The sequence below is a fragment of the Pseudomonas sp. 15C genome (assembly GCF_055484735.1).
The window spans coordinates 1-56,769 of record NZ_JBUDGD010000037.1 but is presented as its reverse complement, the minus strand read 5'-3'; the positions used below and the strand labels follow the sequence as shown (position 1 = coordinate 56,769).

The window sequence follows — 56,769 nt, the reverse complement described above, 5'->3', positions numbered from 1 at the left end:
GTGACGCAGCACGTGAAGGTGGGGACTGGGCAGTTTGTTGAGGCTGGCAACGAAATCCATTACTACGCAGGCCAGCGAGTGGTGGTCGAAGGCGCGATGGAACTGACCGCCAAGGCCGGCGGCAGCTTCGTAAAAGTCGACGCCGGTGGCGTGACCATCAGCGGCGCTGAGGTGAAGGTCAATACCGGCGGCTCGCCTGGGGTGGGCACGCCGGCGGTGCCGTTGTTGCCGGGGCCGATGAAGGTGGCTGACGCAGATAAGGCTGGTACCGTCCCTATTCCGCTACCCAAGCGCCTGAGCGAGTCCGGCATCACGCCGTTGTGCGGAAAACAAAGTAACGGCGCTTGCAGCCGTAAGGATTGCACATGCATGTAAAAGCGCTGAGCACCCTCCTCGAAGCTCCACGTTACTCATTCGAGGAACTGCCGAGAGAAAGCTCTGATGTGAGGTTATGTTTCATCATTGACCGCGTCCGCCAGCCAGAGGCCATGAGCCGTCTTTACCGCGTCGGTGAACCTGTGGAGGCACAAGCTCTTTTTCTCAATACCGATTTTGCTGAAATCGCCGCCGACGGGCCTCTCTGGCTGGTCGCACCTTGGGGCAGTCGTCTGGCCGCCGAGGCGGCAAAACTGTGCGAAGAGAACTACTCTGGCATCGCCCTTACCACTGCGGATCCGATCAAGTCATTGGCGCACGCACGTTGGCTCCTGCGGGCCAATGATGGTTCTGGCGGCCAGAGTTTGTTGAGCTATCACAAACCTAGTCTGTGGGCTGCGCTGGCCTATACCACCGGTGAAAGTTTGCACCAACTCTTCGGGCCCTGGCAGCGTATATACAGCCCGGCGCCGGCCCACTTCGGGCGTAATCGCGGTCGATGGCTGAGTTGGCGCGCCGTTTCGGAACTTGAATGGCTGGGCGACGTTTCAGCTTTCAATCTGCCGCCTGAAGCACCGAGCGTTCAAGCGCATCTTGGATGGGTTTATTGGGCAGACGAGCAATACGCTGCTTACGGTGATCCTACCGATGAACAACTACCCCACCTCGTGGCGAACCTCCAGACGCTGGTTGACCACAACATTTATGAAGGTCGCCATCTGCTTAAGCTGGGCGCAATCACCAACGGCCCTCTGCTCGAAACGCAGCCAGAAGTGATGGCCATCCTGCAATCCAGGGAAGAGTCGTTCATCAAAGTCCAGCAGCTGCAGCAACTCGCTGTCAGCGCTGCTTGATGACCCGTCAGTACAGAATGAATGGAAGCGAAATGGAACAAAATACCAGCGCAGCACCTAACACCGAGTCGGCACCTGCAACACCGGTAGTGGCCGATGAAACTTGTGCAAAACCGCCTCGGGATATAGGTGAACAACCCGAAGCGCCAGAAGACACACCAAGCGATCACGACAAAGTGAAAACGCCCTGCTCCACCATTTATGGCAGTGCAATTTACGATACGGAAAATGAGTCCTTCTGGTTACTGCCAGAGCGGACAAACTCCGCCTTGAAAGAAGCTTCCAGTGACTTGGAGCAGAAGGTCAGCTCAAGCAAATCTCCCGAAGAACGGAAAAAAGGTCTATACGAGTCGGGGCTCCTTGAGTATTTCCTTGAGCCTAAACTGGCAAACTTTCTTGAGGGTGAAGAGAAGGCACGGATGCTTGAAATCGAAGCTCAACATCCGAACATCAGCAATCTGGATGCAGCGCTCTTGGAGGCTCAGCAGAACTTAACAACCACAGCGCCAGCAGCAGAATCTACCGCCCCGCTTACCGCCCTTGAACAAGACCAACTCAAAAGAAACCAATTCATGGCCGCCCGGGATGCAGCAACCCGCGTACGCGGCATGCATAGCGAATGGCAAAAGCTCAAGCGCATGGCCATTGCCGCCGCCAAGGAAAAAGGCTACGCGTACGAAAGCGGCAACCTTTATGCGCCCAAAGCCATTGCGGCTCGTGAAGCTGTTCAAAAGTACCTGAAAGCGCGAGAAGCGCTGTTAGAGGACAAGGATCTCACCACGTTAACCTCGGCAGAGCTCGCGCCGATGCTCGTTCAAGACAAAAAGCGAATCGACGACATCGCGATGTGCGGCACTAACAATCAGTTGATGCTCTGCACCTATGTGCGCGACCAGGAAATCAAACGCAAGGAAAGGAAAGCTACCTACAACGCTTATCTGGACGCCATCATCGACGTTGCGCAATACGGAATTGCCCTGCCGGAGTTCGCATTGATTCCTGAGGGCGGAGCAGTCGAAGGTGGTGTCGACCTGTTCAAGCAGTATATGGCGCTCGAGAAAAAGCAAAAGGACGTCAATGAACGCCTCAGTGCCAAGTACAAAGGCTGGATCGAGGCAAGTGGTCGACAAGCAAAAGCGCCCACCAACCTGGTCACTAATGAACGTGCCGACTGGGACAGTTTGCAGGCGTCGAAAGAAGAACTACGTCTTCGGGCTGAGAGCAATGTGGCAACGGCGACTGTTCGCCGTCATCTGTTGTGGGAGCCAGAGCAATTTCAGGCAAGACCTGAAGAGCGCTTGATCAAAAACGGCTTTCCGTTGGCCGAGATGAGCATGGCGGACAGCCTGAAAAAACCGCTGACTTACCTCAGCATGTATTCGCTACCACGACTCAAACAGACCGTTAAGGATGACTGGAAGAAAGTTGGCGCCAAAGTCAAAGATCTGGCGAAGCGTCCGGGCAACAGCGATGGAAAAGCAGCGACGGACAGCGAACTGAGCTTGTTCGGACAGTGGCTGAAAGGCGAAGGCGCGCTAAGAATCAAGGACCAGGAAAGCGATTGGTTCTCCGCCGAAGGGTGGTTCGAAATCGAAAAATTCAAAGCTTACCTTGAAAACAAAAAGTACAAGGTCACTGCGCTGGAGAACGCTGGTACCCGTAAAGAATGGGGGGATCGATTGCAGCAAGTGTTGTTCAAGGACAACGTACGCAAGACCTTCCGGATTTTCGACATCACACCGCAAGCCCAACTGGTTCGTTGCCTGATGCCCTCCACCACGGAGACCATCCACTCGTCGACAAAAGTAGAAGGGCCGGGCTGGACTCTGGCAGAAGGGTTCCAAGCCTCGGCCAAGGCCACCTTTGCCGTTGATCTTGCCAGAGGTGAGGTCGAACTTTTTAAAGTCGACTTGCCAGACCGTGCTAGCGCGAAGGATATCGTCATCACCTACCGAAATGCCGAAGATATACAGCAAAAGATGAACCTCGGACGGTTTTCGCTCTATCTAGGCGCGAAGGCTTGGGGCTACGCCGGCGCATCGTTGCTGCTTTCTTCGGAAATTGCATTGGATGTCGGTAACGCTGGCTTCCATTTGGCGCCTCCGGAACCGGTGGTGCGCAACCCCGACAAGCGCAGCTATGCGAGAACTGAAAAAAGCGACCAAATTAAAAAAGTTCCTGAAACGCTACAGATACAGGACGGCGCAAAAGCCGCATTCAATCTGTTCGCTGGCCTTCAAACCGGGATCATGGTCACCGGAGCACTAAACTGGGCTCCACCCTCCGAAGTAGCCTTGCTAACCAAAGCGCCCGTTTCTGGAAAAGCCGCCGGAATGAAAGCCAACGAATGGTTCAGCCTTGCGCGTTTGACCGTGGAACTCAACGCCGCTGCTGGTCTCGGAGCGAGGGCCGAAGCAAGTATTTCCCTGCACGAGGGCCGCTTGATTCTGGTGCTCAAAGCAGCGTTGATTGCCGGCCCAGGCGTCGGTGGCTCCTTCAAGTTCGAAGTCGGCTACGATGCCGTCACAGAGTTGCTTAACATGTTTCGTAGAGAACTCTATAAAAACAACCAGAACCCATACTTTGTCATTGAAGACGAAACCTATGCGTACCTTTCAAAGTTAAATACGTTGGGCATTGGCGGTTTTGATATTCGCATGATTTATCTTATGGGCGCTGATGCGGTAATGACGCTTTATGAGACCTTAACTGCAACAGGCAAAGGCAGTGCGATAGCGCAAACCATTATGTCTTACGAGAACCAACATGAACTCGAGGAGTGGTGCATAAACGCTATACCCGGAGCTTTAGGTCCTCTACTTCTGACCCTGATCAGTCCTCCAAGTGATTTTTCTGTGACCATTACCAGCCCCACAGGGAAAACAGCAGAAAAAGACGATACGATTAAATATAGTGAGGAAGAGTCACATTTACTGCAACAGCAAGCCATTGAGAAAATTTTGTTTTGGCTCCTGAAACGCGCGCAGAAAGACAATACCGTTGACAAAGCGCAAACTCAGTTTGAAGACATATGCATGTCTATGAATAAGTTCGGAATAAAGCCAGCAAACGCAGAACAGTTTTATTGCGAGAACAGGCTTTTACTTGACAATTTCATGGCGGACCCGGTTCTCCGCCTAACGAACCGTGCCGGTGATGACATGCGCGCCGATTATTTGTCCCACGTAAAAGTGCTAGGCGCGAAAAAGGATGGACAATGTCAGAGATCCCAGTTCTTCGGCCGAACTTACATACCGTCTGGCACAGCCAAATATATAGCCCCAACCGGTAACATTTGAGAAAAGAACATGCGCCTTATAGAACTACTTTTAGCCGCATCAATACTTGTCATTGCCAACCAGGCAAATGCCGACTTGGACACCAACCAGTCGCAAGCAAAACATCAAGGAGTAATCCTTTACAATCAACTTAAAGCTGTCTCAGCGGCCCCTCTACTAAGAATAGCGGCAGAGGCTGGTGACCATGAAGCGCAGTATTATCTAGCTGAGTCGTTGCGGCAAAAAAATAGCTATATGAATCCTGAAGCTAAAAAGTGGTATGAAATGGCAGCTGCTCAAGGGGATCTTTACGCAATGATCCAGCTTGGACGAGTACAAAAGGATCTATGTAAATTATCAGAAGACTGTCCACCTACAGAAAAAAAACCATCAGACTGGCTGAATCAAGCATCTAGCATCGCTCAGCCTGAGGCTGAGGATGGAAACCCAGAAGCCATGTACATCATGTATGAGCTAACACTCGATACAACTTGGTTAGAAAAAGCGGCTGCAAAACATCACCGATTCTCACAGTACTTGTTAGCTAAAAGCTACCATCAAGGAGATGGCGTATTCCTACCGTGGAAACGCTCTGAAGCTGTTGAACAATTATTCAAAGCCTCTGCTGAGGGCGGCTACCCGCCTGCAATGATGGAATACGGAGCACTTCTTTATGAAAAAGGTGATATTGAGGGATTCCGTCATTGGAATGAGCAAGCAGCTTTAGCAAGCTATGCCACCACGGTTTATGGTTACGGCTCTGATCTTGCTCATGAGCCAGACACCTATGGATTCCCGCTCGATGTCGTAAAAGGTTATGCCCTGGTTTACACCTTGAAGGAGCTAGATGGGGGTGGAGGTTTACAAGCAAGAGTGGAGAGCAAACTACCTAAAATTGAAGCGAAGATGACAACTGAGCAAATTACCAAAGGTAAAAGATTTGCAGAAGAATGGAAGGCGACTCACCCCCCCCTTTCATTTTACCCGGACAAACTAAGCCGCTGAAGACTAATTAGCATGATCTTTTTTTGACGAGTCAGACTGATAAACCCAATGAAGTATTTCGCCGTTCTCCTGTTATTCATGACTCTGCTTCCCTCATACGTGGAAGCCCAACTGGATATCGAGCAGAAATCTGCCAGAGATAACGGCATTACCCTCTACAACCAATACAAGACAGCCTCAGCCATTTCCTTTTTGACCATCGCAGCAGAGGCAGGCGACCCTGAAGCACAGTATTATTTAGGCGAAGCAATTCGAAAGAAAAATCATTACATGAACAAAGAGGCCAGAAAATGGTATGAAGCCTCAGCAAGTCAGAACAATCTGTATGCCATGATTCAATTGGGCCGCATTGAGCATGATATGTGTGAAATATCCAACGACTGCGCTCCTTCTCAGAAGCCACCTGTAGAATGGTTGAATCGGGCAAAACAAATTGCTCAAGAAAAAGCCGAGGCTGGAGACGCGGAGGCGATGTGCTTAATGTACGAAATAACGCTAGATGATACCTGGTTGGAAAAGGCCGCCTCTGCGGGAAATGCATTTGCGCAATATTGGATGGCGGTCTCCCTCAGGCAAGGTGATGGTTTTTTCCTGCCTTGGAAACGAAGCGAAGCAGTTGAAAGGTGGTTTAAGCTTTCGGCTGAAGGCGGTTACCCTAAGTCGATGATGGAATATGGTGAAATATTGCATAAACGTGGCGATATTGAGGGATTTCGCCACTGGAATGAACAGGCGGCGTTAGCAGGGTATGCACCTACTGTTTTCGGATACGGCGCTGACCTAGCTCATGAGCCCGATACATTCGGATATCCCCTCGACCTTATAAAAGGCTATGCGCTTATATCCTGGTTGTCCGAGCTAGACGGAGGGGGTGGCATGAAGGAAAACGTTGAATACACGTTACCTAGAATCGCGGCTAAAATGTCTGTTAAACAGATTGAAGCAGCTAAAAAGCTTTCCAAAGAATGGGCTTCTTCGCACTCGCCCCTGTCTTTCTTCCCTGACAAACTAAGCCGATAAATTACTTTATTCAAAAACAATAATGACGCGAATAATACAAGCGGAAGGAATAGTTAGCGTCGAGCCCGTCCCAAGGCCTTCCCGCTCCGCTCTCATTCAAATATTAAACCGACGCGCAGTAACTCAACATTCGTTGCTGCGCCCCTGCTATGGTCATTGCCCTGCGTCAGCGGGTTAAGCGCACAATTGATGTGGGCGCGTCCTGCACGCCCGCTTGCTTGAAGCACAAAGAACGCAATGCACCTGCCTGCGTCTGAGTTCGCGAGATCTTGGGAAGAAAGCCATCCCACACCTCCGACAGCCACCATTCAGCCCGGTTAACCCTGCCTTAACGCCGTAGTCAAAAACTCCACTGAACCGCACGCCCTCAACCATTCTGGCTGTTGTCCAGTGCGGCAGATTCGGGTGAATCACGCCGAACTCCAGAACCGTCGCACCGGAGTCCTCTCATGAACATTCGTCTTTCACTGCTCGCAGCCGCCCTCGCCTGCGCCGCATTCACCGGACTGGCCCAAGCCAATGACACAACCCCCTCAAACGCCGTGCCCTACAAGTACGGCATGCCGCTGCAAGTAGCGAAGGTAATTGCACTGACCGAGCCACCTACTCTGGAATGCAAGGTCATCACCGCTGACATGAAATACATCGACAACAACGGCAGACCTGAAGAAATCAGCTACCGGAAATTATCCGACGCGTGCCAGCTACAGAACTGACAGAAACGTCTGATTCGCGGCTTTGCGGTAGGCGGGAGGGGTTTCGGCGGTTATGCTCGAAGCCTTCCTCACTGCCGCAAGGATTCGCCATGCAGTTGTCGTTTCGCACGTTGTCCAGTCTCACGTGTTCGTTGTGTTTTCTGTTGGCGCTGGCCTGGGGCATCTTCCCCGAACGGCTGTTGGCGATCTGGAGCATCGAGTATTCCGAGGGGGCCGGTTTTGTCGCGCGGCGCAGTGCAGTGCTGTTTGCGGCATTGGGGGTGATGTTTTATCTGGTGCGCAATGCACCGCCGTCGCTGGGGCGCAATGCGCTGAGCAACGGTTTTATCGTCGGTTGTCTTGGGTTAGCGGTGCTGGGTTTTGCGGAATGGCTCAACGGTCATGCCGGCCCCGGGATTTTGCTCGCGGTGCTGGTCGAGTTCGCGCTGGGCCTTGGTTTTGTGCAGGCCCGGCGCGTGACGGTCGAGCTGGGTGAAACGGTGCGTTAAACCGCTCGCGAGCGGACGGTGCTCTGATGCGGCGCAGTTTGTTGGGCCAGATCGGAGCGAAGCCCCGCGACCAGATTGTTGATTTCGCGACAGCTGTTGAGCCGGCTCGCATCAATGCCGTTGACCTGCAGGTCTACCTGATCGGTCCGATGATCGCCGAAGACCTTGATGGTCATCGACAGATCCGGCGACAGCGTGCATTGGCAGCGTTTCGGCAGAAAACTGCTTTCGATGATGTTGCGTAGTTCCAAGGCAGACAGAAACATGGCGAACCCTCTCCTTACTGTGAGATGCCAATCAAGTATTCACGCTGACCGTTGCGCCCCTGCGCGGGTGTGTCCCCGCTGTTTCCCTGGGTGCGTCAAGCGGCGGTACTGCGAAATGCCCATTGGAGTGTAGGCGCCCAAATCCGGTGCGCCGCACTAATAGAACGCATAAAGCGTGCCTTTTATCGGCTGCTTGTCACGCCCTACAAATCAGTCACTTGGCGCACTGGCCAGCATTGTGCTATTTGCAAAATGCAAGAAAGGCCTGCCCAAGCACTGCATTTTGCAAGTACGCCCTGATTTGCATTAAGCATCCGTGGCGGCAAGAATGCCCTCACTACCCCGACACCCGCACGGAGGCTTCCATGGGTTCTTTACGCGCATACGCGATTACCGGGCTGCTTGTTGCCAGCCTTTCCACCCTCGCCCACGCGGCCAAGCTCGAAGATGTCGCGCCTTATCCAAAGGCTGAGGCTGGCTTCACCCGCCAGGTCATTCATCTGCCCAAGCAAGAGCAGGAAGAGAACTTTCAGGTCGAAATCCTTGCTGGCAAAACCCTTGAGGTCGATTGCAATCGCCAGCGGCTCGGCGGCGCGCTGGTCGAAAAGAACCTCGAAGGCTGGGGTTATCCGTTCTACCGCCTGGAACAGGTAACCGGCCCGGTGAGCACGATGATGGCTTGCCCGCCCGGTTCGCAAAAGAAACGCGTGTTCGTGCCGGTTATCGGTGACGGTTTCAAACTGCGCTACAACAGCAAATTACCCGTTGTGGTCTACGCACCATCGGACGTAGAAGTGCGTTATCGGATCTGGTCGGCATCTGAAAAAGTCGGCACGGCGCTGCCGGAATAACCACAACAAGGAGTGTACGGCTTGATTACCTGCCACGTCAGATACGTCATCGATCCCTATCAGTTGACCGAGTTCGAAGATTACGCCAAAGCCTGGCTCGGTATCGTCGAGCGTTTGGGCGGCACCCATCATGGTTACTTTCTTCCGTCCGAAGGCGAGCAATATCGCTTATTGTCTGTTCAGCTTTCCTTCGCTGGCAGACTACGAAAGCTATCGTCACGTTGCGATGACCGATGCGGAAAGCACCGCACTGGTTGCCAATCTTGTAGAGAAGAAATTCATCGTCAGTTACGAGCGCAGCTTCCTGCGCCCAATGCTGCCGTAACGTTCATCAAGCAGGGACGCCGCACACCGCGGCGCGCTCGGCGACATGACGCAGACTGTCGAAGTTGATATTGGCGCCCGAATCAATCGCCACGAAAGTGTGCCCCTGCGCACCCGTTCGGCCCACGTATTGCTTGATGCCCGCCACTGCCAGTGCGCCCGAAGGCTCGGTGATCGAGCGCGTGTCGTCGTAGATGTTCTTGATCGCCGCACAGAGGTCGTCGTTGCTGACCGTGATGACTTCGTCCACGCAAAATCGGCAGACTTCGAAGCCAAACGCGCCGATTTGTGCGACCGCGACACCATCGGCGAAAGTGCCAACACTGGGCAAAACCACACGTTGATCCGCTTCCAGCGCAGCTTTCAGGCACGCCGAGTGTTCGGATTCAACGCCGATGATGCGCACTTCCGGGCGCAGGTATTTGACGTAAGCGGCGATTCCGGCAATCAGCCCGCCACCGCCCACAGGAACAAAGATTGCGTCGAGCGCGCCCTGATGCTGCCGAAGAATTTCCATCGCCACGGTGCCCTGCCCGGCAATCACCTCTGGGTCATCGAATGGCGAGACGAAGGTGCGTCCGCTGAGTTCGGCCAGTTGCAGCGCATGGGCCAGTGCAAACGGAAAACTCTCGCCATGCAGCAGCGCTTCCGCTCCCCGACTGCGCACGCCTTGGACCTTGAGTTCCGGCGTGGTGGACGGCATGACGATCGTCGCCGTGATGCCCAGTTCGCGTGCCGCCAGCGCCACCCCCTGGGCATGGTTGCCGGCCGAGGCTGTGATGACCCCGCGCGCTTTCTGCTCTTCGCTCAGTTGCACCAGTTTGTTGTAGGCGCCACGGATCTTGAAGGAGAACGTCGGCTGTAAGTCCTCACGCTTGAGCAGAACCCGATTGCCCAGCGCATCCGACAGCGCCGGCGCCGCTTGCAATGGCGTGCGCACGGCAATGTCATACACCGACGCAGCAAGGATCTTTTTTACGTATTGCTCAAGCAGGGCTTGCTGGTCGGGGCTGTGCGGCATGGTCGTCTCCTGACGTTTTTCAAAACCCCGGAGACAGAAAGTGAAAACCCGCCTCTAGGGCGGGTTGGGTGCTGCAGTCGTGAGCTAGCCCGCCAAATGAGGAATGGCGGTAATAATGCTTGGCTGGCAGCGCAATACGGTGGAAGTCATGGAACGGAAAGTAGCCTGCGCGCTGCGGGCGAGTCAATGGCCAAATTCAGCCGGAAGCGTTAGTGTGGCGACTCTCTCATCGCACCAAGGAAGGCACGCATGATCTCCATCGCCCTGCCCCTCACGGCTTTGCTCGCTTTTGGTAGTTACACCGTTTCAGTGATGCTCCAGGCCGAACAGTCGTTAATCGATTATGGCATCAGCCTGATGTCGCGTCCGGACACTGCGCAGGTTGTTATCGATCTGTACTTGCTGGCCACACTGGCGGGCGTCTGGATGGTCAAGGACGCCAGGTCGCGCGGGCAGTCGGTTTGGTCGGTGGCCCCTTATCTTTTGCTGACGGCGGCTTTTGTTTCGATTGGGCCGTTGTTGTATCTGGTGATACGTGGGGTTCGCGAGCGCAACCGGAAGGCTGCGAATCTGGCTCGCGTGGGCTGATCGGTTGTCGCGCAAATTGCAATTGCGAGCAGGTTCGTTTTCTTGTGTAACGATGCGAAGCAGGGAGTCACAGCTTCGATTAAAAATTCCCGAATAGTTCGCCTGTCAACTGTCAACTCTGACAGTTATGCCGCAGATCCTGATGCAGTAGCTTGAGCCTTGACCGGGAGTTCGCTCCCACTTTAGTTCGTGCATAAGGAGCATTAGCGATGACAGCTTCCAAGAACCAAACTACTGGAGAGTTCTCTGCTGATACGATCGATGGCGAAAGCCCGACGTTCTATACGACGGATGTGAAACTGGCCATCAGTTCCAATCCGGTGCCTGATCCTTATTGGCAAGCTATAGGCATTCAGACTTTTCCCGAACCGCTGCCTCAACGACAAGCCGCTTTGAGTGTTTACTTTCCTGAAGGAACAACTCCAGACACCTATACGCTGACCGAAAATGGTAAATATCGAGCAAGCTATGCTTTTGGCACTTTGAACGATCCAAAAATCTATTGGGCAACGAGTGGCACCTTGATCCTGAAAGTTGCACCGACAGAGGAAGATCCGCGACTGGAGGGCAGCGTCGAGTTCAGCGCTAAACTCCAAAAAAGTGTGGAAACCGTCGTGATCAAGAATGGCCGGTTCGTCATGAAAGGCCTGACACCTTAAGAGCCTGACCCCTTTGACAAACCCCGACGCGCGACTCTGCTTTCAGGGTGCCTGCCCGCCTCAGCCCCGTTTGACTGCCACAAGCGCAGCCGTTTCATAGGGTACCCTGACCACGTCCCTGCTGCGCAATTGCGGCTCTGCTACAACCAGCGCCTTTGACATAGGTGTCAGCGGCGCTCTTGTACCCGCTCGCCGCTGAATGATGGGCCTGATCGTTCATGGCAATGCTCCCTACAGCAAAACATCGGATCGACGGCAGACCCACCCGAGCATAGCGCTTGAATTTATCCGCTCCCTGAACAGTCACTGGCTATGTATGAACAGAATTTCACCCGGTTTTGTTCCCGCGCGGACTCAACCTTCTGTGGAGCCTTGCCCATGACTATCCGTTCCGTTATGTTCGCCGCCCCGTGGCTGTTGGTCGCGGTGATCTCCAGCCCGTTGGCGCTGGCTACCGAAGAAAAAGGCCAGCCGGTGCAAAAACCCGAATGCCCGAAAGGTCAGGTCTGGGACAGCAAATCGCAGAAATGCGCGTTGCAAACCAGTGCCGTCCACGACTCATCACAACCTGAACATTGATAAGGGAAGTCGCCATCAGCGAGCAGGCGTTCAGAGCAGAACTCGGACAGCATCTGGCGCGACTGTGGCGCTACGGTTTGCTGTTGTCGCGCAATCGGCATGTGGCTGAGGATCTGGTGCACGGGACCTGCGTGCGCGCACTCGAACACGCGGGGCAGTATGTGGCGGGCACGCGTATGGAGCGATGGTTGTTGGGCCTGCTGCATTCAATCTGGATCAGCGAAGTGCGCACGCGCCGGGTGCGTCAGGAACCGGCCCGGTATGGCACAGAGGCTGACAACGCATTTGCTGCGAAACCCCACTTAATGGCTGCACAGGTCATTCGCCGTGTGAACGCCTTACCGGAAACCCAGCGCGAGACGGTTTATCTGGCTTACGTCGAAGGTTTTTCCTACAGCGAAGTCGCCGAAATTCTGCAAATTCCAGTTGCGACAGTCGTGACGCGGTTGGCCACCGCCCGGTTGAAACTGGCTGAATACCCACCGCTGTACACGGTTTCGACCTCTACCGGGGCCAACCACTCATGAAGACACCTTCGGATGAGCAACTGGTCGCCTGGCTGGACAATGAACTCGGCGCCGAGCAACGCAGCCCGCTGGAACAGGCCATCGCGGACGACGCGCTGCTCAACCTGCGCGTGCAGTGGCTCAGTCGGGCTAACCTGCCCTACCAAAAAGCCTACGACGAGCTGGCACAACAGGCACCGCTCGAACGTTTGCAGGCGCGGCTGGACGCGATTCCTTCGCCTGAACAGCCAGAGCTGAGCCGGCGCTGGTTTATTGCTGCCGCCGCAGCAGCTTTGTTTGCCGGCGGTGTTCTGGCCGATCGCGCGTTCCTTGGCTGGCAGGCAACACGGTCAAACCACGGTTCGCTACCCGCTCGGGACGCGGGATCCAAGCGCCGGCCCACGAGCGGGCACGACGCTGCGCCAGAACTTGAAAGCAAGGCGAAATTGTTGAAAAGCCGTCTCGGCGCATGAACTACCCTGGTCTATGCTGAGCGACTGTTTTCAAGGAGGACAAGCGATGCCTGATTCAACCCGTACCGCGTTGTTGGTGATCGACGTGCAAAACGATTTCGTCCCCGGCGGGCAATTGCCAGTGCCGGAAGGTGATCTTATTGTGCCGTTGATCAACCGGCTCGCCCGGCAGTTCAGCCAGGTCATCATCGCCCAGGACTGGCACCCGTCGGGCCACGCTTCGTTTGCCTGCAGGCATCCTGGCAAGCAACCCTTCGATAGCGTTCAACTGCCCTATGGCGAACAAACGTTGTGGCCCGAGCACTGTGTGCAAGGCACAGCCGGCGCCGAGTTTCACCCTCAACTCGACTTGCCGCACGCCCAGTTGATCATCCGCAAGGGCTGCAATCCTGATATCGACAGCTATTCGGCATTCCTGGAAGCCGATCGCTATACCACTACCGGACTTTCGGGCTATCTCAAAGAACGCGGCATCGACACCGTTTACATGGTCGGACTGGCGCTGGATTTCTGTGTGATGTTTTCCGCGCTGGATGCCCGAGCGGCGGGTTTCAATGCTTATGTGGTGCTGGATGCGTGTCGGGCAATCGATTTGAATGGATCACTGCAGTCGGCGCTGGAGAGAATGCAGAGCGCCGGCGTTGAGTTGATTCAATCGACAGAACTCGCCTGAACAACGCAAGCTCCCTGTGGGAGCGAGCCAGCTCGCGATGGCGGTCTATGAGCGAAGCATAAGTCGACTGATCCGACGCCTTCGCGAGCAGGCTCGCTCACACGAGACACACTGATATCTGAGGCGTTGGAACCTCAGGCTTTCGTCGGCAGCCACAACCTGAACCGCGCCCCACCCAGCGGTGAAGGTTCGACGGTCAGTGTGCCACCCTGCGCTTCCAGTGCCCGACGGCTGATCGCCAGGCCAAGACCAAACCCGCCCGTAGCCCGATCCCGACTGCGATCAAGTCGATAAAACGGCTCGAATATCCGCTCGCGCTCATCGTCGGGAATACCGATGCCGTCGTCGTCGACCCAGATCTCACAGCCCTCGGCATTGACCTGCACACCAATCTGAATACGGCTTTCGCAATAGCGCATGGCGTTGCGCAACAGGTTCTGAATGGCACGCGCGGTCAGGCGCGGATCGAGTGAAAAGCGTTCGAGCTGACCGTGCAGCAACACATCAATGACGATCTCAGGAGATTCCAGCTCTTCGTCGACACTGCCCAGAATGCTGTCGATAAATTCGTCCAGCGCCACCTCGACCTGTTCGGGTAGCTGCGCCGGATTCTGCAAACGGCTGTAGGACAGCAACTCCAGCACCAGCTCATCCAGCTCGCGAATGTGCGCGACCAGCCCTTGCAAGCGCTCGCGGCTGGCGGCCGGCAGGTCGTCGGACAGCGCCAGCGCCAGGCCGAAATCCAGACGCGTCAATGGCGTGCGCAGTTCATGGGACACGGCGTTAAGCAGATCACGCTGCTGATTGAGCAGTTTTTCGATGTCGCCGGCCATGGTGTCGAAGACATGCGCGAGGCTGCCGATGTTCGAGCTTGGCGCGATATGCGTGCGCTCGCTCAAATGGCCTTTGCCGAAACGTTCGGCGGTGCCTTTGAGGCGTTCCAGATCGCGCCAGTGCGGACGCAACCACATCAGCAGACAGGCGAGCAATGTCGCGCCAATCAGCACATTGATGCTCCAGTACAAAAGATCGACATCAACCGGATCGGGCGGTACGACCATCTTCACCGCGGTGGTGTCGTCCAGCGCCGCGACCGCCAGCGTGCGCCAGCCCCAATCGCCGATGCGCACGACGTTTTCCTTACGGCGCAGGCGCTCCCGCTCGATGTGAGTGAACTGTGCGTCATCAATTCGAGCGAGGACGATGTGCAGCGGCTGAAAATCCTTGTCCAACGACGCCGCCAGGGCTGGCCACTGATCCTGCGGCACCGCATGAAACTGGCGGGTGATCAACGATTGCAGACCGCGCGAATAGTCGAGGTTGTACGTGACGAAGCGTTCTCTGAACGCCATCACCACCAGATCCGGCACCAGATAGATCGCCGCACTGTAGGAGACGATCGTCACCAAATACAGGCGAAACAGGATGCGAAACATCAGCTCAGCATTCCCATTCGGAGCGGCTGAACAGATAGCCCTTGCCCCACACGGTCTTGATTTTGCGCGCCTCGCCGGCATGGTCGTCGAATTTGCGCCGCAGCTTGGAAATCGCCACGTCCACCGAACGGTCGGTGCCGTTGAATTCGATACCGCGCAGGCGTTGCAGGATCTGGTCGCGGCTGAGCACTTCGCCGGCATGCCGGGCCAGCACCACCAACAGATTGTATTCGCCACTGGACAGCTCCACCGGTTGTTCGCGCCAGGTCACGGTGCGCTCGGACAGGTCGATGCACAGATTGCCCATGACGATACGGTCATTGACCGTTTGCGGCTCGCCCAGACTGCTGCGGCGCAACAGCGTGCGCACGCGTGCCAGCAGTACGCGCGGCTCGCACGGTTTGGTGACGTAATCGTCGGCGCCCATCTCCAGGCCCAGCACCTGATCATGACTGTCATCGCGGGCGGTGAGCATCAGGATCGGCAGCGTCGCCGAATCGGCGCGCAGCAAGCGGCACACCTGCAAGCCGTCGAGGCCCGGCAGCATCAGGTCGAGGATCACCAGATCCGGCGGATTGGCCCGCGCCCGCTCGCGCACGTGGTCGCCACGGCCGATGACGCTGACGGAATAACCGTTGCGCTCCAGGTAGCTGGAAATCAGTTCGGCGAGGGCGGTGTCGTCTTCGACGAGGAGGATGTTGGGCATGGGTGATCCAGAAAATGCTGTGGCGACGGTTCGACCGCTATCGCCAGCAGGCTGCCTCCCACAGGTCTGGCTGTGAACACAGATCTTGTGAACACCCGGTAACACTGTGGGAGCCAGCCTGCTGGCGATGCTTTATCTGTCGCAATAAATTTCAAGGCTTGCAGGATATACGCCCTCACCCCTCCCCGAGCAAAACCCTTACACAATTTCACACAGCGCCTACAAAGCTTCACCGCTAATCTCGGCGTCTGCCCGTAGGATGCGGACTTCAATATTGGGGGTTGTACATGTCGAACAAACTGCTGGCCGGGCTCGGCCTGATCGCGCTGGCGCTGACGTTGAGCGCCTGTGATTCGTCGTCGGACGCCGAGGTGCAGGCGCCACCGGCTACGGTGCGTATCGAGACGGTCGAGGCGCATCCCCTGACGCTCAGCAGCGAACTCAGCGGGCGCATTGCCGCGCCACGGATTGCCGAAGTCCGCGCTCGGGTTGCCGGCGTGGTCCTGCAACGGACCTTTCGCGAAGGCAGCGACGTGAAAAAGGGCGACGTGTTGTTCCGCATCGACCCGGCCCCCTTCAAAGCCGACCTCGACAGCGCCGAAGCCGCGCTACGCAAGGCTGAAGCCAATGCCTTTCAGGCGAAACTGCAAGAGCAGCGCTATGCGCAGCTGATCGACGATAAGGCCATCAGCGCTCAGGACTACGACAACGCCCGCGCCAATGCCCGGCAGACCGCAGCCGACGTCGCGGCAAATAAAGCAGCGGTGGAACGGGCGAAACTGAATCTCGGCTACGCCACCGTCACGGCACCGATTTCCGGTCGCGTCGGCCGCGCGCTGGTGACCGAAGGGGCCTTGGTCGGGCAGAACGAAACCACCCCGCTGGCGCTGATTCAGCAACTCAATCCGATCCACGCCGACCTCACCCAGTCCACCCGCGAACTCAACGAATTGCGCCGTGCGTTCCGCTCCGGGCAATTGCAGGAAGTCGGTCAGGATCAAGTCAAAGCCACCCTGATCCAGGACGACGGCAGCCTGTATCCGCTGCCGGGCAAGTTGCTGTTCAGCGACATCACCGTCGATCCGGGCACCGGGCAGATCATCTTGCGCAGCGAATTCCCCAACCCCGATCTCGACTTGCTGCCTGGCAGTTTCATCCGCGTACGTCTGGAACAGGCAACGATCGCCAATGGCATTACCGTGCCGCAACGCGCCGTGCAGCGTGACAGCGCCGGCATCGCCCAGGTGCTGATTGTCGATGAACAGATGCGCGTCGCCCAGCAACCCGTGCAACTGGGCGCCGTGCAGAACAACCGCTGGATCGTCACCAGTGGTCTCAAGCCCGGCGACCGCATCGTCGTCGAAGGCCTGCAACACGCGCGCCCCGGCGAAACTGTGCAGATCGACGACAGCCCTCTTCCCATTGCCCAGACCTCGGGTCAGTAAGCAGGACGCTTTTTCATGCCGCAGTTCTTCATCGATCGCCCGGTATTCGCCTGGGTCGTCGCGCTGTTCATCCTGTTGGCCGGTGCGTTGGCCATCCCGCAATTACCGGTGGCGCAGTACCCTGATGTCGCGCCGCCGCAGATCGAGATCTATGCCGTTTACCCCGGCGCCTCGGCGCAGACTGTCGACGAAAGCGTGGTCAGCCTGATCGAAGAAGAGCTCAACGGCGCCGATCATCTGCTGTACTTCGAATCGCAAAGCAGCCTCGGCAGCGCGACGATCAAAGCCACGTTCCAGCCCGGCACCAACCCGGAACTGGCGCAGGTCGATGTGCAAAACCGTCTCAAAGTGGTCGAGTCGCGCCTGCCGCAAGCGGTCAACCAGCAAGGCCTGCAGGTGGAGAAAGTCTCCTCGGGCTTCCTGTTGCTGATCACCCTGACGTCCAGTGACGGCAAGCTCGATGACGTCGCGCTCAGCGATTATCTGGCGCGCAACGTGATGAACGAGATCAAGCGTCTGGAGGGCGTCGGCAAGGCTCAACTGTATGGCGCCGAACGGGCCATGCGCATCTGGATCGATCCGCAGAAGCTGATCGCTTTCGACCTGACGCCCGCCGATGTCAACGCCGCCATCGTCGCGCAGAACGCGCAAGTCTCTGCCGGCAGTATCGGTGACTTGCCGTCACCGGCGTCGCAGGAAATCACCGCAACCATTCTGGTGAAAGGTCAGTTATCGACGCCGCAAGAGTTCGCCGACATCGTGCTCAAGGCCAATCGCGACGGCTCCACCGTGCGCGTCGGCGACGTGGCGCGAGTCGAGATCGGCAGCCAGGAATACCAGTTCGGTACGCGCTTGAACGGCAAGCCTTCGACAGCGGTTGGCGTACAACTGTCGCCGGGCGCCAACGCGCTGAACACCGCAACACTGGTGCGGGCGAAGATGGATGAACTGTCGCGCTACTTCCCGGCAGGCGTTGAATACAAGATCCCGTACGACACCTCGCCCTTCGTCAAAGTCTCGATTACCAAGGTGGTTTACACCCTTGGCGAAGCGATGCTGCTGGTGTTTGCGGTGATGTTCCTGTTCCTGCAGAACGTGCGCTACACGCTGATCCCGACGCTGGTCGTGCCGGTGGCACTGATGGGCACTTTTGCGACCATGCTTGCGCTGGGCTTCTCGATCAACGTGCTGACCATGTTCGGTATGGTGCTGGCGATCGGCATTCTGGTCGACGACGCCATTGTCGTGGTGGAAAACGTCGAGCGGATCATGGCCAGTGAAGGCTTGTCACCCAAGGAGGCCACGCGCAAAGCCATGACGCAGATTACCGGAGCGATCATCGGTATCACGCTGGTGCTGGTCGCAGTGTTTATTCCGATGGCATTCATGCAGGGCTCGGTCGGGGTGATTTACCAGCAGTTCTCACTGTCGATGGCGACGTCGATCCTGTTCTCGGCATTCCTCGCCCTGACGCTGACCCCGGCGCTGTGCGCCACATTGCTCAAGCCGATTGCCAAAGGCGAGCATCATGAAAAGTCCGGATTTTTCGGCTGGTTCAACCGGCGCTTCGAGCGACTGACTGACCGCTATCAGGGCTGGGTCGGCCTTGCGCTGAAACGCAGCGGTCGCTACCTGCTGATTTACGTCGTGCTGCTGGTCGGACTGGGCTTTTGCTTCGCGCGCCTGCCCTCTTCGTTCCTGCCGGTGGAAGATCAGGGCTACACCATTACCGACATTCAACTGCCGCCCGGTGCGACCAAGAATCGTACGGTGGCCGTGGCCGAGCAGCTTGAAGCACATAACGCCGGCGAACCGGGTATCAGTGACAGTGTGGTGATTCTCGGTTTCAGTTTCTCCGGTAGCGGCCAGAACGCAGCCTTGGCGTTTTCGACGTTGAAGGATTGGTCGCAGCGCGGCAGTGAAGATTCCGCCAGTTCGATTGCCGATCGCGCCAACGTCGCCTTGAGCGAAGTCAAGGACGCCATGGCGTTTTCGGTCCTGCCACCGCCCGTGGATGGTCTCGGTACATCGAGCGGTTTCGAGTTCCGTTTGCAGGATCGTGGCGGGCTCGGCCATGCGACGTTGATGCAGGCGCGCAGTGAATTGCTTGCCGCCGCGGAAAAAAGCCCGGTGCTGATGAATGTGCGTGAAAGCGCGTTGGCCGAAGCACCACAGGTTCAGCTAGTCGTTGATCGCAAACAGGCGAACGCGTTGGGCGTTTCCTTCGCGGACATAGGTAACGCCCTGTCGACAGCGGTGGGGTCGAGTTACATCAACGACTTCCCCAATCAAGGTCGGATGCAGCGCGTTGTCGTGCAAGCAGAAGGCGACCAACGCAGTCAGGTCGACGATCTGCTGAAAATGCATGTGCGCAACAACACCGGTCACATGGTGCCGCTGTCGGCGTTCGTGCAGGCCAACTGGATTCAGGGCCCGGCGCAGTTGACTCGCTACAACGGTTATCCGGCGATTGCGATTTCCGGTGAACCGTCAGCGGGGCACAGTACCGGTGAGGCCATGGCGGAAATCGAGCGTCTGGTTGCGCAAGGGCCGAAAGGCCTGGGCCAGGAATGGACCGGTCTGTCGCTGCAGGAACGCTTGTCCGGCAACCAGGCGCCGATCCTGCTCGGTTTGTCGCTGCTGGTGGTGTTTCTGTGTCTGGCGGCGCTGTATGAGAGCTGGTCGATTCCGACTTCGGTGTTGCTGGTCGTGCCGCTGGGCGTGCTCGGCGCGGTGTTGGCCGTGACGTTGCGCGGCATGCCCAACGATGTGTTCTTCAAGGTCGGGCTGATAACCATCATTGGCCTGTCGGCGAAGAATGCAATCCTGATCATCGAGTTCGCCAAGAGCTTGTATGACGACGGTCATGATCTCATCGATGCGACGTTGCAGGCAGCACGCTTGCGGTTGCGGCCAATCGTGATGACGTCGCTGGCGTTCATTCTCGGCGTGGTGCCGCTGGCGATCGCTACTGGCGCCAGCTCGGCCAGCCAGCAGGCGATCGGCACCGGGGTAATTGGCGGAATGATCACCGCGACACTTGCGGTCATCTTCGTGCCGGTGTTCTTTGTTGTTGTGATGAAGCTCGTACAACGATTCACCAAGCCCCACTGATCCCAATTGCGGGAGCGAGCCTGCTCGCGAATGCGATCGGTCAACATCAATTTTGAATGTACCGACGCTTTCGCGAGCAGGCTCGCTTCCACAGGGATTTTGCAAACATTCAACGATGTGGTCATGTCCGTCATCGCTGGGCTAATGTGTCCAGACCATCACGGCCCATCGAGCTCTCATGCGCTTTCTCGCCCGCACCCACCCGCGTCTCTCTGCCGCCGCGCTGTTCGGCCTCGCCACCGGCCTGCTGGCCCCCGCCGACTCCGTCGTCAGCAAAACTCTCATCGGCTGGAACGTCGGCGTCTGGAGTTACCTGATCCTGATGCTGTGGCTCACCATGCGCGCCAAGGCACCGGATGTTAAACGCATCGCTGAGATCGAAGACGAGAATGCCGGACTGGTTTTATTCATGGTTTGCATCGCTGCGTTGGCAAGCCTGGCGACCATCACCCTCGAACTGGCCGGCAACAAGGACCTGGAAACGAGGCTCAAACTCCTGCACTACGGCTTCACCGCCCTCACGGTGGTCGGTTCATGGCTGCTCATCGGCGTGATTTTCTGCGTGCATTACGCGAGGTTGTATTACACCTGGTGCGGCACGGAACCGGCTTTGCGTTTTGCCGAAGGGCTGACAACGCCCAATTACTGGGACTTTTTGTACTTTTCGTTCACGATCGGCGTGGCCGTGCAAACGTCGGATGTGGGAGTTGCGACAAGGGATATTCGCAAGATCGTGCTGGCACAGTCATTGATCGGGTTTGTCTTCAATACGGCTATTCTGGGATTCTCGATCAACATTGCCGCCGGATTGTTCGGCTGAGTCTTTTGAAGTCGCTTTCCAATAAAAAGCCCCGGCATTGCCAGGGCTTTTCCATCTCGTTCAATTTAGAAAAAATGACTCAATCTCAGGCTCGCACTCCAGTCCTGGGAGACAGTATTGCCCGTACCACCGCCGATTTCGCCCGCCACCTGCCAATTTCGCTGTGCAGGTGTCCATTTCAGCCCGGCACGGTATTCCAGCGTGCTACTGGCGCGGTCATCGTTGAAACTGTCTTCGTTGATTTTAACCTCATTGGTTTTGACGAACTCATGGTTTGCCCCCAGCGAAACACTGGGCTCCAGCAAGGCGCCACCTTCCAGTGCCAACAAACGTCCGCCCCGGACCCCAATGTTTCCTTGTACGGATCGCATGGTGTCCGCTTTGACTTTCAGGCCGTTGTCTAACTTATAGCTGTCACTCTGAGTGACACCGGTAGATACGCCGACCTGCGGTTCGAGAAACCAGTTGTCGGCAAAGCGGATGTGCTTGCCAACGGTAACGGCAGCACTCGCGCCTAGCGACTTGTAATCGCCTTTGGCCCGTGTGCCGTCGCTCATGGTGACTTTTGCCTTGTTGTCGAACTGGTTGAGCTTGAGCATACCGTTGACGAACACACCGCTCTCGGTATCGAATGTGCTGCCGTAAACACCGACATTCAAGCTATCGACCGTTGCCTTGGAACCGTACTTGAGGTCCATCTCGGTGCGGCTGGAACCGACGAAACCGCCCAGCAGAACATCGCGTCCGCCGACGACTACCGTGGTATCGGCACCACCGGTAATTCCTGTCTGATTTTGTGTGTAGCCATCACCATAGGCATTCTTGACGTTGTATTGGTTGCCATAAGTGCGTACCCAGACACTGTTACTCAACTTGGTCGTGTCGCTGTCACTGGCTGCCCGCATTGCAGCATCAGGCCGGATACTGAGCCCACGATCACCGATTTGCGTATTGAGCATGTTCATCTCCGCGTTCGATACGCTGCGCGCGCTCCCTGCCAGCGCGAGCGCGGTGTTGCTCGACGTACTGACGGTTTCCTTGTCCGGGTTGAGGAAAAGGCCCTGGCCGTCCTGTTTCAACCGATAGACAAAAGCACCAGCGTCCACCGTTTCGCGACCACCCAGCGAGAAACTGGCGTCGCCGGCGGCAATATTGCCGATCTTCACCGCTTCGGCAGTAACGGGCGTAGTGCCGGTGGCAGCAATTTGCAGTTGGTGTTGACCGCTGGCATTACCGGTGACATTCAGAAAATCGGTGGACCCGTTGCCCAGATCCGTGCCCATCACAAAGGTGCCGCGACCAGACAGGTCGCCGATATTCAATTGCTGAAACTGCTCGTTCGTGCCCATGCGAACAACGCCGTTGTCCAGCGCAAGACGTTGCACGGTGCTGTCGCCAGTCGTTACCCACTGGGCAGCATTATTGACAGTCAGGCTGCCTGAATTGTTGACCTGACCGGTCAGCACAGAAGCATTGTCCAGCAGCACGCCACCGTTGGCAGCTGTGCTGACATCGCCGGTGAGACTGCTGCCGTGGTTCAGCACCAGGCTTGAGACGTTCTGGACATTACCGTTGAGCGCCGAACCGTTGTCCAGGTCAACAAGGCCATTGGCGTCAGCCAGTACATTGCCGGTCATCTGGCTGCCATTGTTCAGCGATAACCCGACAACGTTTTCCACGTTGCCAGTAAGACGGGCGTTATTGTTCAGGCTGACATTTGACGCCGTTCCTGCAACGGACAGAACATTGCCATTAAGCGTGCTGCCTGAGTCCAGGCCGACTTGCGTCACATTCTGCAGATCCCCCTCCAGCGCGGCGCCGTTCTGCATCCGCCAGGAGATCGAACTGCCCGTCTCGGCCACGACATTGCCTTTCAGCTGGCTTGCATCAACGGTGAGGTTGGCCGTTGAACGGTTGGCTGCTCGCAAAAGATTGCCATCGCCACCGATCAGTACGGAATTGCCGCTGATATTGATGCTGGCGACAGTCCCGGCGCTGCCGGAGGAGCCCAATACAATGGCCGACCCGGTGCCACCGGTCACGCGGGTATCATTGAGTGTCACGGTGCTGGCATTGACGCCGACCGTGTCGGTTACGATTTGCAGGCCATCCTGTGCGCCGGTAATCGTGCTGCCCGTCGCTGAAAGTTTCGCGCCACCCAACTGCACACCATAACTGCTTGCGCCGGTACCGACGACAGTAGAGTCGGTAAGGTTCAGCACGGCGAAACCTACCGCTTGTACCCCGCCGATCGCCCCGGTGATGACACTGTTGCCGGTAATGGTGGCAGTGGAGGATGCAGGGGTGCTGAGGTTACGTCCCAGCAAAAGCCCAAAACTGTTGGTGCTGGTGATAATCGATTTGTCGATCGTCGCGTTGCTGTCGAGTAGCTGGATAGCTCCCCGTCCCGTCGCGCTATTGACCGTAGCGCCGGACATTTTCAACGAAGAGGCGTTTGCATTGATACGCTGGCTCTGGCCACCGTTGAAGACGACATTGGCACTTTGTGAACCGATGGTCAGCGCCGTCGCGTTGTCGATGGTCAGCGTTCCACCTTGGGACACGCTCCATGCTTCTGGCGCCGGTGGATTGGTAACTACTTCACTCTCGCCTGGCAGCAAAGTGCGACTGTGAGCCTGGGGCGCAGCGATCAATGCCGCAGCCATCATCAGTCTAAGAGTGTTCGGGTGCCTGAAGCCTAAATATATGGACATATGGATACTTCCTCATTCTGCGATCACGACGTCTGTTTTTTCGGTAGTGTCGCGAGCGCCAACTAAAAAACGTCCGACAGGCTAATGACTACGAAAAATAATTAATGTAGGAATAATCCTTAAATGCACCGCGATTTATCCTTACAGAGTGCAGGCATGTTCAACCTCCCGTTGACTTTCACTGAAAAAGCCGCGCGCGCGGGAGAGAGACGCAAAGACCTCTCTCCCGCTGAACTACTTTACTTATCGCAGCCCTACGCTGGCGCTCCTGTCAGATCGCAATATTGGAAGCTGTTATTGATAGTATCCAGAGGCTTGATGACTGGAATTGAGGCTTGCAGGCCACCCTGGGCTTCATACCAGTACTTGCCCCATGCAAGCGCACCTCGCTTGGGCTGTGCTGCCTTGAAGTGTGCAGCCGTGCCCACTCTGGCGACATCAGGCACGGTCGGCCCCTGAATGGTATAAGGCGCCGAGGCCTTCGTATTGGGAATCAGCGCAGTAGCCGTGGCATTCGAGTGCGCTTCAAAGTGTGCGGTGATAACAGTGCCTACCGGCAGCAGCGGATCTTTTCTGATGTTCAGTCCCAGGATATAACCACTCGTAGGACTGACCATCGCGTAGCACTCGATATAGTCGCGATTTGCAGGATTACGGATTCTGATCGTAGGTACCGGCAGGAGCACCGGAATCTGCTTGACTTCGACTGTTTGCGGCAATGATTTGTTAACGTTTTTGTCGACTCCGGTCTTTTGAATAGTGTAACGAGCTGTATCGCTTGGCGGTGTCAACTTGGCCATTTCAGTTGCCGGGATGGGAATCTCAAATTGTGATACAGCGGCAAGCGGACTAAATTCCGCAAAAGGTAAGGTAGAGCTTCCCAGAAAACACTTGACGGTATGCACCGGCTCTATATCCGGATCCGTAAGAGCGTTCACTACCTTGAATGTACCCGGCTTGTCGCGATCATCAGATTCCACTACGTTATCAATTTTGGAAACCCCCTGTACGATCGGAAGTTGGAGATCCGGATTCTCCAGATCAGGAGGATTTGGTGGTACTACACCCGCAATGTCGAACTCCAGAATAATGGTCGCGGGAGGTGAAACAGCGTTTTGGGTGAGGCCGGCGCGCTCTATTTCATAGTGGATTGTGACATCCTTCGGCTTATCGTCACCGTTAAATATCTGATCAAGCGCTGCAAAGGTAAGATCGAAACTCAAGTTAGCGTTAGCCCATGGCTGTTTTGGCGTTTCGAAAAAATTGGTGACATCAGCGGGGTCCGTAATAACCACATAGATTTGATCGCCAGGTTCTGCGTGTTCAATAAACAGGTTTTCTACAATGGCCGTAACGTTAACACCGCCTTCAAAGTTTTCCCACGAGAGCGATTCCATATAGTTCGGGTCGGTTGCCGGCACCAGCGGTGCTTTATTGGCCAATGGCGCCTGCGGCAATACCAACGTCAGAACGGGGGTAGGAGTAGACTCCTCGCCCAGATTACCAAGCCAGTCATCCCAGCGATATTTTATGTTGACGCGACCATTCGGGAATACAAGTAACTCGTTGCTGGGAATATCAAAAGTACCGGCCGCAGGGATCGCATTGCTGAAGACTTCTACTACTTGCGTACCTGAGGTTAACCAGACGGTTAAATTGTCGTCGATACGACGTCCGAAATAACCTACATTCACCGTGAAATTCATATTCGGATTAGCAGTAATCCAGGCCGTGTCGATATTGCGAAACGGAAGCGGGGTGCCATTGACAAAGACCGGAACTGGCGTCGGCTTTATTCTTCTGGGAGGGTTTTTTGTATTAACCGGTGCGAGCTGATCCACCGTGAATTCCAGCGTATTGGAGTCTTCCGAGTTACCGCCTCCACCTTTGTAAAGCTTGATCATGAGTTCCCAGACAGTCGGACCGGAAGAGGTAGCTTTTTCAGCGAACAGCCCGGCATTCAACGGCAGTGGGATGGTGCCATTCGGCCGGCCGGCAACCGGGCCAAGCTCAATTGTGTTTGGGTAATCAGTCCAGTCCGGTTCCCCTTTTTCACGGTATTGGACATCAAGATTGTCACCATTCAATTCATCGGGCGTACGAGTGAAATTGATGGTCAAGACCTGACTATCCAGTACAGCTTTGGCGATAAAACCATCCGCCAGTGTATCAATGGCGATATCCGCTAAAATCCCTACGCCTGATGAAACACCGATAGAAAGCGGTCGCTGTATTTTATCTACAAATTGAATTCCCATTATCGTCTCTCCTTGCGAGTTCAGGCCGAAAGGGCCAGGTGTACCAGGCGTAACTTGATCAATTTTCACTAACCCTTTTTCAGACTCGGCAATGATTTTGCCGCCTCTGAACAATTGGCAGACGAAGACACCGGAATCAGAGTCAAATAGTGGACTGATGTGTTTTTGAAATGGCACAACATGGTTGAAACCATTTGTTATGTCTATCACGGAAAGCGTTTTTTCCCACCGACCATATACTTCTGCCACTTCCGGACCAGCGCCATTGAGCGTCCGATATCCCCTCCATGTCATCCATGCGACATCCCCGGGCAACGCAATATTATTCAAAGAGCGAATTCGAAATGTGCCACCAGTTGTCAATGCAGGCTTCGTATTATTATTCCAATACCCCCACAGTGTTGCATGTATGGCCACGGGTTCCGGAAAAGTTGTAATAGGTGTGTGATCAATGGTTAGCGTGCGCGGTGGCGACTCATCAGAATTGCCACCGCCTCTTTTCCATAACTTGTAATAAACCTGCGCAACACCATCAATCGACATTTGTTGTGGCGTCAAGGCTACATAAACAAAAGGATCAACAATGCCCGAGGGATAGGTCTGGTCAAAAATGGTTGTCTCTATCAAGTTTTGAACCCAGAACGCCATCAATTGGTCGTTGGGCCCCGTGTCGTCCGGGCGAGGGATGACGATACGGGTTCCATTCAACAAGATATCTTTGGGAACGTATCCATCCGGGTCATTACCATCGACACCCTCGACTGATAGTGGTGCGGCCAATACACCGATCGAGGGGCTAGTTGTGGAAATACCGACTGGACTCATGATTTCTTTCCATCACGTCTATGTAAGTTCAGCCTGTGAGACTGATTGCTGATCCGTTGAGCAAATTAGGCACCTGTCCGAATCATTCGCCTACTGTCAGATCTGACAGGTTTAGCTGCCGTCTGTCGGAAACGACGATGTACTTTTCAAGCCCTAACGGGTCTTCACTTGACGCAAGTTAAGAAATTGGTGTCTCCTGAAACCGGTTTCATACATAAGAAGACTTAGCCGTGAACGATTTCTTCACTGCGCAGCGCAGCCGCATAACCATGCTCGACGTCGCCGAACGCGCAGGTGTATCCAAAGCCAGCGTGTCACGCTTTATCGGCGATGATCGTGCCCTGCTCTCCGAGGCCATCGCCCTGCGCATTGAGCGTGCCATCGCCGAACTCGGCTACCGCCCCAACCAAATGGCCCGTGGTCTCAAGCGCGGGCGCACTCGCCTGATCGGCATGTTGGTCGCCGACATCCGCAACCCCTATTCAATTGCCGTGATGCACGGGGTGGAAACCGCCTGTCGTGCGCATGGCTACAGCCTGGTGGTGTGCAACACCGATCGCGATGACGAGCAGGAACGCCAGCATCTGGCGCTGCTGCGCTCGTACAACATCGAGGGGCTGATCGTGAACACCCTCGGCCACCACCGTGACGAATTGCATGAATTGCGCCGCGAGATGCCGTTGGTGCTGGTGGATCGCAAGGTGGACGGGCTCGACAGCGATATGGTCGGGTTGAACAATCCACAGGCAGTAGAAATGGCGTTGGCACATCTTGAACAACGCGGTTATCGCGATCTGGTGTTGGTCACCGAACCGTATGACGGCACTAGCTCGCGGATCGAGCGGGTCAGCAGTTTTCATGCACAGATTGCCCAGCGTCCGGACCTGTCCGGGGCGGTGCTGGAAACCGGTGATGATCTGCAAGCGCAACTTCAAACTTTTTTAAACACTCCTGGGGATGGGCCGAAAGCGTTGTTCTGCGCCAACGGTGTGGCCGCGCTGTCAACTGCGACTGCATTGCGGGCGATCGGCTCGCGGCTGTTCGAGGATATCGGGCTGATCGCTCTGGATGATCTGGATTGGTATCCGCTGGTGGGTAGCGGGATTACTGCGCTGGCGCAGCCGACGCAGGAGATTGGCGCGCGGGCGTTCGAATGTTTGCTTACGCGTTTGCGTGGGGAAGATGAATTGGCGCGGGTGGTGGATTTTGCGCCGGTGCTGGTTGAGCGTGGATCTACTCGCGGGGTTGGCGGTGTTTGACCTGACGCCTTCGCGAGCAGGCTCATTCCTACATTTGGAATGCGGTCACCTGTAGGAGTGAGCCTGCTCGCGAAGGCATCCGCAAGAACAACACAGAATTCACTGATATTTTTTTGAACAAAAATGAAACCGGTTTCAGAGGTCAATAACAATGAACAAACCTGCCGTTTCCATCAGTCTGTCCAGCTACGGCGCCGAGCTTGTGCGCCAGCGCGGTCAGGACTCTTTCATCGACGTTCTGGCTGCGGCCGGCGCCAATCGCATCGAGTGGCGTGAAGAATTGCTGACCCGCGAAGACCCGCAGCGATTGGCTGCGGCCACCCAGGCGCAGGGCCTGCAAAGCATTTACTCCTCACCGACCGAGCTGTGGCTTGCTGGGCAGGCACAGCCAAATCCCGAGTTGATCACTGCACTGCAACAGGCTGAAGCGTTCGGTTCGAAGTGGCTGAAAGTCTCCCTCGGCTACTTCACCGACACCAACGACCTGCAAGCCCTGACCGAACGTCTCCGACAAACCTCGGTGCAGCTATTGGTCGAGAACGATCAGACCTTGTACGGCGGGCGCATCGAACCGTTTCAGCGCTTTTTCGCTGCGGTTGAACAGCACGACTTGCCAATCAAAATGACCTTCGATATCGGCAACTGGCAGTGGCAGGACCAGTCCGCCACCAGCGCCGCGCGCCTGCTCGGCCGGCATGTCGGCTATGTGCACTGCAAAGCCGTAGCGCGTCGCGCCGACGGCAAACTCGTCGCGGTGCCGCCCGCCGTCAGTGATCTGCATCTGTGGGAACAACTGTTGCGGCACATGGCCCAAGGCGTTATGCGCGCGGCCGAATACCCTTTGCAGGGCGATGATCTGCTGCAACTGACCACCGAGCACGTCGCCGCCCTCGCCCGCCTCGGCCAATCGCGTCTGGAGCCTGCCCATGTCTGAGATCGATATTCTTTCGTTCGGCGAAACCATGGCGATGCTGGTCGCCGAGCAGACCGGTGATCTGGCAGCGGTCGAGCATTTTCACAAACGCATCGCCGGTGCCGACAGCAATGTGGCCATCGGGCTTTCGCGGTTGGGTTTCAATGTCGCCTGGCTGAGCCGGGTGGGTGATGATTCGCTCGGACGCTTCGTGGTCCAAACCCTGATCAAGGAAGGTCTTGATTGCAGCCACGTCGATGTTGACCCAAAGCACCCGACCGGCTTCCAGTTCAAATCGCGCAACGACGATGGCAGCGACCCGCAGGTCGAGTATTTCCGCCGCGGTTCGGCGGCCAGTCATTTGTCGCCGCAGTCGATCACCGCGGACTTGCTCAGCGCCCGCCATTTGCACGCCACCGGCATTCCGCCGGCCCTTTCGGCCACCGCGCGCGAATTGTCCTTTGAATTGATGAGTCGTATGCGCCACACCGGGCGCAGCGTTTCGTTCGACCCCAATCTGCGCCCGAGCCTGTGGGCCAGCGAGCGCGAGATGATCAGCGAGATCAACCGCCTCGCCGCCCTCGCCCATTGGGTTTTGCCGGGTTTGAGCGAAGGCCGCTTGCTGACCGGTTTTGAAACCCCGGCGGATATTGCTGCGTTCTATCTCGATCAGGGTGCCGAAGCGGTGGCGATCAAGCTCGGCCCGCAAGGCGCTTACTACCGCACACAGCTGGACCAGGGTTTTGTCGCTGGCGTGCCTGTGGCTCAGGTGGTCGATACCGTGGGTGCTGGTGACGGCTTTGCGGTGGGGCTGATCAGCGCCCTGCTCGAACATCAGAGTGTGCCCGAGGCGGTGCAACGCGCGAACTGGATTGGCAGTCGGGCGGTGCAGAGTCGTGGGGATATGGAGGGGTTACCGACCCGCCTGGAATTATCGGTTGAATTTGAGGCCGCCAATCGCCAGCAGGCTGGCTCCCACATGGGGATTGTGTCGACCAATAACCCTGTGGGAGCCAGTCTGCTGGCGATGAGGCCCTGACAGGCTGCCCATTGTTTGAACCTGCTGCGACAAAAACAACAAGCTCAGGAGCAAGACCATGAAAAACGCTACCCTCGCCACCCGCCGCTGGTGGTACATCATGCCGATCGTGTTCATCACCTACAGCCTGGCGTATCTCGATCGCGCCAATTATGGCTTCGCCGCTGCCTCCGGCATGGCCGAAGACCTGATGATTACGCCGGGCCTGTCCTCCTTGCTCGGTGCTTTGTTTTTCCTCGGGTACTTCTTCTTCCAGGTGCCCGGTGCGGTCTATGCGCAAAAGCACAGTGTGAAGAAGCTGATTTTCGTCAGCCTGATCCTTTGGGGCGGCCTCGCGACGCTGACCGGCGTGGTCTCCAACGCGTATTGGCTGATCGTCATCCGCTTCATGCTCGGCGTGGTCGAAGCGGCCGTGATGCCGGCGATGCTGGTCTACCTGTGTCATTGGTTCACCCGTGCCGAACGATCTCGGGCCAACACCTTTCTGATCCTCGGCAACCCGGTGACGATGCTCTGGATGTCCGTGGTTTCGGGTTATCTGGTGCAGCACTTCAGCTGGCGCTGGATGTTCATCATTGAAGGCTTGCCGGCGGTGTTGTGGGCATTCATCTGGTGGCGTCTGGCCGATGATCGTCCGGCCCAGGCCAAGTGGCTCAGCGATCAGGAAAAGCACGATCTGGAAAGCGCACTGGCGGCAGAACAGGTCGGCATCAAAGCCGTGAAGAACTACGCCGAAGCGTTTCGTTCGCCGAAGGTGATCATTCTCGCGTTGCAGTTTTTCTGCTGGAGCATCGGGGTTTACGGCTTCGTGTTGTGGCTGCCGTCGATCCTCAAGGCAGGGGCTCAGATGGACATGATCGAGGCTGGCTGGCTGTCGGCGCTACCGTATCTGGCGGCGGTGATCGGCATGCTCGCGGTGTCGTGGGGTTCGGACAAATTGCAGAAGCGCAAACGCTTCGTCTGGCCGCCACTGCTGATCGCCTCCATCGCGTTCTACGGTTCCTACGCGCTCGGCGCGGAACATTTCTGGTGGTCGTACACATTGCTGGTGATCGCCGGCGCCTGCATGTACGCGCCCTACGGGCCATTCTTCGCGATCGTCCCGGAGATACTCCCGGCCAACGTCGCTGGTGGCGCCATGGCGCTGATCAACAGCATGGGCGCGCTCGGTTCGTTCGGCGGCTCGTATCTGGTCGGTTACCTGAACAGCTCCACCGGCTCGCCGGGCGCGTCCTATCTGTTGATGAGCGGTGCGTTGCTGCTGTCGGTGGTGCTGACGATTTTTCTCAAGCCCGGCGCCAGTGACCGCGTCGTCGCCAAAGCCGTTGCCACGCCACGCGTGCCGGCGCATTCCTGAAAGGACTTTGTCATGAAAAAACACGTCGTGCTGTACAAGAAGCTGTCGCCCGCGCTCATGGCGCGTCTGCAAGAGCAGTTCGAAGTCACGCTGATCGAAAGCCTCGACGCCGACGGCCTGATGCAACTACGTGACGCCCTGCCCCGCGCCCACGGCTTGCTCGGCGCGAGTCTGAAACTCGACGCCGCGTTGCTTGATCTGGCGCCGCAACTGCAAGCCATTGCCAGTGTTTCGGTGGGTGTCGACAACTACGACATCGATTACCTCAGTCGTCGCCGGATCCTGCTGACCAACACCCCGGACGTGCTCACCGAAACCACCGCCGACACCGGTTTCGCCTTGATTCTGGCGGCGGCCCGGCGTGTGGTCGAACTCGCCAACATGGTGCGCAGCGGCCAGTGGAGCCGCAACATCGGCCCGGCACATTTCGGCACTGACGTGCATGGCAAGACACTCGGCATCATCGGCATGGGCCGCATCGGCGAGGCACTGGCCCAGCGTGGCCATTTTGGCTTCGGCATGCCGGTGATCTATCACAGCCAGTCGCGCAAACCGGCGGTAGAGGAGCGCTTCGATGCGCAATATTGCAGCCTCGAGGACTTGCTCACACAGGCCGATTTCATTTGCCTGACCTTGCCGCTGACGGCGCAGACTGAGAAGTTGATCGGCGCCGAGCAGTTTGCCTTGATGCGTCCGGAGAGCATTTTCATCAACATTTCGCGCGGCAAGGTGGTCGACGAGGCGGCAATGATCGACGCGCTGCGTCATCAGCGCATTCGTGCGGCGGGGCTGGACGTGTTCGAGCGTGAACCGCTCGATCATGACTCGCCGTTGTTGCAGCTCAACAATGTGGTGGCGACGCCGCACATGGGTTCGGCGACGCATGAAACGCGCGAGGCGATGGCGCGGTGTGCGGTGGAGAATCTGCTGGCTGCGTTGGCTGGCAAGAAACCGGCGAATCTGGTGAACCCATCGGCGTGGCAGGGCTGAGATCGACATTGCCCGCCCTGGCCTCATCGCTAGCAGGCTAGCTCCCACAGGGTTTTGGGGCGAACACAAAGCTGATGTCCGCCTCGAATCACTGTGGGAGCTAGCCTGCTAGCGATTGGGCCGGGGCAGGCAATGCAGAAACATCAGGCACTGCGCGCCTGTAAAAGCTGCGCCGCACACAAGGCAATCCGCGCGCAGGCGTCGGCCAGTTTCACCCGGTCTACCACCAGGCCAATGCGGATATGCCCCGCCGCACTCGGGCCGAACGCTTCACCGGCCAGTACCGAGACGCCATAACCGTTCAGCAATCGCTCGGCAAACGCCTGGGCACCGAGACCGGTCTGGCGCACATCGACCATCACGAACATGCCGCCATCCGGCCTGATCGGATGCAGGCCCGGGCAGCCGCGCAAACGCTCGCAAACCAGATCGCGGCGCAGGCGATATTCCTCGCGCATCTGCGTCACCTCCGGGAGATCGCTTTGCAGCGCAACCTGCGCGGCTTTCTGCACGAAATCCGGCAGACCGAAGAGCATGCTCAGCGACAGGTTGACCAGATGCTCGGCCAGCGGTGTCGGCCCGATCATCCAGCCAATGCGCCATCCGGTCATGGCATGGGATTTCGACAGGCTGTTGATCGTTGCCGTGCGCTCGGCCATGCCCGGCAGGCTCGCCGGGCTGATGTGCCGGCCTTCGTAAAGCAGTTCGCTGTAGACCTCGTCGCTGATCAGCCACAGGTCATGGCGCAGGCACAGCGCCGCCAGTTCCTGCCAGATCAACAGCGGCAAGCTTGCACCGCTGGGGTTGTTCGGGCTGTTGAGCAACATGGCGCGAGTCTTTGAAGTAATACGCGCCGCGATATCGGCCGAGTCGACGCGGAAGCCGTTTTCCGGGCGCACCGGCACTGGAATGACCGTCGCGCCGCACGCGCCGAACACGCCTTCATAAGTCACATACATCGGTTCGGCGACGATCACTTCATCGCCGGGATCAAGCAGACATTGCGCCACCGAATACACCGCGCATTGCGCGCCGGGCAAGACAATCACCTGGTCAGGATCAACGCGCTGACCACTGCGCTGGCAATGGCGCTCGGCAATCAGCCTGCGCAGCTCGAGCCGGCCACGAATATCTGCATAATGCGTATCGCCAGCCAGCAGACTGTCGATCGCGCCATGGACAATCGGCAGCGGCGTATCGAAATCCGGATCGCCGACGCTCAACAGCAGAATATCAACGCCCTCGGCGCGCAATGCCAACGCTCGGTCGTGGATCTGCCAGGCGGCGGCGCCCTCTCCGGCAATGCGTTGGGTCAAGGCTGAATAGCGCATGTACGTCTCCTGATTGCGCGGTTTCCAGCCTTCACCGTATCTCAAATCACGAAACGCGCCACCATGGCGTTCAAATCCACTGCCAGACGCGACAATTCATGAGTCGCGGCGCTGGTCTGGTTGGCGCCGGCCGCCGACTGCGTGGCCAGATCGCGGATGTTGACCAGATTGCGGTCGACTTCGCGGGAGACTTGCGCCTGCTCTTCCGAGGCGCTGGCGATCACCAGGTTGCGCTCGTTGATCTGGTGGATCGACTGGGTGATCTGCTCCAGCGCGACGCCGGCGGCACGGGCCATTTCCAGGGTGATCTGGGTGCGCTGGTTGCTTTGCTGCATCGACGAAACCGCCTCGCCGGTGCCGTTCTGAATGCCGGCGACCATTTTTTCGATTTCCTGGGTCGATTGCGCGGTGCGATGGGCCAGCGCTCGGACTTCGTCCGCGACGACGGCAAAGCCTCGTCCGGCTTCACCGGCACGTGCGGCTTCGATCGCGGCGTTGAGCGCCAGCAGGTTGGTCTGTTCGGCGATGGCGCGAATCACATCGAGCACTTTGCCGATATCGCGACCCTGGGTGGCGAGGCCTTCGATCATCTGCGCGGTGTTCTGCACATCGTGGGTCATGGTCTGGATCGCGTCGACGGTTTTCACCACCTGATCGCGACCTTCACGGGCGGCGTGGGTCGACTGGTTCGACGCTTCAGAGGTCGACACGGCGTTGCGCGCGACTTCTTCGACAGCGGCGGTCATCTCGTTGACTGCGGTAGCGGCTTGTTCAATCTCGTTGTTCTGCTGCTGCAAACCGCGCGAGGCTTCTTCGGTCACGGCACTGAGTTCTTCGGCGGCCGCGCCCAGTTGCGTGGCGGAACCGGCGATCTGTTCGATGGTTTGACGCAGATTGACCTGCATCGCCGCGAGCGCTTCGAGCAGGCGCGCCGGCTCGTCCTTGCCGTCGACTTCGATGGCTTTGCTCAGGTTGCCGCTGGCGATGGTCTGCGCCGCCAGTACTGCTCGGTTCAACGGCGTGACAATGCTGCGGGTCAGCAACCAGGCGAGCAAAACTGTGGCCAGCGCAGCAATCACCGCGACAATGATGATCCCGGTGATGGCGCTGTCGTAATAGTCGCCGGCACGAGTCGATGCGGTCTTGGCATCGGCGGCATTGATTGCGATCAGTTTGTTCAATTGCTCGCCCATCTGGTCGGTGCCTTCCTTGATTCGTGTGTTGATCAGCGCTCGCAACTCCTCCATTTTGTCCTGGCGCGACAACTCGAGCATCTGGTTCTGCGCCTGCACGTAGTTGTCCAGCGTGGTCGAAAACGTCTGGTACAGCGCACGTTCTTCCGGGCCTGCATGCAGTTCGGCATAAGCGGCTTGTGCCTTGCGCGCCTTTTCAACCAGCACGGCGATACGCGTCTGGGCTTCCTGCAACGCGGCAGGCTCGCGATTGACCAACACGCGAAACGAGAGGATGCGCATCCGCAGGACGTTCTCGGTTATCACGCTGAGATGGGTCACGCTAGGCAGTTGCGTCGAATTCATATCGATCGACGCCTGGCGAATGACCGACATGCGATTGACGGCAAACACGCCAAGCACGACGACCAATAAAGCAATGAAGGCAAAACCGAGGAAGGCACGGGGCGCGATATTCAGGTTACGCAAGGACATGGCTGCACTCTCAAGATAGAAGCTACGAGCGTCCATGCCATATCACTGAGCCGTGGGGGTGGGCTGCAGTCTGGCGCCACTGTTTTGGAAGTTTTGTGTGCGCCTGACCTTTGTATCGGCCAGGCTTTAGGAAGATTGCGGGTGCGTTGCAATTATTTTTATCGGTGTTTCAAGGATGAAACATCGGTCGAGCATTTCACAAGCTGCGCCGGGCCATCTGCCACACGCGAGCAATGTCCGTGGCGCGTTCACGCAACAACCGTGGCGCTTCGGCGCAGGCCTGTTCCAGGCTCATCGGTCCGCTGGTCACGGTGAATGCCGCGTCGATGCCATGGTCATACAGTTCCTGATAACCCTCACCCAAGGTGCCGGCAATCACCACCACCGGCACACCGTGTTGTTTGGCGATCCGTGCAACGCCGAACGGCGTCTTGCCACGCAAGGTCTGCGCGTCGAAGCGCCCTTCGCCGGTGATCACCAGGTCGGCGCCTTTGACCGCATCGGCAAGACCCACCAGCTCGGCCACCACCTCAACGCCGGCATGGAACTGCGCACCGAGAAAGGCCTTGGCGGCGAAGCCCAGACCGCCCGCCGCACCGCTGCCGGGTTCATCGCTAACGTCTTTGCCCAGCGCCTGCGCGCACAGTTCGGCAAAGTGCCCCAAGGCGTGATCAAGTTGCTGCACCTGCGCCGGCGAGGCGCCTTTCTGTGGGCCGAAAATTGCGGACGCGCCATGCGGGCCGCACAGCGGGTTGTTCACATCCGCAGCAATATCGAAACGCACCTGCGCCAGACGCGGGTCGAGTGCGCTCAGGTCCAGCCGCGCCAGTTGCGCCAGTGCCAGTCCGCCGGGGACCAGCGGCTGATCCTGCGCGTCAAGCAGTTTCAGCCCCAACGCCTGCATCGCACCGGCGCCGCCATCGTTGGTAGCGCTGCCGCCAATCGCCAGAATCACCCGTTGTGCGCCGGCATCCAGCGCCGCGCGAATCAGTTCGCCGGTGCCGAAGGTACTGCTGATGCACGCATCGCGCTGCCCTGGCGGCACCAATTGCAAACCGCTGGCCTCGGCCATTTCGATGATTGCAGTCTGGGTGTGAGGCAACCAGCCCCACGCGGCTTCGACCGGCGCACCGAGCGGGCCACGCACGCGACTGCGGCGCAACTCGCCTGCACAGGCAGCGAGAATCGATTCCACCGTGCCTTCGCCACCATCGGCCATCGGGCATTTGACCAGCGTCGCTTGTGGCCACACCTGCGCCAGGCCAAGGGCGATGGCTTCGGCGACGCCCTGAGCACTGAGGCTGTCCTTGAATGAATCGGGGGCGATGACGACTTTCATGAGAATTCTCCGGTGGCAATGTCCGTCATGCTGCCAGTGGCCGCGAAGGTTGACGCCGGTCGGTTGCACAAGTGGCGTCGGCGTTTATTGTTCATTTTCACAAAGATAGGTGTTGGTTGTACCGGCCTCATCGCTGGCAAGCCAGCTCCCACAGGGTGCTGTGGTGGATGTGGAAGTCATGAACGCCTTATAACCTGTGGGAGCTGGCTTGCCAGCGATGGCGGCCTCAAGAACGACTCATGCCGATGGATCCGTCTGCGGCAATAACTGCACCCCCAGATACAACGCCAGCATCCCGTCCAGCCTGAGCGGATCGACCCCGCTCAACTCGGCAATCCGCTCCATCCGGTAACGCAGGCTGTTGCGATGAATGCCCAAGGCCTCGGCACAGGCCTGACTCTGGCCGTCGTGTTCGCACCAGCTGCGCAGCGTCGCCAGCAATTGACCGTTGCTGTCCTTGGCGATCACCTTGCGCAGCGGTTTGAGCAGTTCGTCCAGCGCATCATCGTTGCGATGGCGCCAGAGCATCACCGGCAAGCGATAGCGGTTGAGGGTCAGCACCCGCGAATGCGGCAAGACTTCGCGCCCGTAGGCGAGCAGATCGCCGACCCGCCGATAGCAGCGGCGCAGCCCGGCCAGCCCGTCGGCCTGCCCGCCCACGGCAAGGCGCAGGATCTGCCAGCCGAGGCCATCGAGTTTTTCCAGCAAGCGCTCGTGCTCGATGTGCTGACTCGCCGGGCGACACCACAGCAGCGATGACTGCGCCGAACTCACGCACCAGCTGTCCGGGTAACGCGACATCAGCCAGGCACTCAGCGCCTCGACCGTTTGCCCCGGACCGTGCTCAGCACCCAGTTCGAACAGATGAGGCACCCGCGTCAGTTGCGGCTTGAGCCCCAGTTGCTGCGCCTCGTCGACCAGCCGCGGCGAATCACCCGCTTCGCTCAGCAACAGCGCCAGCAGGTCATCACAGCGCTGGCGCCGCCATTGCTGCTCAGCCTGCTGGTTGCGCTGGCCAACCAGCATTTCTGCGGTCATGCGCACCAGTTCGGCATAGGTGCGCAGTTGTTCGGGGTCGCCGGTGATGCCCAGTACGCCGATCAAACGCTGATCAAGCAGCAGCGGCAGGTTGATGCCCGGTTGCACGCCTTTGAGATGCACCGCTGTCTGCGTATCGATTTCCACCACGCGACCATTGGCCAGCACCAGTTGCGCGCCTTCGTGGCGGGTGTTGATGCGCTCCGGTTCGCCGCTGCCGAGGATCAGCCCCTGGCTGTCCATGACATTGACGTTGTAAGGCAAAATGGCCATCGCCCGGTCGACGATGTCCTGGGCGAGGTCGTGGTCAAGTTCGAACATGACAGCGGCAATCCTTGATTTTCGGCGCGTGCAATTGTTCACCCGCACAGGGTCTGCCGGCAAACCCTGTGCTCAGGCACAAAGACAATCCGGCCAGAGGTGGCCGAGACTCTCGGGGCGATCAACGTTACCCTTTGCATCGCAAAAAATCATAATAAAGAGAGAGCCGCTATGTCGCAGAGCGCCGCAGCTACCCAGACCATCGACACCGACGGTAAAAACGCCGTCTACAAACGCATCACCCTGCGTTTGATCCCCTTCATTTTCATCTGCTACCTGTTCAACTACCTCGACCGGGTCAACGTTGGCTTCGCCAAACTGCAGATGCTCGACGCGCTGAAGTTCAGCGAAACCGTATACGGCCTCGGTGCCGGAATCTTCTTCATCGGCTACGTGCTGTGCGGCGTGCCGAGCAACCTCGCACTGACGAAGTTCGGACCACGGCGCTGGATTGCGCTGATGATGATCACCTGGGGCACGCTGTCGACCTGCCTGCTGTTCGTCACCACCCCGACCGAGTTCTACACGCTGCGACTGTTCACCGGCGCGGCCGAAGCCGGGTTCTTTCCCGGTGTGGTGCTGTACCTCTCGCAATGGTTCCCGACGTTCCGCCGCGGCCGGATCATGGCGCTGTTCATGTCGGCGATTCCGGTGTCGGGTCTGCTCGGCAGCCCATTCTCCGGCTGGATCCTCAATCACTTCGCCGCCGGCCAGGGCGGTCTCGCCGGCTGGCAGTGGATGTTCCTGCTGCAAGGCATTCCGACGGTCATCCTCGGCGCCCTCGCCTGGTTCCTGCTCAGCGACAGCTTCGCCAACGCCAAATGGCTGACCCCGCACGAGCGCGCGGTGCTTGAGGCAGATCAGGCCGAAGACCTGGCGAACAAACCGAAATCCACCTCCGACTCGCTGCTGGCCGTGTTCAAGAACCCGGCGATCTGGGCGTTCGGCCTGATCTACTTCTGCATCCAGAGCGGGGTTTACGCGATCAACTTCTGGCTGCCGTCGATCATCAAGAACCTCGGTTTCAGCGATAACCTGGTGATTGGTTGGCTGAGCGCGATTCCCTATCTGCTGGCGGCGGTGTTCATGCTGCTCGTCGGTCGCTCGGCCGACCTGCGCAAGGAACGCCGCTGGCATCTGGTGGTGCCGATGCTGATGGGCGCGATTGGTTTGCTGATCGCAGTGAACTTCGCGGCGAATCCGGCGATTGCGATTCTCGGTTTGACCATCGCCACCATGGGTGCGCTGACCGGGTTGCCGATGTTCTGGCCGGTACCGACCGCGATGTTGAGCGCCGGCGCCGCGGCAGGTGGCCTGGCGCTGATCAACTCGATGGGGCAGATGGCGGGGTTTTTGAGCCCGTATCTGGTGGGTTGGGTCAAGGACAGCACAGGCTCGACGGATGCGGCGTTGTATCTGCTCGCGGCGGTGATTGTCGGCGGGAGTTTGCTGGCGTTGCGGATGACGCGGACGTTGCGGGCTTAGGCTTTCAACGGCTTTCATGGACGGCCCTGTTTTGGGCCGTTTTTATATTTCGGTTCGACTCGAGAGTTGGTTGAAATTTGAGATCGGCGGCCCCTCACCCCAGCCCTCTCCCGAGGGAGAGGGAGCCGATCTCTGTGCTTTTCAAAATGTGCGTTCGACTCAGTATTGCGCGTTGGCGTATTTCTCCAAGTCACCTCGGTCAGTCCCCTCTCCCTCTGGGAGAGGGCTAGGCGGGCGGCGTTCCGATGAGGGGCTCTTGATCTTATAAATTCACTTTGCGACGACTTGCGCATCTGGTATTTGATTGAACCCCTCCCCACCGCCAAAAAGGATTTCGCCATGAGCTACCGCACACTCGGCCACTCCGGGCTGCAGGTCTCCACCTTGACGCTCGGCACAATGATGTTCGGCGAACAGACCAGCGCCGAAGATTCGCTGCGCATCATCGACAAGGCCTGGGATCAGGGGATCAACTTCATCGATACCGCCGACGTCTACACCAACGGCCGTTCCGAAGAGATCGTCGGTGAGGCGATCGCCCGGCATCGGCACGAATGGGTGCTGGCCACCAAGGTCGGCTTCGGCCCGGTGGACGGCGTGCCGAACCGCAGCGGTTTGAGCCGCAAACACATCTTCAACGGTCTCGAAGCCAGCCTCACTCGGCTCGGCACTGACTACGTCGACATCTATTACCTGCACCGCGAAGACCACAACACGCCGCTTGAAGTGAGCGTTTCGGCGATTGGCGATCTGATTCGCCAAGGCAAGATCCGCTATTGGGGGCTGTCGAACTATCGCGGTTGGCGGATCGCCGAGGTGATTCGTGTTGCAGACAAGCTCGGCGTTGACCGCCCGGTGATCAGCCAGCCGCTGTACAACATCGTCAACCGTCAGGCCGAGACCGAGCAGATCACCGCTGCGCAAACCTATGGCCTCGGCGTGGTGCCTTACAGTCCGCTGGCTCGTGGCGTGCTCAGCGGCAAGTACGCGCCGGATGTGCAACCGGACGCCAACAGCCGCGCCGGGCGCCAGGACAAGCGCATTCTGGAAACCGAGTGGCGCGTCGAGTCGTTGCGCATTGCCCAGCAGATTCAGCAGTACACCGAGCAGCGCGGCGTCGGTATGGTCGAGTTTGCGATTGCCTGGGTGCTGAACAACAGCGCCGTGACCTCGGCCATTGTCGGGCCGCGGACCGAGGCGCAGTGGGATGCCTATACCCAGGCGCAGGCGGTGAAAATCAGCGCCGAGGATGAGGCGTTCATCGATTCACTGGTCACACCGGGGCATGCTTCGACACCGGGTTTCAACGATGTCAGCCATTTCGTCTCTGGGCGCAAACCACATCAGGCATAACAGGTCTTCCCTAATGTAGAACAGCCGATACAATCGGCTGTTTTTCATTGAATTCAGCGCGATCAAACGGAAACTGGATTGATCGGCGCAAAATTGCCAGGGATAACTGCATGTTCGATCGCTCCGTCGAGGCCCCCGCGAAGCCTGCTCTGCTGAAAAACCCCGGCGACCAACACCATCCGCATTCACAGCTTCACGCCGAAGAGACGGCAACGGCCATCGGGCGCAACCCCTCGATTGAGTACCGCGCCGATATCGACGGCCTGCGCGCCATCGCCGTGCTGCTGGTGTTGATCTTCCACGGCGGCCTGGCGTTGTTTCCGTCGGGATACATCGGCGTCGACATTTTCTTCGTGATCTCCGGGTACCTGACCACCTCGATCATCATGACCTCGCTGGCCAAGGGTACGTTCAGCTTCACGGGCTTTTACACGCGACGCATCTGGCGCCTGCAACCGGCAATCATCGCCCTGCTGATCGCAACATTGCTGATCACCACGCTGCTGTATCTGCCCAGCGACTACGTCGACTTTCTCAAAAGCGAAAAATACACATCGCTGCTGATTTCGAATCAGTACTTTTCCAAAGTGACCAGCGGCTACGCGACGCCGGATGCTGCAAGTCTGCCGCTGCTGCACACCTGGTCTTTGGCCATCGAATGGCAATGGTATCTGGCCTTGCCACTGGGCCTCTGGCTGCTCAACCGTTACGTAGCGAAAAGAGTTTTCAAAGCCACGGTGCTGGGTCTGACCCTCGCGGCAATGGCACTGGCGTTGTACCTGTCGTACGCCTATCCCGACCGCAACTATTACTTCTTCACCGCACGTATCTTTGAATTGATGATCGGTTCCTGCGCAGTCATTTTCAGCAGCGAGACGTTCCGGCTCAAGCGCCTGAACGCTTCGCTGATCTGTGCGCTGGCGTTGGCGACGCTGTTCTACTGCGCGACGCGCGAAGATATCTTGTCGGGTTTTCCCGGCTACCACGCCATCGCCGTGTGCCTGGCCACGGCCGTGCTGCTGTTTCGCGGCATCGGAGATGCCAGCGTGACCTCGAAGTTACTGGCGTTCCGGCCGCTGGTGTTTATCGGCACGCTCTCCTATTCACTGTACGTGTGGCACTGGCCGATTCTCGCCGTGACGAGCTACCTGGGCATCGCCCTCACCCCGCTGGTGCAGCTGGTGTACTTCGGCGCGACCTTCGTCATCGGCTATCTGTCATTCGTGCTGATCGAAAACCGTTTCCGCAAGGCGCGCGCTGGCTTCGGAAAAACCCTGATCGGGCTGATGATCGTGCCGGCGATTGCCTTGTCGCTGTTGCATTCGGCGGGTGACCGGAGCGAGGGCTGGCCGAACCGCTTCAATCAGGGCTCGAACAATTTGTTCAACGGTTTGAAAGCGTCGGTGCCGGCCAACCGGGAAGCGTGTCTGGGCGTGAGCGACGGCACCGATCCTGGCTGCATCATGGGCGCCGCACAGGCCAGGCCTCAGGTTCTGTTGATGGGGGATTCCTACTCGAATCATTATTGGGGTTTCGTTGAAACGCTGGCCAAGGACGCGAACCTCGCCGTCCTCGCGCAGGGATATCCGGCCTGCCTGGCGCTGCCGAACATCTACCTCTACAACTGGTACAAAGCGAAAAACGCGCTGTATCAGAAATGCCACAACGCTGCGCAACGCTACTACGAAATGATCGCCAGCCATCATTTCCGCTACGTGATTATCGGGCAGTTCTGGGAGGCCTATCTCACCGATGCCATCGTCACCCGCCTGGAGGATCCGCGCAGTGTCGAACTGTCGCAACAACGCCTCGGCGTCGCGCTCCGCCAAGCCCTGGACATCATCGTCAAGTCCGGCGCAACACCGGTGTTCCTGATGAATACCCTGCCGATGCCGACGGGGATCAACGAGTGTTTATTGAAACAGGTGAAGTTGCGCGGCTTGCTCGGCAGTGCCGAACAGAGCATTCAATGCGCATCGGTGCCTTGGTCAAATGACGAAGATCCGACATTGGCCCGGTTGCTCAGCGAACTGCAGGGCGAATACCCGAGCCTGATCGTCATCGATCCGAAAAGCCTGCAATGCAAGGATGGCGCTTGCGCGACCACGGTCGATGGCTTGCCGGTTTATCGCGACCTCGGTCACATGACCGATTACGCCTCTTACCGGTTTGGTGAAATGTACCTCAAGCGCTTTGGCAATCCTTTGAAGAGTGGTCAATAACCTTGAAGAGCTTCGCGAACAGGCGCGCTCCGACAGGGCATAGGGCGGCTATGCTGATGGCGCGGCGATCCGGTTGATGCCTGTGAAGAATATTGAGCAACCGATCAATATTCAGCACAAAAACCACGTATCCTTCGCGCCCCGTTCAACCCTCAACCTGCGAGGACAGCTTGGCTAAAGGTATCGCTCTATCGGTTTCGGCATCCGTGCTGTTTGCCGTCATGTATTACTACACTTCGTTGCTCACACCGTTGAGCGGTGTGGAGATCTTTGGCTGGCGGATGCTGCTGACCGTGCCGTGCATGACCGTGTTCATGCTGGTTTCCGGGGAATGGCGGCGGGTTGTCGAGCTGGTGCGCTTGATGGCGGCGAGGCCGAAATTGATCGGCGGCTTGATCATCTCCGCCGCGTTGCTCGGCGTGCAGCTGTGGCTGTTCATGTGGGCGCCGCTGAACGACTACAGCCTCGATGTCTCGCTGGGTTATTTCCTGCTGCCACTGGCGATGGTGCTGACCGGGCGGATTGCCTACGGCGAGAGCCTGTCGTATCTGCAAAAGATCGCGGTGTTTTTTGCCAGCCTCGGCGTGCTGAACGAGCTGTATCAGGTGGGCGGTTTTTCCTGGGCAACCCTGGTGGTCGTGGTCGGCTATCCGTTGTACTTCGTACTGCGCAAATACCTTCAGACCGACAACCTCGGTGGTTTGTGGGTCGACATGACCTTGATGCTCCCGGTCGCCTGGTGGTTCGTGCAGGGCGGCGAGCAAGGCTTGGGCGTGTTTGACCAATATCCCGGGTTGCTCTGGCTGATTCCGCTGCTCGGCCTGATCAGTGCCTCAGCGTTAGTGGTGTACATCATCGCCAGCCGCTTGCTGCCGTTCAGTCTGTTCGGCTTGTTGAGTTATGTTGAGCCGGTGCTGCTGCTCGGCGTGGCGTTGTTGCTCGGTGAAAGCATCAAGTCCGGGGAGTGGCTGACCTATATCCCGATCTGGATGGCGGTGGTGGTGCTGGTTTTCGAAGGCTTCAAGCACCTGATGCGACAAAGCCGCCCATAAGCCAAACACAAAAAAATGTGGGAGCCAGCCTGCTGGCGATTGCGATCTGTCAGTCAACTTTTATGCTGAATCTGAAGTCGCTATCGCCAGCAGGCTGGCTCCCACAATGTTTATCGGTGCAGCGGTTTACTCGGTCGTCAGCACACCACGACGCACCTGGTCGCGCTCGATCGACTCGAACAGTGCCTTGAAGTTGCCCTCACCGAAACCATCGTCGCCTTTGCGCTGAATGAACTCGAAGAACACCGGGCCCATCAGGGTTTCCGAGAAGATCTGCAGCAGCAGACGCTTGTCGCCCTGCTCCGATGCGCCATCGAGGAGGATACCGCGCGATTGCAGTTGGTCGACCGGCTCGCCGTGGTTCGGCAGGCGCCCTTCGAGCATTTCGTAGTAGGTGTCCGGCGGTGCCGTCATGAAGCGCATGCCGATCTTCTTCAACTGGTCCCAGGTCTTGATCAGATCGTCCGTGAGGAACGCGACGTGCTGGATGCCCTCACCGTTGAACTGCATCAGGAACTCTTCGATCTGCCCGGCGCCCTTGGACGATTCTTCGTTCAGCGGGATGCGGATCATGCCGTCCGGTGCGGTCATCGCTTTCGAGGTCAGGCCGGTGTATTCGCCCTTGATGTCGAAGTAGCGAATTTCACGGAAGTTGAACAGCTTCTCGTAGAAGTTCGCCCAGTAGGCCATGCGACCGCGGTACACGTTGTGGGTCAGGTGATCAATGATCTTCAGGCCGGCACCGACCGGGTTGCGGTCTACGCCGTCGATGAACACGAAGTCGATGTCATAGATCGAACTGCCTTCGCCGAAACGGTCAATCAGGTACAGCGGCGCACCGCCAATGCCTTTGATCGCCGGCAGATTCAGCTCCATCGGACCGGTTTCGATATGAATCGGCTGCGCGCCGAGTTCCAGTGCGCGGCTATAGGCCTTTTGCGAATCCTTGACGCGGAACGCCATGCCGCAAACGGACGGACCATGTTCGGCGGCGAAGTACGAGGCGACGCTGTTCGGTTCGTTGTTGAGGATCAGGTTGATCGCGCCCTGACGGTACAGGTGCACGTTCTTGGAACGGTGGGTGGCGACTTTGGTGAAGCCCATGATCTCGAAGATCGGCTCCAGCGTGCCGGGAGTCGGCGATGCGAACTCGATGAACTCAAAGCCCATCAGGCCCATTGGGTTTTCGTATAAATCTGCCATGGTGACGCCTCATCATTTCTAATCAATCAACCGGGGGTTTATTGGCGAGTCATGCTGAGGGCGCTGGGCGGCGCGCAGGAAATGCCACGCACACTGCGGGCGAGGAAGTCACCGTAGATCAGTTGAAACCCGAATATCTTCATTGTCGACCCAAGGCTCTTGCGGGCGAGGCTTCTGCTGCCAGAAGACGATTATTATTGTATGCGTAACCCGATTCTACACAGCGTAAACCGGCTTGTCTGCTGCCCCTATGAAATCCGCTTTTTTGCGTCTGTCGCAAGGGGTTTGTTGCACAGGTAGATGCCGCCGAGAATCAGCGCACCGCCCACGCACATGGTCGGCGTCAGTTGTTCGCCCAGCAGCAGCGCGCCGAAGATCACCGCCGTAAGCGGGTTGAGCGCGATAAACACGCCACTGCGCGTCGCGCCGATCTTGCGGATGCCGTGGTAATAACCGATGTATGCCAGCGCTGAACCGAGCACACCAAGGTAGGCAAGGCTCAGCCATTGCGGCGCGCCCAGATCATTCAGTGCTGTCCAGCTCAGTTCGCCGCGCGCTGCCGCCAACAGGCATAACATCAGCGTGCCAATCATGACTGAGTACGTCACCGTCTGCACCGGGCCTAACGACTGATTCAGTTCACGCGAAAACAATGAATAACCACCCCAGCCCAGCACGCACCCCAAGATCAATAAATCGCCCATCCATGCGTCGGGCGTCGCCGCCAGTAATTGCGGATTACGGCTGACGATCACCAATGCGGCGCCGACGATGCAGATCACGATACCTGCGGTTTTCATTGAGCCCAGGCGCTCCTTGAACAACCACCACGAAGCAAGACCGATTACCGCCGGGTTCAGCGCGACGATCAACGAAGCGCGCGACGCGTTTATGTATTGCAGGCCGTAGAAGAAGCACAGGTTGTAAAAGAAAATCCCGAAGAACCCCAACAATGCCAAGCGCAACCACTGGCGGGCAGTCGGGCGGACAAGCGCAATTCGCGTCAGCCATAAAAAGCCCAGCAAGGCCAGGCTGGCCAGCAAAAAGCGCAGGCTGGCCGCAAACACCGGATTCAGACTGCTGCCCAGAAACCGGCCGGCGACGAATGTGCCGCCCCAGATCATCGTTACCCCGGCGAGGGTCAGATAAACCGGAACGTCGGATGATGTTTTTCCAGGGTTGTGCATGTAGTCGAGGCTCGAAAGGTTGCAGATGCCTTATGATCGACCTCATTCGCGTTCATCGTAAAATGAGCAAATACTCATGACCCTTACGCAACTGGAAATCTTCTCGCTGGTCGCCGAACTGCGCGGTTTTACCTTGGCTGCCCATCGCTTGGGGATTTCCCAGTCGGCGGTGTCCCACGCGTTGAAATCACTGGAACAGGAACTTGGCGTCGAACTGCTGCGCCGGCATCAGTCACAAGTAGAGCTCAGTACCATCGGCGAGCAATTGCTGCTGCGCGCCCGTGCGATGCTCGGCCTGGCCAATACATTGCGTCAGGAAGCCGCCGATGCGCGAGGGATGAAAAGCGGCACCTTGCGCATCGGCTCGTTCGGGCCCACCTCGTCGATCAAGCTGCTACCGGCCATTCTGCGGCGCTATCGAGAAGCCCATCCGGGCATCGAAGTGCACGTTGACGAAGGACCGGATCGTCAAGTGATTCAATGGCTGGAGGAGCGACGCATCGACATCGGCTTCGTGGTATTGCCAGAGGAGCGCTTCGACACATTCACTTTGATCGAAGACCAGATGGTCGCCCTGCTGCCGCCCGATCACCCGTTGGCAAGGCACCCGGCGTTAAGCCTGAAAGATTTGTGCGAGGCGCCATTCGTGCTCACCGAGGCCGGCTCTTCGGAACTGGTGTCGCGACTGTTCATGGCCGCACGCCTGCAACCGAATATCCGCTACCGCTGTGCGCAACTGCTCAGTACGCTCGATCTGGTCAGCCGTGGCGACGCTATCACCATCGTCGCCGAAGGCTCATTGCCACAAACGCAAGACAGCGCTTTCGTGAAGAAGCCATTGTTGCCTGCGGTCAAGCGTCAGGTCGGACTCGCCGTTCTTGATCGGCGCCAGGCATCACCCGCCACGCTGGCGTTTATCGAAATGGCGACGCGGATCCATCATCGCTGAGCAGCGCGAGCGCGTCGTTCGATCTATCCTCGCTTCTGGCTGACTGTGTTTGTACAGCGCGCCGAGCTTCGCCCACTCCATCGCGACAGGATGCGCCCATGCCGTTGACCGTCAGACCCCGCCGCAAACGCAGCACGCGCATCATCGTCACGCTGCTGAGCGGGCTGCTGCCGCTAGTGCTCGGCTGCCTGATTCTACACTCGCAGGCGCAGCGCACGCTGGAACAGAGTTCCCAGGAAACCGCCGATCAGGCCTTGCGCCAGTTTGAACTGATGCTCGACAACACCGCCCAGGCGGCACATGAGTTGCTGCCCCTGGCCGGCCAGACTTGCGAAAGCGTCAAGCTTGCCCTGCGTGAACAAGTGACCCGCCGCCCGTTCGTGCGCTCGACCAATCTGGTCTGGGACGACAACCTCTATTGCAGCTCGCTGTTTGGCGACTACCAGGAAGTCGTGAATGCCGGCGACTACAACCAGGGCAAATTGTGGCTGATGAACGGCAACCCGGTGACACCGGACACCGCGCTGCTGGTGTATCGACTCAGCGAAGGCCGCGGTGGCGCGTTGACCACGCTGGACGGTTATCACCTGAGCAACATCCTGCGGCTGATCGGACGACAGACGCTGCTGGTTCTACAGGTGGGTGATAACTGGCTAGCGGCTGAGGGCAAAGTCCACGCCAGCGCCCTCCCCGCACTTCCCGTTGCGCCGACGACGCTGGTTTCATCGCGCTATGGGTTTAGCGTCAGCGCCGGTTTCGCCAAGGGTGAGACCTGGCGCTACATGGCTGCTGAGTACCCGCCGTTGTTCAGCCTGCTGATCTTCTTCGGCGCGGTCTCGGGCGCGATCGGCCATGTTGTGCAGAAGCGCTCGACATCGCCAAGTCACGAGATGCTTCGCGCGCTGGAGGCGGGTGAGTTCGTCCCCTACTTTCAGCCTGTGGTGCATGGCGACAGCAAGGCCTGGTCGGGGGCCGAGGTGCTGATGCGCTGGGCTCATCCCAAGGAGGGTCTGGTGCGACCGGACCTGTTCATTCCGTTCGCCGAACATTCGGGACTGATCGTGCCAATGACCCGCGCGCTGATGCAGCAAACCGCTGCGCTGCTGGGACCGCTGTCATCGACCTTCACTGCACCTTTTCACATTGGCATCAATATCACCGCCAGCCATTGCCGGGACCTGGAGCTGGTGGAGGACTGTCGGCTGTTTCTCGCCGCATTCTCGCCCGGCAGCATCAGCCTGGTGCTTGAATTGACCGAGCGCGAACTGATCGAACCCACCGAGATCAGTCGTCAACTGTTTGAGCACCTGCATTCAATGGGCGTGAAGATCGCCATCGATGACTTCGGCACCGGGCACTCCAGCCTTGCCTACTTGCGCAAATTCAACGTGGATTTTTTGAAAATCGATCAGAGCTTCGTTGCCATGATCGGCATCGACGCGCTATCGCGGCACATACTCGACACGATTATCGAACTGTCGGCCAAGCTGGATTTGGGTATTGTTGCTGAAGGTGTCGAAACCCAGGCACAGGCCGACTATCTGGCCGCGCATCATGTTGATTTTCTCCAGGGATATCTGTTTGCCAAACCGATGCCCGCAGCGGATTTCATCGACGCATTAACTCATCGTTAACTAAGCTGTTTCAAGACGAGCGTACCGATAAGGCGCACCAATTTGATACAAAAGACCACTGTTGTTACATCAAGACAACATCAGGATTTACTCTTGGCGCATTAACTACTACAATTTTTTCAACCTGAGCAAAATTCGCAGGTGAGCCATTATCACCGAGTCGCTTCACGGCTCTTGGCTTATAGCATTGTTTGCGGTTGGTATCAGCCAAACACACTATTGGAGTAAAGATATTGTCCAGACTCGCTGAATTTCGTGCAGCTGAAAAGGCCCTTCAGGAACAGCTCAAGCAGCTCGAATCGCTGAAGAACGACGCCGGGCTCAAGAAAGAAATCGAATTCGAAGAAAAGCTCCAGGGGCTGATGAAAACCTACGGCAAAGGCCTGAAGGACATCATCGCCATCCTCGATCCAAACCCGGCAAAATCCGGCCTGCAGACCGCTGCAGCACCTAAAACCCGCCGCGCTCGTGTGGTCAAGGTCTATCAGAATCCGCACACCGGTGAACTGATTGAAACCAAGGGCGGCAACCACCGCGGCCTGAAAGCCTGGAAGGAACAATACGGTGCCGGCACCGTTGATTCGTGGTTGCGCGGTTAATTCGCCAATCGATTAAAAGCCCTGCATCAAGCGGGGTTTTTTTATTGACAATATCTAACAAATGAAATGAATTTCATCGTACAACTTGCGACTTTTGTGTAACGTTTATGAGCCAGCGGCTAAACAGTTTGCTGCTTGATGTTGCCAGACGGCGCTACGATTAAACTTTAGTCTTAATCCCTTCCGGTATCTAACCGTCTCGTGCAGAACAGCGGCTTAAAGTTTCAAGCTGTTTCTCACCGCCACTATCTCGTCTGCACTGGCTTTATAAGCCTCGGCCTGCCCCGCATACGAAAGTACATAGGCCTTGTCCGCCTCGACTGCCGCGACGAGGGTTTGCGACAGTACATGTCGTCCGTTTTCAGTGATCGTACAAGTGGTTTCCAGCGCAGACAAAGATCCCAGTGTCGCGGCGTGCACTTTGTTGCAGACACTCTGGTAGCCGCTTTGGAAAAAATCCTTCTGAATTGATTTGCGCATCTCCAGCAGCACGCCCGGCAAATTGACTTGATGGTCCTTTTCGACTTCGGTCATGGTCAGCTCCATCACCATCACCTGATTGCCATCGGCATCCGTTTTTACCGCCCGTTGACGGGAAACCTGCGCAGTCGCCGCAGGCAGCGCTTCGACCTGCCAGCCGGCTGGCCAGGTGATAATCGGCTCGTCCGCAGACACGCACACAGTCACGAACGACAATGCAGAAAATACACAGAAGGATTTGAACAGTCGGATCATCGCCGCAAGCACTCGCAGATTGAGCGGTAAAGTCTGAGGCTCGCCCGGGCGCAGGGCAAGTCTGCCCTTTCATTTGGCGATGCCGGCAGGCATGCGTATCATTGCGCCCATCACTCGCCCATAGTTATTGGAGGGCCCATGAGCCTGCACGAACTCAACACATTCCCCGGCGTCACCGCCACCCCGGACAGCGCAACCCGCAACTTCGTTTTCAACCACACGATGCTGCGCGTCAAAGACATCACCAAGTCCCTGGACTTCTACACCCGCGTACTGGGTTTCTCGCTGGTCGAGAAACGCGACTTCCCGGAAGCCGAATTCAGCCTCTATTTCCTTGCTCTGGTCGACAAATCGCAAATCCCCGCTGACGCCGCTGCTCGCACCGAATGGATGAAGTCGATTCCAGGGATTCTCGAATTGACTCACAACCACGGCACCGAGAACGATGCCGAATTCGCCTATCACAATGGCAATACCGACCCGCGTGGTTTCGGCCATATCTGTATTTCCGTGCCGGACATCGTTGCGGCGTGTGCACGCTTTGAAGAACTGGGTTGCGATTTCCAGAAGCGCCTGACTGATGGACGGATGAAGAGCCTGGCGTTTATCAAGGATCCGGACGGTTACTGGGTTGAGATCATTCAGCCTGCGCCGTTGTAAGAAGTGAAAAGCCTTGGAAGCCCCTCACCCTAGCCTCTCCCGGAGGGAGAGGGGACTGATTGGGGGGATGTTGAAGAATTACGCCGACTTGAACGATTCGCGGTGAATCCATAATCGACCGGCTCTCTCAGGTCGATGGATGACTTCAGACACCTCGGTCGGCTCCCTCTCCCTCGGGAGAGGGCTGGGCGGGCGGCGTTCCGATGAGGGGTGGCTTTCCACGCGCAATAAAAAACCCATGATCGCTCATGGGTTTTTTCGTTTTTGACCTGGCAGTTACGCCGGGGCCGAAGTGCGAATCAAATGATCGAAAGCACTCAGCGAAGCCTTGGCGCCCTCGCCCACCGCAATCACGATCTGCTTGTACGGCACGGTGGTCACGTCACCGGCAGCGAAGATCCCTGGGATCGAAGTCTCGCCACGGTTATCGACAATGATCTCGCCACGCGGCGACAGCTCGATGGTACCTTTGAGCCAATCGGTGTTGGGCAGCAGACCGATCTGCACGAAGATGCCTTCCAGCTCGACCGTGCGCAGCTCATCGGTCGTACGATCCTTGTAACGCAGACCGTTGACCTTCTCGCCGTTACCGGTGACTTCAGTGGTTTGCGCACTGGTGATCACGGTGACGTTTGGCAAACTGTGCAGTTTGCGCTGCAACACGGCATCGGCGCGCAGCTGGACGTCGAATTCCAGCAACGTGACGTGCGAGACGATACCCGCCAGGTCAATGGCCGCTTCAACGCCGGAGTTACCACCGCCGATCACCGCGACACGCTTTCCTTTGAACAGTGGACCGTCGCAGTGAGGGCAGTACGCCACGCCTTTGTTGCGATATTCCTGCTCGCCCGGCACGTTCATTTCACGCCAGCGCGCACCGGTCGCCAGGATCACGCTCTTGGCTTTGAGTGTCGCGCCGCTGGCGAAGCGGACTTCATGCAGCTCGCCGTTCCTGCCAGGGATGAGCTGATCGGCGCGTTGCAGGTTCATGATGTCGACGTCGTATTGCTTGACGTGTTCTTCCAGCGCGGTCGCCAGCTTCGGCCCTTCGGTTTCCTGTACGGAAATGAAGTTCTCGATGGCCATGGTGTCGAGCACCTGGCCGCCGAAACGCTCAGCCGCAACGCCGGTGCGAATGCCTTTACGCGCCGCATAGATCGCTGCCGAAGCACCGGCCGGGCCACCGCCGACGACCAACACGTCAAACGCTTCTTTGGCACTGATTTTCTCGGCCTGACGCTCGATGGCGCCGGTGTCGAGTTTGGCGAGGATCTCTTCCAGGCCCATGCGGCCCTGACCGAAGTTCTCGCCGTTGAGGTAGATGCTCGGCACAGCCATGATCTTGCGATCGTTGACTTCGTCCTGAAACAACGCGCCGTCGATGGCGACGTGGCGGATGTTCGGGTTGAGCACGGCCATCAGGTTCAACGCCTGGACCACGTCCGGGCAGTTCTGGCAAGACAATGAGAAGTAAGTCTCGAAGCTGAACTCGCCTTTGAGCGAGCGGATCTGCTCGATCACTTCAACACTGGCTTTCGACGGGTGGCCGCCGACTTGCAACAGGGCCAGCACCAGCGAGGTGAATTCGTGGCCCATCGGAATACCGGCGAAACGCAGACTGATGTCGGCGCCTGGACGGTTGATCGAAAACGACGGCTTGCGTGCATCGTCTCCGTTGTCGATCAAAGTAATCTGGCTGGAAAGACTGGCAACGTCTTTCAGCAGGTCGTGCATTTCACGGGATTTCGCACCGTCGTCGAGGGATGCAACGATCTCGATCGGCTGGGTGACCCGTTCCAGGTACGATTTCAACTGGGCTTTAAGATTGGCGTCCAACATACGGGCGATTTCCTTTATTTGAGGCGAAAAAAAGCCCGAGCGAATCTCGCCCGGGCATTTTTATTGGGCGGTGCAGCTAACTAGAAAGGTGCGGCGTGCCGCCCTGCGTTGCGTGTCACAGACTTAGATCTTGCCGACCAGGTCCAGGGACGGAGCCAGAGTGGCCTCGCCTTCTTTCCACTTGGCCGGGCAAACTTCGCCTGGGTGTGCAGCGACGTACTGAGCAGCCTTGATCTTGCGCAGCAGCTCGGAAGCGTCACGGCCAACGCCGCCATCGTTCAGTTCAACGATTTTGATCTGGCCTTCAGGGTTGATCACGAAGGTGCCGCGGTCAGCCAGGCCAGCTTCTTCGATCAGCACGTCGAAGTTGCGCGAGATGACGTGGGTCGGGTCGCCGATCATGGTGTATTCGATCTTGCCGATGGCTGGCGAAGTGTTGTGCCAGGCAGCGTGGGCAAAGTGAGTGTCGGTAGAAACACTGTAGATCTCTACGCCCAGTTTCTTGAATTCAGCGTAGTTGTCGGCCAGGTCTTCCAGTTCGGTTGGGCAAACGAAGGTGAAGTCGGCTGGGTAGAAGAACACCACGGACCACTTGCCTTTCAAGTCAGCGTCCGAGACTTGAACGAAGTCGCCGTTTTTGAACGCGGTAGCTTTGAACGGTTTTACTTGGCTGTTGATGATAGGCATCGATGACTCTCCGTCAGGGGTTATGAAGTTGATGGGTGAATCCTACCCACTCACTCGACGGAACGCTCATTGGCAAACCTGATGCTGCTGATTTGTTTTCGCTATTAGCTGACTGTATTAATAGAAGAAAACGATCTCTACGCTTGATCCGGCTTATCCATAATCCGAGCCATTCCTTGGAATGGGCTGACTTCAACATAGCGCATCGCCGATTTCATGTCCTTCCAGCCGACGTAACTCATCAGCGACTTCAGGTCCCAACCCGCTTGATGAGCCCAAGTGGCAAAACCGCGGCGCAACGAGTGACTGGTGTAACCCTCGGCGGCGATCCCGGCACGCTGCAACGCCTGGCGCAGCAACGGGATGATGCTGTTGGCGTGCAGCCCCGCCTCGTTCAGATTGCCCCAGCGATCGATGCTGCGAAACACCGGCCCGCGCACCAGCGCCGCCTCAGTAATCCAATCGATATAGGCCTGCACCGGACACAGCTTGAGCAGCGCCGGGGCTTGATACGTCTGCCCGAGGTTTTCCCGATCACCCTTGCTGCGCGGCAGATACAAGGTGATGCCTTTGCCGGCGTGCGCTTGAACATGCTCGATCTGCAGGCGGCACAGCTCATCGCTGCGAAAGCCACGCCAGAATCCCAAAAGAATCAACGCACGATCGCGGTACGCCTTGAGCAACGCCGGGCGATCCTGTTGCTCGCGCGCGGTTTGTCCCTCCTGCTCAAGCCAATCGATGACCCGCTGCAAGTCCTGCAACTGCAACGGCTCGGCTTGTTTCTCCTGTGCCGGATGCAACGCGCGAATACCCTTGAAGACCTTGCGCACCACCGGCGCCTTGGTCGGGTCGGCGAAACCCTGACTGTTATGCCACTGCGCCAGCGCCGACAAGCGCAACTTCAAGGTATTGATCGACAGCTCAGAAGCGTGAGCAACCAGATAGCGCGCAACGCTGTCAGCGGTCGCCGGCAAAAACCCGCCCCACTTCACTTCGAAATGCTCGATGGCTGCGCGATAGCTGCGGCGCGTGTTGTCGCGGGTGGCGGCTTGCAGATAGCGATCCAGATCGCTCATGGGCTGTTTTCTCGCTGGCGTACTGGTTTGAAGATGAAGATGTGCATTTTGCCGTGTGACATTGGGTAATACCAGAATATCCCGCCTGTAATTTTCGATGTATTTCACTTTTATGCCGGCATGGTACACTGTGCATATCAGTGGCATGTACCACAGTACGTAACCGTAGGAGTTCACATGGCCCGTGGCGGCATTACCAAAGCGCTGGTGCAGATCGCGCGCACCGCAATTCTCGCGCGCGGCGAACACCCGAGCATCGATGCAGTACGCATCGAAATGGGCAACACCGGCTCGAAAACCACCATCCACCGCTATCTGAAAGAGCTGGATGACGGCGCGCAACCGGCTGAAGCCTCCGCTGAGCCGATCGATGACGAGCTGACCGCCCTCGTCTCTCGTCTTGCCCAGCGCCTGAAAGAGCAGGCGCAGGAGCCGATCGAGCAGGCGCGCGAACAATTCGAGACGCAACGTGAAGCGCTGGAAGCAGAGCTTGCGCAGACCCGGCAGGCGCTGGAAAAGCTCGAGCACGAGCACGACATTCAAGGCGCTGCACTGGAACGCGAATCCGAAGCGCTGAACAGCACCCGCTCGATGCTGCAAACCGAGCAGACGCGCAACGCCGGGCTCAATCAGGCGCTGGCCGATTTTGAATTACGCTTGCAGGACAAGGACGAGCAGATCCGCTCGCTGGAAGAAAAGCACTTGCACGCTCGCGATGCGCTGGAGCACTACCGCAACGCCAGCAAGGAACAACGCGAGCAGGAACAGAGCCGCCACGAAAGCCAGGTGCAGCAGATTCAAGCCGAGCTGCGCCAGGCGCAACAAAGCGCGCTGATGCGTCAGGACGAGATCACTCAGTTGCACCGCGACAACGAGCGTCTGCTCACCGAGAACCGTGGCACCCAGCGCGAGCTGAGCCTGCTGCAGGATCAGCTCAAGCAAAGCAACTTGCGCCAGGATCAGTTGCTCGAACAAGCCACGCGCGTCGACAGCGAACGCACCCTCCTCCAGGAGCGCCTGCGCGTCGCCTCACTGGAAAGCCAGGCACTCAAGCTGAGCGTCGACGAGCAAACGCAGCTCAATCAGTCACTGGAAAAGGAATTGACCAAAGTTCAGGCCAGCCTGGAAGACAGCCAGCGTCTGGCGGCTGCCGTTGCGGCAGCGCCAGAACCGAAAGGCGCTTAAGCGCTGACCGGCGTACGCATGGTGACAAACTCTTCGGCGGCCGTCGGGTGCACCCCGATCGTGTCGTCGAAGTCGCGCTTTGTCGCGCCAGCCTTCAACGCGATGGCCAGCCCCTGGACGATTTCGCCGGCATCAGGGCCGACCATGTGGCAACCGAGAACCTTGTCGGTCTTGCCGTCGACGACCAGCTTCATCAGGGTCTTCTCCTGACACTCCGTCAACGTCAGCTTCATCGGCCGGAAGCGGCTTTCGAAAATCACCACCTCATGACCCGCCTCTCGCGCCTGATCTTCAGTCAAGCCGACCGTGCCGATATTCGGCAGGCTGAACACCGCCGTTGGAATCATCTTGTAATCCACCGGACGGTAATGCTCCGGCTTGAACAGACGCCGCGCCACGGCCATGCCTTCCGCCAATGCCACCGGCGTCAGTTGCACGCGGCCGATCACATCACCCAGCGCCAGAATTGATGGCTCAGTGGTTTGGTACTCGTCGTCGACCTTGATGAAACCCTTGTCGTCCAACTGCACACCGGTGTTTTCCAGGCCCAGGTTGCCAATGATCTGCACCGTGCCGGTCGGCGCGAATTGCGCCAGCAGCACGGTGATCGCACCGAGCGGGAACAGCAGAACCAGCAGGTTCTCCACCGGAATTC

At 57.8% G+C, this 56,769-nt stretch carries 46 protein-coding genes and 3 pseudogenes; 32 read left to right on the top strand and 17 right to left on the bottom strand.

What is annotated here, in order from left to right; genetic code table 11:
• The 7 genes and pseudogenes from ACYYKW_RS18515 to ACYYKW_RS18485 all read left to right on the top strand — a co-directional run.
• Positions 1-375, top strand: a pseudogene (locus ACYYKW_RS18515) (type VI secretion system tip protein VgrG); the annotation flags it as partial.
• Positions 366-1,229 (top strand): DUF4123 domain-containing protein, encoded by an 864-nt coding sequence (locus ACYYKW_RS18510; protein WP_093101734.1) that lies wholly within the window; start codon positions 366-368, stop codon positions 1,227-1,229. The pseudogene ACYYKW_RS18515 and the gene ACYYKW_RS18510, both read left to right, overlap by 10 nt.
• 32 nt (positions 1,230-1,261) lie before the next feature.
• Complete coding sequence (locus ACYYKW_RS18505) at positions 1,262-4,528, top strand: hypothetical protein (RefSeq protein ID WP_464990782.1); 3,267 nt, start codon at positions 1,262-1,264, stop codon at positions 4,526-4,528.
• A gap of 9 nt (positions 4,529-4,537) precedes the next feature.
• Positions 4,538-5,512 (top strand): tetratricopeptide repeat protein, encoded by a 975-nt coding sequence (locus tag ACYYKW_RS18500; protein WP_093101736.1) that lies wholly within the window; start codon positions 4,538-4,540, stop codon positions 5,510-5,512.
• Between the two features lie 48 nt (positions 5,513-5,560).
• A complete protein-coding gene (locus tag ACYYKW_RS18495) occupies positions 5,561-6,532 on the top strand; it encodes a tetratricopeptide repeat protein (protein ID WP_093101737.1) in 972 nt (323 codons plus the stop codon).
• A gap of 449 nt (positions 6,533-6,981) precedes the next feature.
• Positions 6,982-7,248 (top strand): DUF2790 domain-containing protein, encoded by a 267-nt coding sequence (locus ACYYKW_RS18490; RefSeq protein WP_093101738.1) that lies wholly within the window; start codon positions 6,982-6,984, stop codon positions 7,246-7,248.
• An 89-nt stretch (positions 7,249-7,337) separates the two neighbouring features.
• The gene (locus ACYYKW_RS18485; RefSeq protein WP_093101739.1) at positions 7,338-7,736 is read left to right on the top strand and encodes a hypothetical protein; all 399 of its coding nucleotides are present in this window, start codon (positions 7,338-7,340) and stop codon (positions 7,734-7,736) included.
• On the opposite strand, the gene ACYYKW_RS18480 is transcribed toward ACYYKW_RS18485, so the two are convergent.
• On the bottom strand, positions 7,733-8,002 hold the full coding sequence (locus tag ACYYKW_RS18480) for a DUF1652 domain-containing protein (RefSeq protein ID WP_093101740.1): 270 nt from the start codon (positions 8,000-8,002) through the stop codon (positions 7,733-7,735). The two genes, ACYYKW_RS18485 and ACYYKW_RS18480, sit on opposite strands and share 4 nt — an antisense overlap.
• 365 nt (positions 8,003-8,367) lie before the next feature.
• Here ACYYKW_RS18480 and eco point away from each other — a divergent pair, with 365 nt between their 5' ends.
• Positions 8,368-8,853, top strand: a complete 486-nt coding sequence (gene eco, locus ACYYKW_RS18475) for a serine protease inhibitor ecotin (protein ID WP_093101741.1) — start codon at positions 8,368-8,370, stop codon at positions 8,851-8,853.
• A gap of 21 nt (positions 8,854-8,874) precedes the next feature.
• Positions 8,875-9,178 (top strand): annotated as a pseudogene (locus ACYYKW_RS18470) (NIPSNAP family protein).
• A 30-nt stretch (positions 9,179-9,208) separates the two neighbouring features.
• Here ACYYKW_RS18470 and ilvA read toward each other — a convergent pair.
• A pseudogene (ilvA, locus tag ACYYKW_RS18465) lies at positions 9,209-10,198 on the bottom strand (threonine ammonia-lyase, biosynthetic); the annotation flags it as partial.
• A 249-nt stretch (positions 10,199-10,447) separates the two neighbouring features.
• Here ilvA and ACYYKW_RS18460 point away from each other — a divergent pair.
• From ACYYKW_RS18460 to pncA, 6 genes are all read left to right on the top strand, one after another.
• Positions 10,448-10,786 carry a DUF2834 domain-containing protein gene (locus ACYYKW_RS18460; RefSeq protein WP_464990781.1) on the top strand — a complete coding sequence of 113 codons (339 nt, stop codon included), beginning with the start codon at positions 10,448-10,450 and terminating at the stop codon, positions 10,784-10,786.
• Positions 10,787-10,995: 209 nt separating this feature from the next.
• Positions 10,996-11,445, top strand: coding sequence for a hypothetical protein (locus tag ACYYKW_RS18455; protein WP_464990780.1), 450 nt, complete (start codon positions 10,996-10,998; stop codon positions 11,443-11,445).
• 378 nt (positions 11,446-11,823) lie between these two features.
• Entirely contained in the window at positions 11,824-12,024 is a 201-nt protein-coding gene (locus ACYYKW_RS18450) for a hypothetical protein (protein WP_157720854.1), read from the top strand.
• Positions 12,024-12,551, top strand: coding sequence for an RNA polymerase sigma factor (locus ACYYKW_RS18445; RefSeq protein ID WP_464990784.1), 528 nt, complete (start codon positions 12,024-12,026; stop codon positions 12,549-12,551). Before ACYYKW_RS18450 ends, ACYYKW_RS18445 begins: the two co-directional genes overlap by 1 nt.
• Positions 12,548-13,003 (top strand): hypothetical protein, encoded by a 456-nt coding sequence (locus ACYYKW_RS18440; protein WP_464990779.1) that lies wholly within the window; start codon positions 12,548-12,550, stop codon positions 13,001-13,003. Before ACYYKW_RS18445 ends, ACYYKW_RS18440 begins: the two co-directional genes overlap by 4 nt.
• Positions 13,004-13,049: 46 nt before the next feature.
• The gene (gene pncA, locus ACYYKW_RS18435; protein WP_464990778.1) at positions 13,050-13,676 is read left to right on the top strand and encodes a bifunctional nicotinamidase/pyrazinamidase; all 627 of its coding nucleotides are present in this window, start codon (positions 13,050-13,052) and stop codon (positions 13,674-13,676) included.
• A 134-nt stretch (positions 13,677-13,810) separates the two neighbouring features.
• On the opposite strand, the gene ACYYKW_RS18430 is transcribed toward pncA, so the two are convergent.
• Positions 13,811-15,112 (bottom strand): ATP-binding protein, encoded by a 1,302-nt coding sequence (locus tag ACYYKW_RS18430; RefSeq protein WP_464990777.1) that lies wholly within the window; start codon positions 15,110-15,112, stop codon positions 13,811-13,813.
• Between the two features lie 4 nt (positions 15,113-15,116).
• On the bottom strand, positions 15,117-15,818 hold the full coding sequence (locus tag ACYYKW_RS18425) for a response regulator (protein ID WP_093101750.1): 702 nt from the start codon (positions 15,816-15,818) through the stop codon (positions 15,117-15,119).
• 287 nt (positions 15,819-16,105) lie between these two features.
• Between ACYYKW_RS18425 and ACYYKW_RS18420 the strand changes: the two genes are divergently transcribed.
• The 3 genes from ACYYKW_RS18420 (at position 16,106) to ACYYKW_RS18410 (ending at position 21,197) form a co-directional block, all read left to right on the top strand.
• A complete protein-coding gene (locus tag ACYYKW_RS18420) occupies positions 16,106-17,263 on the top strand; it encodes an efflux RND transporter periplasmic adaptor subunit (protein ID WP_464990776.1) in 1,158 nt (385 codons plus the stop codon).
• A 15-nt stretch (positions 17,264-17,278) separates the two neighbouring features.
• A complete protein-coding gene (locus ACYYKW_RS18415) occupies positions 17,279-20,377 on the top strand; it encodes a multidrug efflux RND transporter permease subunit (protein WP_464990775.1) in 3,099 nt (1,032 codons plus the stop codon).
• Positions 20,378-20,555: 178 nt separating this feature from the next.
• A complete protein-coding gene (locus tag ACYYKW_RS18410) occupies positions 20,556-21,197 on the top strand; it encodes a DUF1345 domain-containing protein (protein ID WP_464990774.1) in 642 nt (213 codons plus the stop codon).
• A gap of 65 nt (positions 21,198-21,262) precedes the next feature.
• On the opposite strand, the gene ACYYKW_RS18405 is transcribed toward ACYYKW_RS18410, so the two are convergent.
• Positions 21,263-23,863 (bottom strand): autotransporter outer membrane beta-barrel domain-containing protein, encoded by a 2,601-nt coding sequence (locus ACYYKW_RS18405; protein ID WP_464990783.1) that lies wholly within the window; start codon positions 23,861-23,863, stop codon positions 21,263-21,265.
• A 302-nt stretch (positions 23,864-24,165) separates the two neighbouring features.
• Positions 24,166-26,994 (bottom strand): hypothetical protein, encoded by a 2,829-nt coding sequence (locus tag ACYYKW_RS18400; protein WP_464990773.1) that lies wholly within the window; start codon positions 26,992-26,994, stop codon positions 24,166-24,168.
• A gap of 230 nt (positions 26,995-27,224) precedes the next feature.
• Between ACYYKW_RS18400 and ACYYKW_RS18395 the strand changes: the two genes are divergently transcribed.
• The 5 genes from ACYYKW_RS18395 to ACYYKW_RS18375 all read left to right on the top strand — a co-directional run bounded on the left by ACYYKW_RS18395 (position 27,225) and on the right by ACYYKW_RS18375 (position 32,552).
• Positions 27,225-28,253: a LacI family DNA-binding transcriptional regulator gene (locus ACYYKW_RS18395; protein WP_464990772.1), complete on the top strand. Its 1,029-nt coding sequence runs from the start codon at positions 27,225-27,227 to the stop codon at positions 28,251-28,253.
• Between the two features lie 151 nt (positions 28,254-28,404).
• Positions 28,405-29,187 carry a sugar phosphate isomerase/epimerase family protein gene (locus ACYYKW_RS18390; protein WP_464990771.1) on the top strand — a complete coding sequence of 261 codons (783 nt, stop codon included), beginning with the start codon at positions 28,405-28,407 and terminating at the stop codon, positions 29,185-29,187.
• Positions 29,180-30,205: a sugar kinase gene (locus ACYYKW_RS18385; RefSeq protein WP_464990770.1), complete on the top strand. Its 1,026-nt coding sequence runs from the start codon at positions 29,180-29,182 to the stop codon at positions 30,203-30,205. The genes ACYYKW_RS18390 and ACYYKW_RS18385 overlap by 8 nt, the downstream gene beginning before the upstream one ends.
• Positions 30,206-30,263: 58 nt before the next feature.
• Positions 30,264-31,562 (top strand): MFS transporter, encoded by a 1,299-nt coding sequence (locus ACYYKW_RS18380; protein ID WP_093101757.1) that lies wholly within the window; start codon positions 30,264-30,266, stop codon positions 31,560-31,562.
• 12 nt (positions 31,563-31,574) lie between these two features.
• Positions 31,575-32,552, top strand: coding sequence for a 2-hydroxyacid dehydrogenase (locus tag ACYYKW_RS18375; protein WP_464990769.1), 978 nt, complete (start codon positions 31,575-31,577; stop codon positions 32,550-32,552).
• Between the two features lie 143 nt (positions 32,553-32,695).
• Here the strand turns inward: ACYYKW_RS18375 and ACYYKW_RS18370 are convergent, their stop codons facing one another.
• The 4 genes from ACYYKW_RS18370 to ACYYKW_RS18355 form a co-directional block, all read right to left on the bottom strand.
• Positions 32,696-33,883 (bottom strand): pyridoxal phosphate-dependent aminotransferase, encoded by a 1,188-nt coding sequence (locus ACYYKW_RS18370; RefSeq protein WP_464990768.1) that lies wholly within the window; start codon positions 33,881-33,883, stop codon positions 32,696-32,698.
• A 41-nt stretch (positions 33,884-33,924) separates the two neighbouring features.
• Positions 33,925-35,550 (bottom strand): methyl-accepting chemotaxis protein, encoded by a 1,626-nt coding sequence (locus ACYYKW_RS18365; RefSeq protein ID WP_464990767.1) that lies wholly within the window; start codon positions 35,548-35,550, stop codon positions 33,925-33,927.
• Positions 35,551-35,746: 196 nt separating this feature from the next.
• Positions 35,747-36,889, bottom strand: a complete 1,143-nt coding sequence (locus ACYYKW_RS18360) for a glycerate kinase (RefSeq protein WP_464990766.1) — start codon at positions 36,887-36,889, stop codon at positions 35,747-35,749.
• A 237-nt stretch (positions 36,890-37,126) separates the two neighbouring features.
• Positions 37,127-38,248, bottom strand: coding sequence for a sugar diacid recognition domain-containing protein (locus ACYYKW_RS18355; RefSeq protein ID WP_464990765.1), 1,122 nt, complete (start codon positions 38,246-38,248; stop codon positions 37,127-37,129).
• A 171-nt stretch (positions 38,249-38,419) separates the two neighbouring features.
• Between ACYYKW_RS18355 and ACYYKW_RS18350 the strand changes: the two genes are divergently transcribed.
• The 4 genes from ACYYKW_RS18350 (at position 38,420) to rarD (ending at position 44,360) form a co-directional block, all read left to right on the top strand.
• A complete protein-coding gene (locus ACYYKW_RS18350; protein ID WP_464990764.1) occupies positions 38,420-39,733 on the top strand; it encodes an MFS transporter in 1,314 nt (437 codons plus the stop codon).
• Between the two features lie 339 nt (positions 39,734-40,072).
• Positions 40,073-41,086 (top strand): aldo/keto reductase, encoded by a 1,014-nt coding sequence (locus ACYYKW_RS18345; protein ID WP_464990763.1) that lies wholly within the window; start codon positions 40,073-40,075, stop codon positions 41,084-41,086.
• Positions 41,087-41,196: 110 nt separating this feature from the next.
• Entirely contained in the window at positions 41,197-43,308 is a 2,112-nt protein-coding gene (locus ACYYKW_RS18340) for an acyltransferase family protein (RefSeq protein ID WP_464990762.1), read from the top strand.
• A 170-nt stretch (positions 43,309-43,478) separates the two neighbouring features.
• Entirely contained in the window at positions 43,479-44,360 is an 882-nt protein-coding gene (gene rarD, locus ACYYKW_RS18335) for an EamA family transporter RarD (RefSeq protein ID WP_093101766.1), read from the top strand.
• A gap of 126 nt (positions 44,361-44,486) precedes the next feature.
• Here rarD and hppD read toward each other — a convergent pair whose 3' ends face one another.
• Both hppD and ACYYKW_RS18325 read right to left on the bottom strand, forming a co-directional pair.
• Entirely contained in the window at positions 44,487-45,563 is a 1,077-nt protein-coding gene (gene hppD, locus ACYYKW_RS18330) for a 4-hydroxyphenylpyruvate dioxygenase (protein ID WP_093101767.1), read from the bottom strand.
• 248 nt (positions 45,564-45,811) lie between these two features.
• Positions 45,812-46,750 (bottom strand): DMT family transporter, encoded by a 939-nt coding sequence (locus tag ACYYKW_RS18325; protein ID WP_464990761.1) that lies wholly within the window; start codon positions 46,748-46,750, stop codon positions 45,812-45,814.
• A gap of 76 nt (positions 46,751-46,826) precedes the next feature.
• Between ACYYKW_RS18325 and ACYYKW_RS18320 the strand changes: the two genes are divergently transcribed.
• The 3 genes from ACYYKW_RS18320 (at position 46,827) to ACYYKW_RS18310 (ending at position 49,932) form a co-directional block, all read left to right on the top strand.
• On the top strand, positions 46,827-47,699 hold the full coding sequence (locus ACYYKW_RS18320; protein ID WP_464990760.1) for a LysR family transcriptional regulator: 873 nt from the start codon (positions 46,827-46,829) through the stop codon (positions 47,697-47,699).
• Positions 47,700-47,797: 98 nt separating this feature from the next.
• Complete coding sequence (locus ACYYKW_RS18315; RefSeq protein WP_464990759.1) at positions 47,798-49,333, top strand: EAL domain-containing protein; 1,536 nt, start codon at positions 47,798-47,800, stop codon at positions 49,331-49,333.
• A 233-nt stretch (positions 49,334-49,566) separates the two neighbouring features.
• Positions 49,567-49,932 (top strand): histone-like nucleoid-structuring protein, MvaT/MvaU family, encoded by a 366-nt coding sequence (locus ACYYKW_RS18310; protein ID WP_090283274.1) that lies wholly within the window; start codon positions 49,567-49,569, stop codon positions 49,930-49,932.
• Between the two features lie 216 nt (positions 49,933-50,148).
• Here the strand turns inward: ACYYKW_RS18310 and ACYYKW_RS18305 are convergent, their stop codons facing one another.
• On the bottom strand, positions 50,149-50,667 hold the full coding sequence (locus ACYYKW_RS18305) for a DUF4946 domain-containing protein (protein ID WP_464990758.1): 519 nt from the start codon (positions 50,665-50,667) through the stop codon (positions 50,149-50,151).
• A 138-nt stretch (positions 50,668-50,805) separates the two neighbouring features.
• On the opposite strand from ACYYKW_RS18305, the gene gloA reads away from it, so the two are divergent.
• A complete protein-coding gene (gloA, locus tag ACYYKW_RS18300; RefSeq protein ID WP_090283272.1) occupies positions 50,806-51,327 on the top strand; it encodes a lactoylglutathione lyase in 522 nt (173 codons plus the stop codon).
• A 276-nt stretch (positions 51,328-51,603) separates the two neighbouring features.
• Here the strand turns inward: gloA and ahpF are convergent, their stop codons facing one another.
• The 3 genes from ahpF to ACYYKW_RS18285 all read right to left on the bottom strand — a co-directional run bounded on the left by ahpF (position 51,604) and on the right by ACYYKW_RS18285 (position 54,929).
• Complete coding sequence (ahpF, locus tag ACYYKW_RS18295) at positions 51,604-53,166, bottom strand: alkyl hydroperoxide reductase subunit F (RefSeq protein WP_336354814.1); 1,563 nt, start codon at positions 53,164-53,166, stop codon at positions 51,604-51,606.
• Positions 53,167-53,289: 123 nt separating this feature from the next.
• Positions 53,290-53,853: an alkyl hydroperoxide reductase subunit C gene (ahpC, locus tag ACYYKW_RS18290; RefSeq protein ID WP_016774916.1), complete on the bottom strand. Its 564-nt coding sequence runs from the start codon at positions 53,851-53,853 to the stop codon at positions 53,290-53,292.
• Positions 53,854-53,990: 137 nt separating this feature from the next.
• A complete protein-coding gene (locus tag ACYYKW_RS18285; RefSeq protein WP_093101773.1) occupies positions 53,991-54,929 on the bottom strand; it encodes a site-specific integrase in 939 nt (312 codons plus the stop codon).
• Between the two features lie 177 nt (positions 54,930-55,106).
• Here ACYYKW_RS18285 and ACYYKW_RS18280 point away from each other — a divergent pair, with 177 nt between their 5' ends.
• Entirely contained in the window at positions 55,107-56,114 is a 1,008-nt protein-coding gene (locus ACYYKW_RS18280; RefSeq protein WP_464990757.1) for a DNA-binding protein, read from the top strand.
• On the opposite strand, the gene ACYYKW_RS18275 is transcribed toward ACYYKW_RS18280, so the two are convergent.
• The coding region (locus ACYYKW_RS18275) for an FAD-dependent oxidoreductase (RefSeq protein ID WP_464990756.1) at positions 56,111-56,769 on the bottom strand (659 nt) is incomplete at its 5' end. The genes ACYYKW_RS18280 and ACYYKW_RS18275 overlap by 4 nt on opposite strands.

What these genes read in the sequence shown, in the direction of transcription:
- ACYYKW_RS18510 (WP_093101734.1), top strand. Translation starts at nt 366, where the DNA reads ATGCATGTAAAAGCGCTGAGCACCCTCCTCGAAGCTCCACGTTACTCA.
- ACYYKW_RS18505 (WP_464990782.1), top strand. Translation starts at nt 1,262, where the DNA reads ATGGAACAAAATACCAGCGCAGCACCTAACACCGAGTCGGCACCTGCA.
- ACYYKW_RS18500 (WP_093101736.1), top strand. Translation starts at nt 4,538, where the DNA reads ATGCGCCTTATAGAACTACTTTTAGCCGCATCAATACTTGTCATTGCC.
- ACYYKW_RS18495 (WP_093101737.1), top strand. Translation starts at nt 5,561, where the DNA reads ATGAAGTATTTCGCCGTTCTCCTGTTATTCATGACTCTGCTTCCCTCA.
- ACYYKW_RS18490 (WP_093101738.1), top strand. Translation starts at nt 6,982, where the DNA reads ATGAACATTCGTCTTTCACTGCTCGCAGCCGCCCTCGCCTGCGCCGCA.
- ACYYKW_RS18485 (WP_093101739.1), top strand. Translation starts at nt 7,338, where the DNA reads ATGCAGTTGTCGTTTCGCACGTTGTCCAGTCTCACGTGTTCGTTGTGT.
- ACYYKW_RS18480 (WP_093101740.1), bottom strand. Translation starts at nt 8,002, where the DNA reads ATGTTTCTGTCTGCCTTGGAACTACGCAACATCATCGAAAGCAGTTTT.
- eco (WP_093101741.1), top strand. Translation starts at nt 8,368, where the DNA reads ATGGGTTCTTTACGCGCATACGCGATTACCGGGCTGCTTGTTGCCAGC.
- ACYYKW_RS18460 (WP_464990781.1), top strand. Translation starts at nt 10,448, where the DNA reads ATGATCTCCATCGCCCTGCCCCTCACGGCTTTGCTCGCTTTTGGTAGT.
- ACYYKW_RS18455 (WP_464990780.1), top strand. Translation starts at nt 10,996, where the DNA reads ATGACAGCTTCCAAGAACCAAACTACTGGAGAGTTCTCTGCTGATACG.
- ACYYKW_RS18450 (WP_157720854.1), top strand. Translation starts at nt 11,824, where the DNA reads ATGACTATCCGTTCCGTTATGTTCGCCGCCCCGTGGCTGTTGGTCGCG.
- ACYYKW_RS18440 (WP_464990779.1), top strand. Translation starts at nt 12,548, where the DNA reads ATGAAGACACCTTCGGATGAGCAACTGGTCGCCTGGCTGGACAATGAA.
- pncA (WP_464990778.1), top strand. Translation starts at nt 13,050, where the DNA reads ATGCCTGATTCAACCCGTACCGCGTTGTTGGTGATCGACGTGCAAAAC.
- ACYYKW_RS18430 (WP_464990777.1), bottom strand. Translation starts at nt 15,112, where the DNA reads ATGTTTCGCATCCTGTTTCGCCTGTATTTGGTGACGATCGTCTCCTAC.
- ACYYKW_RS18425 (WP_093101750.1), bottom strand. Translation starts at nt 15,818, where the DNA reads ATGCCCAACATCCTCCTCGTCGAAGACGACACCGCCCTCGCCGAACTG.
- ACYYKW_RS18420 (WP_464990776.1), top strand. Translation starts at nt 16,106, where the DNA reads ATGTCGAACAAACTGCTGGCCGGGCTCGGCCTGATCGCGCTGGCGCTG.
- ACYYKW_RS18415 (WP_464990775.1), top strand. Translation starts at nt 17,279, where the DNA reads ATGCCGCAGTTCTTCATCGATCGCCCGGTATTCGCCTGGGTCGTCGCG.
- ACYYKW_RS18410 (WP_464990774.1), top strand. Translation starts at nt 20,556, where the DNA reads ATGCGCTTTCTCGCCCGCACCCACCCGCGTCTCTCTGCCGCCGCGCTG.
- ACYYKW_RS18405 (WP_464990783.1), bottom strand. Translation starts at nt 23,863, where the DNA reads ATGGCTGCGGCATTGATCGCTGCGCCCCAGGCTCACAGTCGCACTTTG.
- ACYYKW_RS18400 (WP_464990773.1), bottom strand. Translation starts at nt 26,994, where the DNA reads ATGAGTCCAGTCGGTATTTCCACAACTAGCCCCTCGATCGGTGTATTG.
- ACYYKW_RS18390 (WP_464990771.1), top strand. Translation starts at nt 28,405, where the DNA reads ATGAACAAACCTGCCGTTTCCATCAGTCTGTCCAGCTACGGCGCCGAG.
- ACYYKW_RS18385 (WP_464990770.1), top strand. Translation starts at nt 29,180, where the DNA reads ATGTCTGAGATCGATATTCTTTCGTTCGGCGAAACCATGGCGATGCTG.
- ACYYKW_RS18380 (WP_093101757.1), top strand. Translation starts at nt 30,264, where the DNA reads ATGAAAAACGCTACCCTCGCCACCCGCCGCTGGTGGTACATCATGCCG.
- ACYYKW_RS18375 (WP_464990769.1), top strand. Translation starts at nt 31,575, where the DNA reads ATGAAAAAACACGTCGTGCTGTACAAGAAGCTGTCGCCCGCGCTCATG.
- ACYYKW_RS18370 (WP_464990768.1), bottom strand. Translation starts at nt 33,883, where the DNA reads ATGCGCTATTCAGCCTTGACCCAACGCATTGCCGGAGAGGGCGCCGCC.
- ACYYKW_RS18365 (WP_464990767.1), bottom strand. Translation starts at nt 35,550, where the DNA reads ATGTCCTTGCGTAACCTGAATATCGCGCCCCGTGCCTTCCTCGGTTTT.
- ACYYKW_RS18360 (WP_464990766.1), bottom strand. Translation starts at nt 36,889, where the DNA reads ATGAAAGTCGTCATCGCCCCCGATTCATTCAAGGACAGCCTCAGTGCT.
- ACYYKW_RS18355 (WP_464990765.1), bottom strand. Translation starts at nt 38,248, where the DNA reads ATGTTCGAACTTGACCACGACCTCGCCCAGGACATCGTCGACCGGGCG.
- ACYYKW_RS18350 (WP_464990764.1), top strand. Translation starts at nt 38,420, where the DNA reads ATGTCGCAGAGCGCCGCAGCTACCCAGACCATCGACACCGACGGTAAA.
- ACYYKW_RS18345 (WP_464990763.1), top strand. Translation starts at nt 40,073, where the DNA reads ATGAGCTACCGCACACTCGGCCACTCCGGGCTGCAGGTCTCCACCTTG.
- ACYYKW_RS18340 (WP_464990762.1), top strand. Translation starts at nt 41,197, where the DNA reads ATGTTCGATCGCTCCGTCGAGGCCCCCGCGAAGCCTGCTCTGCTGAAA.
- hppD (WP_093101767.1), bottom strand. Translation starts at nt 45,563, where the DNA reads ATGGCAGATTTATACGAAAACCCAATGGGCCTGATGGGCTTTGAGTTC.
- ACYYKW_RS18325 (WP_464990761.1), bottom strand. Translation starts at nt 46,750, where the DNA reads ATGCACAACCCTGGAAAAACATCATCCGACGTTCCGGTTTATCTGACC.
- ACYYKW_RS18320 (WP_464990760.1), top strand. Translation starts at nt 46,827, where the DNA reads ATGACCCTTACGCAACTGGAAATCTTCTCGCTGGTCGCCGAACTGCGC.
- ACYYKW_RS18315 (WP_464990759.1), top strand. Translation starts at nt 47,798, where the DNA reads ATGCCGTTGACCGTCAGACCCCGCCGCAAACGCAGCACGCGCATCATC.
- ACYYKW_RS18305 (WP_464990758.1), bottom strand. Translation starts at nt 50,667, where the DNA reads ATGATCCGACTGTTCAAATCCTTCTGTGTATTTTCTGCATTGTCGTTC.
- gloA (WP_090283272.1), top strand. Translation starts at nt 50,806, where the DNA reads ATGAGCCTGCACGAACTCAACACATTCCCCGGCGTCACCGCCACCCCG.
- ahpF (WP_336354814.1), bottom strand. Translation starts at nt 53,166, where the DNA reads ATGTTGGACGCCAATCTTAAAGCCCAGTTGAAATCGTACCTGGAACGG.
- ahpC (WP_016774916.1), bottom strand. Translation starts at nt 53,853, where the DNA reads ATGCCTATCATCAACAGCCAAGTAAAACCGTTCAAAGCTACCGCGTTC.
- ACYYKW_RS18285 (WP_093101773.1), bottom strand. Translation starts at nt 54,929, where the DNA reads ATGAGCGATCTGGATCGCTATCTGCAAGCCGCCACCCGCGACAACACG.
- ACYYKW_RS18280 (WP_464990757.1), top strand. Translation starts at nt 55,107, where the DNA reads ATGGCCCGTGGCGGCATTACCAAAGCGCTGGTGCAGATCGCGCGCACC.